This is a genomic window from Chitinimonas sp. BJB300, assembly GCF_002735695.1.
Lineage (GTDB): Bacteria > Pseudomonadota > Gammaproteobacteria > Burkholderiales > Chitinimonadaceae > Chitinimonas.
Window position 1 is genome coordinate 1 of sequence record NZ_PDZH01000007.1, and the last position, 56884, is coordinate 56884.

Consider the following 56884-nt stretch of genomic DNA (forward strand, 5'->3'; position numbering starts at 1 on the left):
CGTCCGGTTTCGGTATCTGAACCCGGCGCACCGGCAGTGGCCGATAGCTCCCGTTCAGCAACTGATCCCGTACCTGCGGCCATGCCATTTGCAGCATGCCCTTGGTGGCTTCTATGTCCAGACCATCTACACCAGCGCTACCGCCGTTCGCTTTGACGCGCTTCCACGCTTGTATCAGGTTCTCCCGCGCCAGGGCCCGTTCCAGCAGCCCCGGCCCTGAGCCGTCTTGCCCTTGCTGCGCCAGTCGTGCTTCATCACGCACTGCTTTAGGCTTGGCTTCACCTCGCCCGCCAGCAGTTCGCCCAGATCGCCCCGGCTTCTGATGCCTTGCACCACCAAGCAGCATGGAAACAGACTCTCCTTCTCGTTCAGCCCTTCGCTCCAGACTGGCAGCTACTATGGCTTCTGCTGACTTCTCGCTCCGGCTAAAAAAAAACCGTCGCCCTTTCAGGCATAAGGCGAGATCTCCCCAGGTAAGAACGCACTCCTTCACCGCACAACCGCCGGATTTACGCCGCCTTGCCTTGATCACGAGAGCTTCGCGGAGTCATGCCCGCTCGCCCTGCTCGGCAGCGCCTTCTATCCGGTTCTTGTCCATCGGCTCGCGGTTTACGATCCACGCTTCCTTCCCACGCTCGGTCGCCCTCACGCAGTTGCGCTTCACTTCGTTCGCTGTGATCAACTTACGGCGGGACTTCCACCCGCAGGAGTGCGCCCATGCTGGGCGCACATGAATAACGCCCCGGAGCGGGGCCTTAGATAGCGCAGCATCGCTTACGCGAGGCTGATCACTAAACTTATATTGCTAGTTTTTCTTTCCTTGCCGCTTGGAGGCTATTAAATCCAGCAAAACTACTTACTCACCGACTTTAGTCCCATCCAGACGCAAACAATTACCCGCTTACAAAAGTTCTGGCGATGCGGTAAGCCAAGCGGGTCGCCTCATCGATGAGTCGATGGATATGAGGGGGAAACTGAGGTAGCGAGAAGTACAATGCGGCAAGACCCATTCCTAGGGTCAGCGGGAAACCTACTGCGAATACATTGAACTGCGGTGCTGCTCGGGACATGATGCCAATCGACAAATTGGTAATCAGCAACGCGCCTAGAACTGGCATGGAAAGCAGAACACCCAAGAAGAATATCTGTGCACCGGCATCCACCAGCAGCTTAAGCGCTGCGGCCTTCAAGGGCTCTGGCGATACGGGCAGGAGTACAAAACTACGAACAACGGTTTCGAGAACTAGCAAGTGTCCATTCATCGCAAGAAAGAGTAAAAGCGTCAACAGGCTGGCGAACTGCGCAACGACGACAGTGTTCGTTCCATGCTGCGGATCATAAAAACTTGCGAAGCCCAATCCCATTTGTAAGCCTGCCAAGTGGCCTGCCATTTCCACAGAAGCGAACACCAGGCGCATGGTGAAACCTATTGCCATGCCAATCACAACCTGCTGCACAAGGATAAGTATGCCGAGGGGAGAGATGGGGGAAATAGTCGGCATCTGCGGTAAAACCGGCGCAACCAGCAAAGTTAGCATCACTGCCAGAATGATCCGTACCCGATTCGGGATAGCACGACTGGCATAGAACGGGTCGGTAGCGAAAATGCCCAGGATACGAAAGAGCGGCCACAGCAACAGGCCCAGCCATGCTTGTATCTGAGCGTCGCTAACAGTGAACATGGCAGACCATCTGCTTTAACCAATCATGCTGGGTATCGATTGGTATAACCGCACGGTGTAATCCATCAGGATAGAGAGCATCCAGGGCCCTGCCAGGACTGCAACCAAAAAAGTAATCAACAGCTTCGGAATGAATGACAACGTGGCTTCATTGATCTGCGTCGCGGCCTGGAAAACACTAATGAGCAACCCAACAATCAAACCAGCCAAGAGCATTGGTCCTCCAACCAGAATCAAGACCTCAAAAGCTCTTTGAATAATCGTAATGACCATTTCTGGTGACATGCTCGCTCTCCTATACGTAGAAGCTTTGCACCAAGGAACCTATTAGTAATGTCCAACCATCAACCAGTACAAAAAGGATGATCTTGAAGGGCAGGGAAATGGTCACCGGGCTGACCATCATCATGCCCATGGCCATCAGTACGCTAGCCACCACCATGTCGATAATCAAGAATGGAATCATGACCAGAAAGGCAATTTGGAATGCCGTCTTTAGCTCACTCGTAACAAAGGCTGGCACCAAAACCTTCAGGCTGACATCTTCGGGACCTGCTGGACGTGCGCTCTGGGATATTTCAATAAAGAACGCCAAATCCTTCTGCCGGGTTTGCTTGAGCATGAATTGCTTCAAAGGCTGCGCGCCACGTTCAATCGCTTGATTAAAATTGATCTTATCTAGGCTATAAGGCAGGTACGCATCAGCCCAAATTTTGTCCAGCACCGGCGACATGACAAACATCGTCAAAAATAGTGATAGCCCGACAATGACCTGATTGGGTGGGGCCTGCATCGTGCCCAAAGCTTGTCGCATCAGGGACAGCACGATAACGATCCGGGTAAACGCCGTCATCATCAAGAGTATTGCGGGCAAAAAAGTCAGGCTCGTCAGGAACAACAACGTCTGAAGCGTTAGAGAATAACTCTGTCCACCACCACTCGGCTGACTGGTAAGCAATGGCAAACCGGGATCCGCCGCCCATACAGGTAGCGCCAATAACACCGCCGCCATCAGTACGGAACGACGGCTCATGGACGCTCCGGCGGCGTAACAGGGTCACCTTCAGCTTTTCCTTTGGCTCCCTTGCGTGCCTTCAACACCACGGCCAAACGCTCTGCAAAAGAATTGGGTATAGCCCCCCCTACTTCCATATCGGTTGGTTTAGGTAACGAATGCAGCATAGATACCTGCGCCGAAGTCACCCCAAGCACCAGCCAGGTATCCGCCAATTCAACAATAACTACTCGCTCCTTGGCACCAACCATAACGCCGCTAACAACACGCAGCTGGCTTACCCCCCCAAGCTGGCCGGGTGTAAAGCGCCGGGCCAGCCAAGCTGTCCCAAAAATAGCGGCAAGCACCACAGCCAATGCCAGAAAGACCTGGGCAAAACTGATGAAAGCAGGCCCGGCAGCTGAAGTTGATTGAGCGGATTGCGGTACGGATTCAGTGGCGAAACTATAAACAGAAGTCGACAGGGATAAGACGAGGGTAAGAAAGGGTAACGTTCGCATCGAGGCGGATCGGCTCCGGATTATTGTTTGAACAGCCTATTTATGCAGGCGGCGGATACGTTCTGCAGGGGTGATGATGTCGGTAAGACGGATACCAAATTTATCGTTCACAACCACCACTTCACCCTGGGCGATCAAGGTACCGTTTACCAATACATCCATCGGCTCCCCGGCCAAGCCATCCAGCTCGACCACTGAACCTTGCGCCAACTGCAGCAAACTACGAATCGCGATCTTGGTACGCCCGAGTTCCACGGTCATCGTCACCGGGATATCGAGAATCATGTCGATACCGGATGGGCCTGAAGGTTTGTCCGACTGGTTTTCGAAGCGGCGGAAAATATCCGCTGGCGCAACGTTCTGCATGCTTGTTGGCGCTGCTGCGGCAGTTTGCTCTGTCTCCGTCGCTGCTGCTGCTGCGGCGGCAGCCTCATCGGCGGTCTGTTGCTCCGCTAAAGCGGCAGCCCAGTCATCCAGACCTTGTTCTTCTTCATTGCTCATCGTTCAATCCCTTCACCGGCTCTTCATCGAGTTTCTGGCTATCCGGCGTCGATATGATCTTATCCACCTTGAGGGCATACTGACCATTCAGTGTGCCGTAGTAACCTTGGATCAAAGGTACCCCATCCACCTCGGCGACAATGGTTTCAGGGATGTTGATCCCGATAACGTCCCCTGCTTTTAAGTCCAGGATATCCCGAAGCGTAATCTGAGCAGTACCCAGGTTGGCGATCAGATCGACATCCGAATTCTGGATTTCGCTTGAAAGTAATTTCACCCAACGATTATCAGACTCCATTCGGTCGGCCTGCATTGAGCTATAGAGCAAGTCGCGCAAGGGCTCGATCATCGAATAAGGGAAGCAGACATGGAAGTCACCCCCACCGGTACCCAGCTCGATCTTGAAAGTGAAGGCCACCACTACCTCGGTCGGTGTGGCGATATTGGCAAATTGGGTATTCATTTCTGAACGAACGTAGCTGAACTCCGTCTTGAACACCGGCTCCCAGGATTTGCGGTATTCCTCCATGACCACTTCGAGCAGGCGCTGGATAATGCGCTGCTCGGTCGGTGTGAAATCACGCCCTTCCACGCGCACGTGATAACGGCCGTCGGAGCCAAACATATTGTCCACGACCAGGAAAACTAGGTCCGGATCAAAGATAAACAGACCCGTACCCCGCAGCGGCTTCATGTGGATGAGGTTCAGGTTGGTAGGCACCACCAGATTGCGAATGAACTCGCTGTACTTCTGCACCCGCACCGGGCCAACTGAAATTTCGGCAGAACGCCGCATGAAATTGAATATACCAATGCGCAGATTACGGGCGAAACGCTCGTTGATGACCTCCAGGGTCGGCATACGACCACGAACGATACGTTCCTGGCGACCAATGTCGTAGGAGCGGATGCTGGAGGATTCCATTCCCTCATCAGCATCGTCATCCTCACCAGTGACCCCGCGCAGGAGAGCATCGACCTCTTCCTGGGACAGTATATCGTCGGACATGATTTGCGCCTCGCCCTGCCTGTGTAGCGCTAATAACTACTGAACGATAAAGGATTTGAACTCGACGCTCATTACGCCGTCCTCATCTTCCTTGGCATCCAGCACTTTATTGATGGTCTGTTTCAACTCAGCCATCAATGCAACCTTGCCTTCCAACGTCGAAACCTCTTCGGGCTTTTTGGAACTGAGCAACAAATTAACCTGGCTGCTGATACGCGGCAGATAACTCTTGACCACTTCCTTTTGCGCCTCTTCAGCAACCTGAACGTGAATCTCGGTCTGCAATACCGTACCGCCTTGCAGATTCACGGTATAGGTGTCCAGCTTGTCGAAGATCGGCGCGCCGCCATGTTCTTTCTTATCTTTCTTTTCCTTCTTCTTTTTCTCTTTCTCTTCTTTCTTGTCGCCATCCGAATGTGATTCAGATGCGCCTTGTTCACCAAAATTCTGATTGGCCGAGATCGTCATGAATAGCCAGGCAGCAAAGCCGCCACCAACCAGGATCACCACCACCAGCAACCCAATGACAATATATAGAACCAGGTTTTTCTTCGCCTTGGGTGCACTAGCGCTTGCCTCCGCTGCCGGCGCGGGTTTCTTGGCCTCTGCCATAAGAAGATGTCCTTTAAAAAGAAAGCGATGTAGGTATAAGTAGGATAGGCAAATGCACCACGTTTACCTAGCCGCGTTATAAATCAAACCCACTGCACACCCAAACAACGGTGCGGGTTTCACATCCCTCTTAGAACCTGTTTACAATCTTGCTGCACAGCCGTGACACGGGCTCATGTGCTGCTCGAAAGAACCCGCATGGGGACGCCGAACTGCTACGGTGCTTTGCACCAAGCAGTTCGCAGCCTCATGTACCCACGTACATTCCGGCTTCTGCGCTGCGCCTTACCCTGCTGACGCCTGCTCGTGAACAGGTTCATAGCTTTCACTTCCTTCAGACAAACAGGTTCACATTCCCTGGCAAGCCCGTCACTACCCTTGATCGCCACACAGGTGGACTTACCGCCTCCTTCACCTGAGGCTGTGCATTCCCACGCGAGAACTGGGTAGCCTGCTGGTCAGATGGCGTATTGCCCTGATCGCTGCGTGTCTGTACGTTTACCTGGCCCAACTGTATACCGTTTTCTGCCAGCATCTCTTGCAAGCGGGGCATAGAGTTTTGTAACGCGTCCCGCACTGGGGTCTGCGCAACAACAAACGTCAAACTGGCTTGATCCTGGTTCAAGGTGAGCTTGACCTCCATCGGGCCAAGGTGTGGCGGATTCAGCTGCATTTCCACTTCCTGCTGCTGGTTGCTGACCATCATTACCACTTTGTGTCCGACCGCTCTGTCCCAACCTGTGCTGCCTATGGGCTGATTCACCGCATACATGGCTTTACTATGGTCGCCAGGCTGACTACGGCTGGTATCCACACGCACCATGCTCTGGCTGACCTGCCGAGCCCCGGCTTCGCCCACTTGGGTATTCCGTTCGAGCAACTGTGAGAATTGATTATTGATCGTCGGCAAGTCTTCTTTACCTGCCTCAGTCGGCAGTGCCTGCCGGTCAACGGCAAGTTTCGCCGTCAGATCCGTCGCGCTCGCCGCTTTGTCTTGCTTGTCGTCAAGCAACGCCTTTGCCAAACCTGCACACTTTACCGAAGCGTCATCGCCAGCCTCAGCCTTGGCTTGTTCTGTATCCAAGCCACGGTCAACGTATTCCTGTAGTTGCGCCAATAAGACAGCCGTCCCGGCTACGGCCACCTGCATCTGGGCTTGCTCGGCGGCGATCGCATCGTCATCGCCGGTGGCAGACTCATTCTCATCCAGGCTCGCCGTCTGATCGGCATCCTTGGTATCAGCCGCATCGGTGGCCGCCGCTTGTTCAGGGTCCTTCACGCCCTCTGTCTGCGTAGAGGGCTGACTTCCCTCGCAGGACCGCTTGGTCTGCTCCGGTTTGGTTTGCTCAGGCTTACGGCTCTGAATTTGCTGGTTCAGGGAATGGCTGAATAAGGCGTGATCCCCATCCGCAGCATAGGCACCGGGCTTTACGGGGGGGGCGGAGAAAGTAGCAACCAGATTATTACTGCTCGAGGCGACAGCCATGACAATCATCCTTGAGAAATCGATGTGGTCTGTGGTGCCGGTAAAATTCGCCGGGCTCAGACGACATTCAGCAAGGAAGGTGCCAGCGAAGATGCATACGGGAACTGACCCGACAACCGAACCAAGAATCTGTCAAACGTCTGCTGTGCATGGGCAATATGGCGTTGAAAACATCCTCAGAATGCGCATTTACCCTATATAAACGTCGCTTCCTCGGCTGTTTCCGCCTTATCTTGCCTTAGCTCGCGAAACTTTAGATAGGTTCTAATAGAGGCAAAGAATGGCTATTGCTGGCTACCACGGCGATGGATATTGCTAGCCGATTCATCTGACAGGTTCTGCTCACGCTTCCCCTCGCGCCGGCCTTCGCGCGCGTTATGCCTTTCGTGCAGCGTTTCAAAGGCTTTCACTTCCTTTTCGCGCTCGAGCCAGGCTTGCTTGGCGGCCTCAACCTGAGCGTCGCTCCGTTGCAGCTCCATCACTTGTTGCTCAACTGCCGTATCAAGCTTGGCCAGAAATAGCTGGAAGTCATTCCATTGATGGACACGCATACCGCGGGTAGCGGTGTCGGTAAGCCGCAGTCGGTATTCTTCTCGATACTGTTCCACCTGGTTAAGGCGTTCCTGCATCTGCTGTTGCCGACTCAGCGCCACGCTAATAAGACGTGCCGCTTCCTCTCGCTTTTCGATCGCAAGCGCCAAAAGGAAAGCAAACTGAAAGGGTTTGGCCATGTGTCAGCGCCAGCTAGGTAGATGAGGTTTGTATTCCGGAATCAAGCGGAAAAGAGTCCGGCCAAATGCATTCTAGCCCCCTCATACGACTCTCGCTCAAAGATACCCTGCTGCAAAAAAGCTTCCATCGCGGGCATGCGGGCAATAGCCTCATCCAGCAATGGGTCTGACCCTCGGACATAAGCGCCGACGTTGATCAGATCGCGGCTGCGCTGATAGCGTGAATAGAGTTGCTTGAATCGCCTGACCTGATCATATTCATACGGTTCGATGATGTCAGTCATCACCCGACTGATCGACTGTTCGATATCAATGGCGGGGTAGTGTCCTGCATCGGATAGCTGGCGGCTAAGCACGATATGCCCATCAAGAATGGCGCGGGCATTGTCAGCAATCGGATCCTGCTGATCATCACCCTCTGACAGCACCGTGTAGAAAGCCGTAATGGAGCCACCACCTTCTCGACCATTTCCCGCACGCTCGACCAATGCCGGCAGCTTGGCAAAGACTGACGGTGGGTAACCTTTGGTGGCAGGCGGTTCGCCAATCGCCAACGCGATTTCCCGCTGCGCCATGGCATAACGGCTCAGCGAATCCATGATCAGCAATACATCCCGGCCCTGATCGCGGTAATACTCTGCGATCGCCGTGGCATAAGCTGCACCGTGAAGTCGCAGCAACGGCGGCGTATCGGCTGGCGCTGCCACGACCACGGAGCGGCTGAGGCCTTCTTCACCGAGGATATTCTCGATGAAATCTTTCACTTCGCGGCCACGTTCCCCAATCAACCCCACCACCACCACATCTGCCGTGGTGTAACGGGCCATCATCCCCAGCAAAACGCTCTTACCGACGCCGGAACCGGCAAACAACCCTAAACGCTGTCCCCGCCCAACGGTCAACAATGCATTGATGGCGCGGACTCCGACATCAAGTACGTTACTGACGGGAACACGGTCCAGTGGATTAAATGGCCGCGAGAATAACGGTACGTAACTTTCGGCCTGCAAAGTACCCAACCGATCCAAGGGGCGGCCCAGACCATCCAACACCCGTCCCAATAAAAGGGGCCCTACGGCCACTTGTCGGCCATGGTCCTCGATGCGGCGCTGTTGAGACAGCGAGCCCCGCAGGTAAGGTACGCGATTAACCACATCTTCATACGCCACCACCGATGCACCAGGCTCCAGGCCGTATACCTCAGCTACGGGCATCAAAAACAACCGGTCTCCATTGAAGCCCACCACTTCCGCTTCAACACTGTGACCATTCGGTAAGACAATCTGGCAAGACGCACCCACCGGCAGCTTGATCCCGACTGCCTCCATCACTAAACCCGCTACACGGGTCAGGCGGCCATGCGGTAACCACGGCTGCACGCTTTCTACTGTATTCAAACAGGATTCAGCGTATTCCTGCCAGCGCATCAAGGTGTCGGACGGTCCCTCAAGGGCGGCCATATCAACTTTCGGGCTCGTTGTCCGCCAAACTGACATCGCTACGCCCAAGCGCTTCAACAATACGCTGCCAGCGGGTGGTAATTGTCAAATCCAGATCAACATTGGCGCTGCTCATCAGACAACCTCCCCGCTCAATTTCCGGATTGGGCTCCAAACGCCATTGGCCGGACAACGCTTCCGTTGCCTGCATTGCCTTTACCAGCGCGAGATCATCCGGGTGCAGTTCCAGCTTCAAATTGCCTTGCAGGTCAGGCAGACTATTCAGCGCCTCACGGATTACAAGCAGTATCCGGTCAGGCTCTACCTGTACGGCTGTCCGCAACACTTGTCTTGCCACCGCGAGGGCGATATCGAGGATAGGCTTGGCCATTTTCTCCTCATAACTCGCCACGGCTATCTCCACCCCACTCAATAGCGCCTGAAACTGGACTACATCGCTTTCCGCTGCACTACGCCCATGGGTTTGCCCCGTCTCCATGCCTTCCTGATAACCATTTTCCCGACCTATGGCATCACCGGCAGCACGTCCCTGTTCAAGGCCTTCGGCATGACCAGCCTGATAACCTTCCGCACGTGCCGCTGCGCGTAACGCCGCCAGCTCGTCCTCTTCAGACAGGGTTTCGACTGGACTATCCGACGGATTATCAACTTCCGCCAATGTGGCTTCGGCTTCCACCGCCGCCTCTGGATGCAGCTCATCTAAGTTTGGCTCTTCGAATAAATGACGATCCGGCCGCTGTACTGAAAAGCCACTGAATTGGTCGAACGACCAAGGTGAAAAACCTTGTTCGGGGATATCTTCACTCCGAATGATCTTTTTATTGCCCCAGGCTTTCATGGCAGGCTCATCATTTATTCGACAAAGCCTTCACCACCGCCCTTGGCGATAGCGATCTGGCCCTCATCGGCCAGCCGGCGCACCACTTTGAGAATTTCACGCTGCTCGGCTTCCACATCCGATACCTTGACTGCCCCCTTGGCTTCGAAATCATCACGTAACATCTCGGCAGCACGTTGCGACATATTCTTGAATATCTTGTTACGCAGCAGCTCGCTGGTGCCTTTCATCGCGATAATGAGGGAGTCGGACGAAACCTCGCGCAGCAACATCTGGATACCACGGTCATCAATGTCGATGACGTTTTCGAAGGTGAACATCTTGTCCTGGATGCGCTGCGCAAGTTCTGGGTCGTATTCGCGTATCGCATTGAGCGCCGAAGCTTCGACCACGCCACCCATGAAGTTGAGAATCTCCGCCGCCATCCCCTCGCCACCCATCGCTGATTTCTTGACCCGATCGGCACCTGAAAGCAACTGCGTCAGCACATCATTCAGCTCACGCAAAGCGGTTGGCTGCACACCTTCCAGCGTAGCAATCCGCAGCAATACGTCATTACGCAGACGTTCGACAAACTGGTTGAGAATTTCCGAGACTTGGTCAGGCTCCAAATGAACCAATATGGTCGCAATAATCTGTGGGTGTTCGTTTTTAATGAGTTCAGCCACAGCGACCGAATCCATCCATTTCAGCGCCTCGATACCCGTGTTGTCGCCACCCTGCAGAATCCGGTCCAGCAGGTTGGCAGCTTTGTCCGACCCCAATGCCTTGGTCAAAACCGAACGGATATACTCATCCGCCGCACCAAAGTTAGCACGATTCTGCGTTGACGCCATGAACTCTGCGACAACTTCTTCCACCTGTTCGCGTGTGACGTTATCCATGCTGGCCATCGCCAAGCCAATCTTCTGCACCTCTTTCGGGCCTAGGTATTTGAATACCTCCACCGCCGCTTCTTCGCCAAGGCTCAATAAGAGAATGGCGCTACGGCGAATGGCTTCATCATTATTGGCCATGCAGGCTCCTAGCGACCACGGGCGGCCGGCCCGGCTTGTTTAACCCAACTGCGCAACACATTAGCTGCCCCTGCGGGATTCTCCCGAACCACCTTACGCGCCGCTTCTAACAATGCGGCAAGCTGGTCGGGCTGAGATGAAGGTAAATGGGGGTGCACGGCTAGATATCCGGGCGTTTACTGGGCTTTCTGGTCTGCGGGGTCGGCTGTCAGCCATTCACGGATCACCGTGGCAACCATACGCGGATCTTCCTTCGCCATTTCCTTGGCACGTTGGATCATTTCACTGAATGCAGCAAGATGAGCGCCGGCTTCGGCTTCCGCCACCACTTCCGCCTCAACTTCGGACTGCGCCAACTCTTCGGCCGTCAGCGCAACCCCACCATCCTGCCCCGCCAATGCAGCGCGCTGTTCACGATTCGGCCGGATCACATCACGCAGAATCGGGCGCACAACGCCAAACAAGAGATAGACCAACACCAACGCAATCAACATCACCTTGATCAGGTCAGTCGTATGCGCAATCAGGTATTCGGTCAGCTTCTCAAAGAAGGATTTGCCTGCAATATCCAATAGTCGATCCGCAAACGCGGCATTAACTACTTTTACCGAGTCGCCGCGATCCTTGTTATAACCCACCGCCTCTTGTACCAGATTGGTGATCTGATTGATTTCAGGCTGCGTCAACGGTACCGACTTGATTCCGCCATCTTTCTGTGGCACCCGCTTGAAATTCACCACAACAGCCGCGTTGATGCGTTTCAGGATGCCAACCTGTTGTTTGACATGCTCAATCTTCTTATCCACCTCGTAATTGCGCGTCAATTCTTTGCGCGAACTACCGCCACCGGCATCGGCCCCTGCAGCAGCCCCCGGTGGATTTGGCAAGGTAATGGGCGCACTGGCAGCTCCGGGTGGCTGATTTGACAATGCACCGGGTACGCCGGAAGCCTGCGAGGAAGCGCCGGCGCTGTTTTCGGCGCTTTGCTCACTACGGATAGCGGAAGCATTGGGGGGAGAATTGGGTTTGAATTGCTCGGAGGCTTGCTCAACTTCCGAAAAATCCATCTGGACCGTCACCTCTGCCTTGACGTTGTCCGCGCCAACAATCGGCTCAAGAATCTTCTGGATACGCTTGGAAAGCAGTTCTTCCTGTTGCTGCACCAAAATCATCTGGCGCTGATTCAGCGAACCATTACCACCATCGAGGAAGTCCGGCATATTCGATAGGAGATTGCCATTCTGGTCGACGATCGTCACATTCTTGATAGGCAAGTCGGGCACGCTGCTGGAGACCAAATGGACAATACCAGCGGCCTGCGAGCCATCCAGCATCCGCCCCGGATGCAATGTCAGCAACACCGAGGCGGTCGGCTTTTGCTGTTCCCGCAAGTAAACGGTCTGCTTGGGTATGGCCAGATGCACGCGCGCAGACGCGACGGCAGACAGCGATTCGATCGAGCGCGCAAGCTCCCCTTCGACAGCACGCTGATAATTAACCTGTTCCCCAAATTGGCTGATGCCGAACTTCTGGTTGTCCAACAGTTCGAAACCAACCATGCCCCCCTTGGGTAGCCCTTGGGAAGCCAATTGCAAACGAACGTTATGCACCACATCGCCAGGGACCGATATCACGCCGCCGGCGTCGAGCTTATAAGGGATGTTCTGCTGCTGAAGCGACTGGATGATCTGGCCGCCATCCTTGTCAGACACATTGGTAAATAGAATCTTATAACCGGGCTCGCGCGCCCACATCACACCAATGACAGCAGCCGCCAGAACGGCGGCCGCGATAACGATAGTCAGAAGTTTGCGCGGGTTGGGGAGTTGATTGAAGCTCTGGATGAGATTGGGGCGCTCACCCTGTGATGCTTCTCGATTTTCAACGGCAAGGACCGCGTCATCCATATATCAGGCGATATCACACCTGCATGTTCATAACTTCCTGGTATGCAGAAACCAGCTTGTTACGAACTTGCACCATAGTCTGAAAAGACAGGCTCGCCTTCTGCAACGAGACCATCACATCTTGGAGGTCGGCATTCGGGTCGCCCGTTTCGAACGCCTGCTGCTTCACTTGTGAATCAAGCTGCATCTGGTTGACCTGATCCAGTGATGATTTCAGCACTGACGCGAAGTCAGCCCCTTCCGGCAAGGCGTCTGCTGCAGACGAGTTATGGCCTGCCGCCTTGGCGGACATGGCTTTCAACTCTCCCAGAAGATTATCTATCCCTTGCGCACTCATGATGCACCTCGAAACTACGTAAAATTTTATGTGGCTCGCTTAGACAATAGCAAGCAATTGGCACGCCATCATCTTTATTCCTCTTGCCAGCCCTCTTCGCGGTACTGTTGAAGCTTATAACGCAACGTCCGCTCGCTCATACCCAACTGCTCGGAAGCCAGCTTTCGCACCCCACCCACCGCTTTAAGCGTATCAAGTATATGTTGGCGCTCCAGTGACTTGATATCTGTAATCGCCGGGGCTGCCGACGTAGGAGCGGCTGGGGAAAATGCGGGACGAGCGGCAAAATTTGCCGGCATCCTAAAAGATGCCCCTGATGCGGCAATTTCTGCCGTCAATAGCGGCAATTTCTGCCGGGATGTTGCCGGTAGAAACAAATGCTCCGGTTCAATCTCATCTCCCGGTGCCAGAATCAGCGCCCGCTGCATGACATTCTCAAGTTCTCGGATATTCCCTTCCCAGCAATGAGCGGTTAACGCCGCAGCAGCGGCAGGATTAATCGTCGGCACCCTACGTTTACTCGAAGCAGCATGCCGAGACAGCATGGTACGTGCCAAGGGTACGATATCGTCTGGCCGGGCACGCAACCCTGGCAACATCAATGGAAACACATTCAGCCGGTAGTACAAATCCTCCCTGAACCGCCCTGCGTCCACTTCATTGGGCATATCCCGGTTGGAAGTGGACAACACACGGATATCAATCGGGATAGGATGTTTTCCCCCAACCCGCTCGACTTCGCGCTCCTGCAGCACACGCAATAGCTTAGCTTGCAATTCCAACGGCATTTCCGAGATCTCATCCAACAACAACGTGCCACCGTCTGCTTGTTCAAACTTACCGATGTGCAGGTTCGCCGCCCCTGTGAACGCCCCTTTTTCATGGCCAAACAAGGTTGACTCCAGCAACTGCTCGGGAATCGCCGCGCAGTTAATCGCCACAAACGGGCCATGGGCACGAAATGAATGACGGTGTATATAGCGAGCCAGCACCTCTTTACCCGTGCCGCTCTCACCGGTAATCATCACCGCCGCTTCAGACTGTGCTACACGTTGCGCCATATCTAACAAACGCAACATGCCGGGGTCTTCTGCAATAACCGCCTCATCCTCCACCGCGGGCAGCATGTACTTGGCTACAGTCGCCAGCAAATCATCCGGCTCAAAAGGTTTAGGCAGATAGTGCGCAGCTCCTGCATGTAAAGCAGCTACGGCTTTTTCAATCACGCCATAAGCCGTCATCAGCACCACAGGAATATGGGGGTAGTCGCTCTTTACCCTGTGCAACAACGTTTCGCCATCCATGGGCTGCATCTGTACATCCGATAGCACCAAGCCGATCTTGTGGTCAGCGAGCACAAGCAAGCCGGCCTCCCCATCCTCTGCCGTCAATACTTGGTAGCCAGCCAAGCCCAGGGTATCGACCAGCGCTTCGCGTAGGTCATTATCATCTTCGACGATCAGAATCGGCAATGCAGGCATGGGCTATCTGTTCTTATTTGATTATCTATCATCGTAGAAACAGCTCGCTGTTGATGCTACGCGCCTTTACCCACCTATGGCTAAGCCTCACGCAGAAAAGCCAATATTCGTGTGGATATCGCCTCTATCGGCAAGACTTCGTCCACGCCGCCAAGGGCAATCGCCTCTTTTGGCATGCCAAATACAACACATGTGGCCTCATCCTGGGCAAATGTACGCGCTCCCGCCTGCTTCATTTCCAGCATCCCCGTCGCACCATCACGCCCCATACCCGTCAGAATCGCACCCACGGCATATCGGCCCGCGCTATTGGCTGCCGAGCGGAACAAAACATCCACCGAAGGACGGTGTCGGTTGACCGGGGGTGCTTGAGACAAGACACAAATATAACGTCCGTTGGACACCCCTAACAGCAAATGTGAATGCCCCGGGGCGACATAGACGTGCCCCTGCAAAACCGGCTCGTTGTGTTCGGCTTGTTTCACTTTCATACGACAAAGGCTATCGAGCCGAGCGGCAAAAGGGGCGGTGAACATCTCCGGCATATGTTGCGCAATCAACACAGGCGGTGCGTATTCCGGCAAGGGAACCAGAAAATGCTTCAGAGCCTCCGTACCACCGGTTGAGGCTCCCACAATAATCAATGTCTCAGCAGGGCCGCGTAACGGATTCACCGCAAGCGGCAACACCGCATCAGCTGTCAAACTCGGTGGGATCTCAAAGGGCTCTGATGGCTTCTTAAAGTGTCGGACAGGGCGTGGCTCATGGTGGCTCATCAAACCGCCCCGACAGGTAATAAGCCTCAACCTTATGGCTTTCCTCATCAAACCGCAGCGACACACAGAGTGCGCGTACCGTGGCAATACCCAACCCGTTGCGCCTGTCCTGCCACGCTCCCCTGCTGGCATCAAATCCTTCACCGCTGTTGGTAATGCAAATCTGCAACACACTGCGATCACCCACGTCATAACCTGCCAACGCGATATCAATACGGCCACATAGCAATTGGCTCAAGCGCTGTGCCCGCTCCGCCAGATACCTTGCCACACTGTCAGCATCATCTTGCGGCTCGGACGGCAAACCCAACAGGTCCCTATCCAGCGCATCAAGAAAAAGCTCGTGGATGACCATAAATATGTCGGCATGCGCAGGACGCAGAGTAGGAATCTGGGCAACAAAGTCCAACAGATACTGCACGGTATGAAGATGGCGCAATTCATCTGCGCTGAGCGACAAAACATAGCGCCACTTGGCTTCCGCCAAATCAGGCAACTGATGCAGACCTTTGAATTCCGGTTGAAGCGGTGTCGCCGCGGGGTCCAGATCAATCATGGCCAGGGAGACATCGTCATGGCGCCGCATACCTGCCAGAAAAGCTTCCTGGGCCGTCACTGTCCGCGCCAGCGCCTGCGCCGGCAATGGGGTAGCACATGCCTCGATCAACCGCGCTACACCAAAAACCTCACCGGCGGCATTGCGCGCTTCCAGCAAGCCATCGGAGCTCAGAACCAGGTTACAACGCTGATGGTAGACATAGTGTTCGGTTTTCAGGCTTAGCTGAGCAAGCGGCAAGACACCGAGTGGCAAATGCTTGGATGGCCAAGACTTCAGCAACTCGCCCTGCCCACCGAAGAGATGAAGGTCTGGGATACCACCATTCCAGATCTCGATACGGCGCTTGGTAAAATCCACCGCCACAAAGGCCAACGCAACAAAGCGTCCAGCCGATAAGACTTGGCAAACTTTTCGGTGCATTTCCAGCAGAATATCGGCCAACGCGAAACCCCGCTCAGTCATGGCATAGAAAGGCTGAGTCAGGGGCAATACGTTCAACGCAGCCGTCAAGCCATGGCCTATACCATCAGCCAATATCAAATGCAAAACCCGCCCTGGGGTGCGGGCAGCGGCAACCAGATCGCCAGAAAGGCTTTCTGCCGGATCAATCCAACTATGCAATTGGGGATCGGACAAACGCTCACGGCTTACCAGCTGCTCCATCAAGTGCCTGGCAACCCGCTTTTCATCTTCGGCATGGTCAAAATATTCAGCCAGCTTGCTGGCTTGCTCATGTACCTTGCGATTAAGCTCCAGCGTCCTGCCTATCGCCTTAATCTTTGCTTCCAGAATCCGAAAGTTGACCGGTTTGATCAGATAATCATCTGCACCAAGCTCCATCGCATCAGCCAACCGGTCCACTTCCTCAACCGCCGTGATCAAGACGACGGGCACCCAGCGCGAACCGGCGACTGCTTTGATCCGTCGTCCTGCTTCCGGCCCATCAAGGCGGGGCATCAACACGTCCATCAGGACCATGTCGGGCTGAGCTTTGGTAAAGTTCTCAACGGCTTCCAAACCATCGCAGGCCAGTATCAGCTCATGCCCTAATGACTCGACCAGGCGCCCCACCATCAGGCGCACTACTTCAGCATCGTCGGCGAGCAGGACTTTCATGAGGGGCCTGGGGCCACATCAGCGGATGGTAAATATCTTGCCGAAACAGGCGATTTCCAAGACTTGCCTTACGGTCTCGCGGCAATTTACCAAAGCCAAGCTCTTTCCCGATGCCGAGGCTTTCTCTTTGAGCAACAGCAACATGCCCAACGCCGAGCTATCCAGGTAGTCGACCTGCTGAAAATCAACCAGTAACTCGCGTACCGAATCAGCCGCCAGCACTTCATCGGATGCCTGGCGAAAGTCGCGGTGGGCGCTGAAATCAAATTGCCCGGAGAGCACGAGACGGCCCGTTTGGCCGGAGATTTCGACGATAGCAGTCATAGATTTATCAAGCTTCCGTAACGGAGATTATTGGTAAGAACCAGTTCGCTGCCTTACTGTGCGTCGCTTACTTGGGGTATAGGTCCAACTCAAAATCCTCTGCACCCATGTACATTCCGATTACTGCGCCTCCCCTTTGAACCCGTTCAATATCTTACTGGGCAGCCGTGATCAGGTTCTTAATAACCACTCACTGCAAACGACCGAACAGATTCCTAAGAAGTTGCCTTACCAAGATAGGGAGCTATTCCTTGGCTGGCAACAGAATCGTGAATTTGGCACCCTCCCCGGGCATCGAGTGGACATCAATGTCGCCACCATAGGCGGTGATCAGATTACGAACAATAGCAAGTCCCAGACCCGTGCCTTCCTTACGCGTGGTAAAAAACGGCTCGAAAAGACGCTCCCGTACGTTCTCCGGCATGCCACAGCCACTGTCGCTAATCACCATCTGCCAGCTGTCGCCCTCACGCTCCAATGACAACGCGATTTGATCGCCTGCACCCGTAGCCTGCAGCGCATTTTCCAACAAATTGACCAATGCACTGGTGAGTTCCTTACGATTGGCCTCAATCCACACCTCCGTATCGGGCAACGTCAACAGCCAGGTACGGACGTTGCCGGTATCCTGAGGCTGTACGATCTGCAAGGCCTCCTCCATCACCCCCCGTAATTCCACCGGCTCTAACAGCGCTTGTTGTCCGCGAACAAACTGCAGCATATTCTGGATCAGAATCTCCAGGTGCCGCAGACGCGCCAATGATTTCTGGCCGAATTTCACGCGCTCCACTTCACCTAACTGCGGCTTGGCCAAACTGGCGGTATAGAGCAAGGCGGTAGCAAGTGGCGTGCGCAACTGGTGCGCAAGGCCCGCCGCCATTTCCCCCATTGCAGCCAGACGCTTGTGCTGCTCCAACTGACGACGCAAGCGCCAGCTCTCGCTCAAATCATGGATCAACAAAATACGCTCGCCGCTTGTAAGTTGGCTGGTCACGATACTCAAGCGTTTTTCCTGGCCGCTATCCGTCGTAAACAGCCAATCACTGTCCACGGCTGTCGATACCAGGCCGGATTGAATAGCATCACGCCAATCCTCACCAATCAATTGCCGGCCGAGGATTTTCTCCGCAGCAGGGTTCATCGTAATGACCTGTTCGTCGGTATCCAACTCAACAACGCCCCCCGGCAGCGCCGCAAGCAATGCTTCAAGCCGGCCTGACAACGCCACTTTCTCCTCGAATTGCTGACGCAATGCACCGTTGGCCACCGCCAACTCATCCGTCAGCGAACTGACCTTCTGTTCGAGTTCATGATAAGACTCGACCAATTGGCGCGAGGCCTCTGTGAACAGGGAAAACGCCTGTTCAAGCTCGGCCCGGTCGATCTTATCTTCTGGTTTAACTGATTCACTAGGCGGCGCAGCCAATCTGGACTTCCTTGTTGATGCGTATCTTTTGGATTATAAAAGTTCGGAGCCAAAGTGCTGCAACGTACGTCTGGCTTGCATTCCAACAGAGCGGCACCCATAACAAAAGCACGGCATGTTGTAACTAGTGAAAGCATGACTGTCTGCCAGTATCAGCACCGGGCAGAGCATTCGAAATAATTGACATCCGGATACCCCTTCCAAAGCGAAGCCTATCCAGATGATAGGCACCATAACACCCTTGCGGAGTCGAAACTGTGTCCGACTTGCTCAAAAAAATCGATGCTCGCACCAAGCTTGCCGGTACCAACAAGCTCGAAATACTCCTGTTTACTCTGGGTCTGGATGAACGCTCCAACCGGCGCGAAAACTTTGGCATCAATGTGTTCAAGGTGCGCGAAGTCATGCGTACCCCAGAGATCACCCAGGCACCGGAAATGCCGGACGCCGTTGAGGGCATGGTCAGCCTGCGTGGAAATCTGATTCCCGTGATAGATCTCGCGAAATATGTTGGCGTACAGACCAGCAGCAAGCCAGAAATCATGATTGTGTCGGAGTACAACGTTCATACACAGGGCTTCCTAGTCGAGGCCGTTGATACGATTCTGCGGCTGGATTGGTCGCAGATGCGCGTTCCGCCGGAGATTCTCAACAACAACATGCGCGGGCTCGTGACAGCCGTAACCGAATTGGAATCCGGCAAGCTGGTCATGATGCTGGACGTTGAAAAAGTATTGGCGGAAACCAACAAGGTCGACGATTCCGCCGAATTCCGTGGCATCCATCCCCAAAGTGACGTGGTGGGCAAAACCGTCTTTTACGCCGATGACTCGGCTGTTGCCCGCAAGCAAATCCAGCGCACCTTGGAAGCGCTCGAACTCAATTACGTCGAATGCATCAACGGCAAGCGCGCCTGGGATGAGCTACAGCGTATTGCTGTGACAGCTGAAGCTGCCGGCAAACCGATCAGAGACTATGTGCATATGATCCTGACCGACGTAGAAATGCCGGAAATGGACGGCTACATGCTGACCAAGACAGTCAAAAGCGACCCTCGCTTCGCCGGTATTCCCATTCTGATGCATTCCTCGCTATCGGGCATGTCGAACCAGAAACTCGGCCAATCGGTGGGGGTAGATGGCTACGTGGCCAAGTTTGAAGCACACAAGCTCACAGAAGCCGTTGTGAACATGCTGCGCAATTCGTTGCCACCGACAAAGTAAGCCAGTCAAAGCGCACAAGGGAATTTTCAATGTCTTCAGCAAACTCCACTCTGCTCGATAGCGTCGATGCTCGCACCAAACTTGCGGGCTCGAACAAGATGGAAATTCTCTTGTTTTCGCTCGGCACGCGAGAAACCTTCGGTATCAACGTGTTCAAGGTGCGTGAAGTATCGCAGACACCCAAGATCACCAAGACACCCAATATGCCTGTCGGCGTCGAAGGTGTGATTTCACTGCGGGGCAATATCATCCCGGTCATTTCCCTGGCGAAGTTCATCAACCCCAACGATGTCAATCCGCAAGCGGAAGACACGATGATCGTCACCGAGTTTTCCAAGCACACTCAGGGATTTCTGGTGCACTCGGTAGACCGCATCATCCGGGTTGACTGGAACAAGGTGCGTGCGCCCGAAAGCATGCTGGCCGGAAATCAGGCGCTCATCACCGCCATCACCGAACTCGACGACGGCAAACTGATTTCCATTCTGGACGTAGAACAAATCCTCGCCACTGTCATCGGCGAAACCTTCGTACCCGATATCCCCTCCGTTTCTATCGATCAAGAAAAATTCATGTTCTTCGTCGATGACTCGATGGTTGCGCGCAAGGAAATCATCAGCGTATTGGACAAGATCAGCGTCAAGTACCACCAAGCCAACAATGGTGCGGAAGCCTGGGACAAACTACAAAACATTGCCAGTCGTCACCAACATGACGGCGAACCACTCAGTCAGTCCTTGAAACTGATTCTGGTCGATGCGGAAATGCCGGAAATGGACGGCTATGTTCTGACCAAGCATATCAAGTCCGACCCGCGCTTCAGGGGTATCCCTGTCGTCATGCACTCTTCGTTGTCATCGAATGCCAACCGAGCCATGGGCAGCAGCGTCGGCGTAGATGCCTACGTTGCCAAGTTCGATCCTTTCGTGTTGGCGGAAACGATTACCCCCTACCTGCAAAGCTGATTCAGACGAACCGCGGTTAACCGCGAACCCGGTTGCCTAACGGGATTCATGGAGCAAGACATGTCGGACAAAAATATACGGTTCCTGGTGGTCGATGACTTCTCCACGATGCGTCGCATCGTGCGTAACCTGCTCAAAGAGCTGGGTTATAGCAACGTCGAGGAGGCGGAAGATGGACAAGTTGCACTACACAAGCTCAAGTCCACCAGTTTTGATTTCGTTGTATCGGATTGGAACATGCCGAATATGACTGGAATCGAGTTGCTGAAAGCAGTACGTGGTGATGCAACGCTCAAGCACTTGCCCTTCCTGATGATTACTGCAGAAGCCAAGAAGGAAAACATCATCGAGGCCGCCCAGGCAGGTGCCAGCGGCTACATCGTGAAGCCCTTCACGGCCGCGACGCTGGACGAGAAGCTAGCCAAAATCTTCCAGACGATTAATAAGTAAGACAGGAGTGCAACGTGAGCGATAAAGCTATCAATAGCGGCGACTCCGACGAACTACAAGATTTGTTCGACAGCATCGTCAGTGCCTCCAGCAGCGCCCCCCCCAGTGCGCCAGAACCGGCACCCAGTGCAGCAAGCGAGAGCCCAGCAGCTGCCGCGCCGCCTGCCGCCCCACTGGATATGCAGACAGACCCTGCGCGTTCTATGTTTGCCAGCATTGGACAACTGACACGCAAGGTGCACGATGCGCTGCATGACATGGGGTACGACAAGTCATTGGAAAAAGCCGCTGCAGCCATTCCCGATGCCCGTGACCGGCTCTCCTACATCGCGACTCTGACCGAGCAAGCAGCGAACCGTACGCTGAATGCTGTGGACCTGGCGCAGCCCATGCAGAACCAGATCGAGTCCGAGTCAAAGTCGCTGGCCGAACAGTGGGACAAATTGTTTGCCAATCAGCTTTCTGTCGAGGAATTCAAGCAGCTTGCCAGCAAGACACGTGAACACCTCAGACAAAGTAGTGACCAGGCGCGCGCCACGAACGAGCAGCTACTTGAAATCATGATGGCGCAGGATTTCCAGGATCTGACCGGCCAGGTGATCAAAAAGGTTGTCGAGATGGCCAAAGAGATGGAGAGCGGTCTGCTAGAGTTCCTAGTGCAGTTCTCACCCACGGGTGCTATCAAACCCTTGGTTGCACCAGAGGAAGAAGGCGGCTTGGAGAATGGCCCGGTTTACAATGCAGAAGGCCGTTCCGACGTTGTAACCAACCAAGAGCAGGTAGACGACCTGCTTGCCAGTCTTGGTTTCTGAATCCGGTCAGTAAGGCCAGAAGGACGACGCTATGAGCGACTTTGCCGGCATGGAAGAGCTGCTCCAGGATTTCTTGACCGAATCCTCGGAGTTGCTTTCTGACGTGGATAACAAGCTGGTCGAGCTGGAGAAGCGACCAGAGGACAAGCATTTACTGAATGACATCTTTCGGGGCTTTCACACCATCAAGGGTGGTGCGGGGTTTCTGAATGTCGATGCGCTGATCAATCTTTGCCACCGTACAGAAAACCTGTTCGACAAGCTGCGGGTTGGCGAACTGAAGCTGACGCCCGAGCTGATGGATGTGATCTTGGCCGCTACGGGTGTCGTCCGTGAAATGTTTGGTTCCATGTCCCAAGGACGGCAACCGGCACAGGCCGACTCAAGTTTACTGGCACAATTGGATGCTGCGCTCGAAGGCAAAGCGGTGGCCGCAGTCGCTGCTCCAGCTCCAGCTCCAGCTCCAGCTCCAACCCCAGCACCAGCCGCAGCAGCGCCAGCCCCGGTCAGTGCTGGCAAGCCGGGTGAACCTGATTGGGCATCAATGCACCAAGCCGTAACAGGACAGGCGCCGGCAGCATCGGCTGCGCCGAGCCCGGCACCAGCACCTGTTGCCGCAGCGCCCGCCGTCGTCGCACCAAAACCAACAGCAGTCGTTCCCGGCCAAACGGCATCCAAAGAACCCAGCCTTCGCCCTGCCGCTGCGCAGCAGACGGCTAAGGCCCCAGGGCCCAGCCAGCAGTTGGCCACGCAAGAAACCACCATCCGGATTGATACCAACCGGCTTGATCAGGTACTCAACCTCTCCGGTGAAATCGGCCTGACCAAGAACCGCCTGACAACACTTCGTACCGACATACTGAACGGCAAAACCGACAGCACCACGCTAAAAGCGCTGGATGAAGCCATTGGCCAGCTCGATCTCTTGGTGGGCGACCTGCAAAATGCGGTGATGAAGACCCGCATGCAGCCCATCGGGCGCTTGTTCCAGAAGTACCCACGGTTGGCACGCGACTTGGCGCGTCAGTTAGGTAAAGACGTCGAGTTGGTGATCACCGGCGAAGAAACCGAACTCGACAAAACCATGCTGGAAGACCTGAACGACCCATTGGTGCACTTAGTGCGCAATGCGGTTGACCACGGCGTGGAGACCATCGAAGAACGTATCGCCGTCGGCAAGCCCAGCAAGAGTATTGTGCAACTGACCGCCACCCAGGTCGGCGATCATATCCTGATTGAAATTGTCGATGATGGTAAAGGGATGCGGCCCGATGTACTGCGCCGTAAAGCCGTGGAAAAAGGCCTGATTGACCTTGAAGCAGCCAACAGCATGGATGACAAACAGGCGCTCCAGCTTGTCTTCCTTCCCGGCTTCTCGACCAAGGATCAGATTTCCAGTGTCTCCGGCCGCGGCGTCGGCATGGATGTGGTGAAGACCAATATCGTTGGGCTTAACGGCCGCATCGACATTCAGTCAACGGTTGGCGAAGGATCTCGCTTTTCCATCTCCCTGCCGCTGACACTGGCCATCCTGCCTGTACTGGTGGTGCGTGTCTGCAACCAACCGTTCGCCGTACCACTCGCCATGGTGAGGGAAATTATCCCCATCCGATCCGAACAGATTCAGGAAGTGTCGGGCCGGGCCACCATTGTGGTGCGGGACGAGATTTTGTCGGTTCGCTCTCTCGCGCGCCTTATCGGTTGGGAAGCCACCCAAACGCCTCAGTTTGGCGTGCTGATGCAGGCTGCCGAGCACTCCTTCATTCTGGCGATCGATAGCTTCATCGGCCGCGATGATGTCGTGATTAAGCCTTTACAGAATATCCGGCCACGCGGTATTGCCGGTGCAACCCTTTCCGGCGACGGCTCGGTAGTGCTCGTACTGGATATGGAAAGCATGATTGAAGATACGCAGCATTCGGATAATTCCGCCATCAAGACAACGCAATTTCTTGAGATGTTGACCAATAAGGGCTAAGTCATAAATTACCAATCCAACTGGCGGCCAACATAAACTGAAGTCCGCCGTTCTACTCTTTTTCGCTTGGGTGCTTCGCGAGGCTACATGCAGAACACTGCCTTTATCGGCCGTCAACCTATCTTGAATCGCCAACAGCAGATCATTGGCTACGAGTTGCTATTCCGACTCGACCAATCGTCTGTCACTGCCGAGTTTTCCAGCGATATGCAGGCTGGTACGAATGTGCTGGTCAATACCCTGTCGAACATGGGTGCCGACTGGCTGGTGGGCAGTAAATTGGCGTTCGTGAACGTTGCCACCTCCATGCTGGAAAGCAACTTTCTTGAGCTACTGCATCCCCAGAGGGTGGTGCTTGAGATTGTTGAATCAGTGAATGCCACACCAGAGCTAATGGCCCGTGCCAAGGAGTTGCGCGCCCAGGGTTTTGGTATTGCACTCGATGACTTTACCTATACTCCACAGACTGCGCCGTTCCTGGAGTTTGCCAATTACGTAAAGCTGGATGTGCAGGAACTGGGGCTCGAGAACACGAAGTCGCTATCCACAGAACTACGTAAATTCCCTGTATTGCAGGTTGCCGAAAAAGTGGAGACCAAGGACGAGTTCAAATTCTGCCTTGATGTCGGCTTCGATTGCTTCCAAGGCTACTACTTCGCCCACCCTGAAACGCTATCGGCCAAGGTCATCAACCCGGCCTACGCCAATATCCTCAGTTTGCTGAATATGCTGAGGAATAACGCCGAAATCACCGAGATCGAGAACGCGCTCAAACGCGATGTCGCGCTGTCGTTCAAACTCTTGCGCTATATCAACTCAGCAGGCTTTGGCCTTTCCTGTGAAATCCATTCTTTCCGCCATGCTGTCACCATCCTGGGCTACCAAAAGCTTTACCGCTGGCTGACGCTGTTGCTGGTTACTGCCAGTTCCGATGCCGGCACACCACCGGCCCTCATGAAAACAGCCGTTACACGCGGGCGTTTGGTCGAATTGCTGGGTAGCCATCTGCTTGATGGTACCGACCGCGATAACCTGTTTATTGTGGGTGTCTTCTCCTTGTTGGATGTGATGCTGGACATGCCGATGGAGAAAATCCTCGAAACCCTGCTGTTGCCCGATTCGGTGTCGGAGGCCCTGCTTACCCGCTTTGGCATGTATGGGCCCTTCCTGGAGCTTGCCGAAGCCTGTGAAGACCCCGACATGACAGACGTGCCAAGCTTGTGCGAGCAGTTGCAGATTACGCCGGAGATGCTCAACAAAGCCCACGTTTCGGCCTTAGCCTGGGTGGAAGAACTGGGCGTCTGACCCGACATCTGGCGCTTGCATCGGCCTCAGCAAAAACGCCACGATCATGTAATCGTGGCGTTTTTGCATTTTGAGACCTTTGCAAGGCATTGGAATAATCACAGCTGCGCAGTGAGATCTTGAATAAGCACTTGGCGCAATCCAAACAGCCTAGGTAAGCGCCCAGTCAATGGGAGCCCGGCCATGCTCACTCAAGTAACGGCTGGTCGCCGAGAAATGCCCATTGCCCAGAAAACCGCGATAGGCCGACAATGGTGATGGATGGGCAGATGTGAGGACAAGATGCTTTTGCTGGTCAATCAGGGCCGCTTTGGCTTCGGCATAACTGCCCCAAAGCAGAAAAACCAACCCTTCCCGCTCGGCCGACAGTTTTGCAATCAGCGCATCCGTAAAGCGCTCCCAACCACGCTTACGGTGGGAACCCGCCGCATCCGCCTGCACCGTCAGTACGCTGTTAAGCAACAAGACACCTTGTCGCGCCCATTGAATCAGATTGCCATGTTGAGGCGGAGAATGGCCCAGGTCACGCGCGATCTCCTTGAAGATATTCCGCAATGATGGCGGCGGTGCCACACCATGCGGCACAGAAAAACTGAGGCCATGTGCTTGCCCCTCGCCGTGGTACGGGTCCTGCCCAAGAATCACCACTTTGACGTCGTCGGGCGCCAAGGCTGCCAAGGCCGCGTAGCGGTCAGCAGGTGGTGGATAGATCTGTTTACCTGCAGCCGCTTCCTGAGCAAGAAAACGCTGGAGGGCATGCCAATAAGGTTGGGTTGTTTCAGAGGCCAGCCAATCGGCCCACTCGGGGGGAAGCTCATTCATCATGCACATGCTTACGTTCAAAGATTTCGCGCCGATGGCGCCGGAAAATGGTCTTGTCCAACCAATCTTGCAATTCAATATCACCCAACTCAAACTTGGCCTGCACCAAACAACTGCCACCTTCCTTTGCCTGCACATCCGTCAAGCTAGCGGGCAGCAACAAAGGCTGGGGAATACGTGGGGATAGATACAACGCCAGGGTACCGCGCTCGCCAACACGCAACAATTGAGGATGGGTCCAGCAAGCACCTTCGCCACTGAGTTCGATTGCGCAGACCTGCGGCAATACACCGTCACGAAGCAGAAGCTGCCCCAACAACAATAAGCAAAGGTCAACCCGCGCTTCCAACCCTTGCCAGCGCAGGGTCTCGGCAGAGTCATCCTCGTTGTAATTGGACGGCACCGCTTCCAGCAGGGCCAATACGCGCAACAGTAACACCCCATCGCTACCTATGGGGGGAACATCCAAATGCCACGCCACGGGTAAATCAGCCTGGATCTTGATTGGAGTAGACATAACGTTCGGCTCCTGAATAGCAAAAATGACGCGGCAACCGTCTTTAACCCTGTATACCGGCAATGCCCCAAGGGGGTCCGCCGTCGGTCAAAGCGCAGTGATGGGGAGATACCACGTTAACGGCCTTTAGTTCAAGGAATGCAACCTTTCTTGCTCAATAACTATTTCCGCTAGCTTGTTTAGAACCGGTCTAAAGTCTCGCGAGCTAGAGCAATACAAGGCGAGAACAGCCGAGGAAGCGGAGTTTACATAGGGTAAATGAGCATCCCAAGGGTGTTTTCAACGCCGTTTTGCCGACGCGCAGCAGACTTTAGACAGGCTCTTAGAGCCATTCATTTGCGCCAGCACAATGCCCTTGCCGGCTGGCCAAGCGTAGAATGCCCTCCTTACCCCATTCCAGTACCTATCCCTTTTACCTTGCCAGAACCCTCTATGTCTCTCGCTTCGTTTACACCCGCGGAAGTCGCTTCATTTCAGCAACATGGTTTCTTTATCGCCCGAGGCTTAGCAGATACCGCGCTCTGCCAGCGCATCCTGGCAGCAGGCCAAGCACAACTGGCTCAAGCACGGGAGCCCATTGAATATGAGGCTGACACACGTTACCCCGGCGCACCCGCCTCGCGTGATGCCGCTGGCGGCCGCACTGCCCGACGCTTGCTACAGGTTTTCGAGCGTGACGCCGCCTTTCGCGACTGGGCGCTGAGCGCGCCGCTGGCTGGGCGGTTAAAGCAATTGCTGGCGGGCGAACAGGTTGCCCTCTCCCAGGCGCACCACAATAGCCTGATGACCAAACAGCCCGCGTTTTCCAGTGTCACGCATTGGCATCGGGATATCCGGTACTGGAACTTTGCCAACAACAACCTCGTCTCTGTGTGGCTGGCACTGGGTAAGGAGCATCGGGAGAATGGCTGTCTTGGCTTTTTGCCCGGAACCCACAAGATGGACATGGATGTGGACCGGTTCGAAAACCGTGCTTTTCTTCGTCCCGACCTGCCAGAAAACCAAGCGCTGATTGAAACAGCTGTCTTCCCAGAACTCGAAGCAGGTGATGTGGTGTTTTTCCACGCCATGACATTTCATGCGGCTGGCTGGAATCGCGTCGATCAAACCAAGTATTCGCTGGTATTTACCTACCATCTGCAAGACAACCTTGCCCAGCCCGGCTCTCGTAGCGCCTCTTTACCCTCCATCCCCGTGGCTTGAAGTCATATTTACATGACAGTCTTGCTGACTGTCATGTCGACACTACCATGACAGTCAACCCGATAAGCAAACAGGCGTGCCTACCTGCCCGTTTGGCTTAGGTCTACTGTGCAGGGTAACCCGCAACGAGACCACGCCATGCCCAATGCCCTGCTTTATGCCATCGCTACCCTCATCTGGGGCTCGACTTGGCTGGCGATCACCTTCCAATATGGGGTAATACCCGCTACAGCTTCAGTCGCCTACCGCTTTTTGTTGGCTGGCCTGCTGATGCTGACTTGGTGCTGGCTGAGGAAACACCGGCTATGGCTCAATGTGGCGGAATGGCTAGGGGTAGTAACACAGGGGATATTGATGTTCGGCATCAGCTATATGCTGGTGTATGAGGCTGAACAGCATATTGCCTCTGGCTTGATGGCTGTATTGAATTCCAGCATGGTGATCTTCAATCTGATCGGCATGCGGCTGGCCTTTGGCAAAGCCATTGATGCCAAATCATTACTGGGTGCCGGCTTGGGTGTCATCGGGATTGGGCTGGTGTTCTGGCCAGAATTGAGCCACGTCAACGGCACGAATGCGTGGTTTGGCATCGGCTGTGGCCTCGGGGCGGCAGTCGTTGCTTCCATCGGAAATATGTCAGCACAGTACAATCGAAATATCGGTACGCCGTTACTGCCCACCATCGGCTACGGCATGCTGTTTGGTGGGAGCTTGGCATTGCTCTTCACCGTACTGTCTGGCCAAAGCCTCGAATTTGATACCCGTCCCAGCTACATCGCATCACTGCTTTATTTGGCGGTATTCGGCTCTGTACTGGCCTTTGCCGCCTATTTAACCCTGATGGGGCGGATAGGGGCAGCTAAATCCGGCTACATTGCCGTCGCCGTACCTATTGTCGCGCTGCTGTTGTCCAGTTGGTTTGAAGGCTTTGTCTGGCATATCTATACCGTGCTGGGCATTATTTGCGCGGTAACCGGCAATATCATCATGCTAGTTGATGGCAGCATTTTGCGGCGCCGGCTGGGCCTGGGCTCACAAACCAGCTGATTGGCGTACCCGTTCATACAGGCAGATGGCCGCCGCGGCCCCCACATTGAGCGACTCAAGCCCTGCCTGCATCGGTATACATAAGCGCAAGGTCGCCAGATCCAGCACCGCCGGGCTGACGCCCATGCCTTCGCTGCCCATCACCAATGCCATACTCCCTGTCAACCGCGCCTGGTAGAGTGAAACGCTGCCATCAAGCGCCGTAACAGCCCGCTGCCCCTCGAACGCCGCCAACAACACCGGTAAGTCAGCTCGTTCCACTATTGGCACGAGAAAGTGCGCCCCCATCCCGGCTCTGAGCACTTTGGGGGAGTACACATCAGCACAAGCCGGGCTCAACCAGATCTGCTGCACACATGCCGCCGCAGCCGTTCGTAATATCGAGCCGACATTGCCAGGGTCTTGCACCCCATCCAGCGCCAATACCCAGCCCGCCTGCACAGCCTCTGGCGCCACAGGGAAAGGCCAGATAGCCAGGATGCCGCTGCTTGACTCAAGCTCGCTCAGTTCAGCAAACATACCATCGGCCACGACACTTTTTGGTGCATCGCTTCGTACCAGCAACTGCGCAATCTCGGGCTTTTCCAGCGCCTGTTCCGCCACCAGGATACGCTGCAACGGCTGGCCGGCATCCAATGCAGCTGTAATCAGATGCGGGCCATCAAGCAAGCTCAAGCCGGTCTTCAATCGCTCGCGTCGATTGGCTGCCAGTTTGGTGCAAGTCTTGATGAGGGGATTCTGACGGGACTGTATGACTTCCATCGTACGGGTACTACCTTTTAAAACAACCAGGGCCGGCGATGCCGACCCTGCGAGTTAATATCCAATAAGACGACTGCAAGTGCTAGCTGCCCAACTCCAACCGCTTGGCCTGTCTGGTAAGCGACTGCCCTGCCATCAGGCATACCTGCTTGAAGGCATTGTACTGGGACTCCGTGACAGGTTCACCGCGATTGTCGGCATAGAAGATGCCAACCGGCTTGTTTTCGACAAACAACGACATCGCCAGAAACTCACCCTGCCCGATCGCCTGCCGCAAACCCCGGGGTAATAACGATTCAAACTGACCCCGATTGGTCGCATTGATCCAGATCGACTGCGGCTTGAGCATGAGCTTGGTGAAAATATGCGGTGCACTGAGGTCGATATGGAAGGTACGCAGCGGGTCATTCTCTGCCGCGCCCACGATATAACGCGTTTTCAATGCATTCTGGCCCGCCAGCAGCAGGCCGAAAACAATCCGTTTAAGGCCAATCCCATCGGAATGCGCTCGAATCGTCAGGCCCATGATCTGATTGAAAGAAGCACCACTTTGGCCTGCATGCTGCAATTCACGCAGGATATCCTGCACAGTGGGACGGCTGGCTTCGGCGGGTTTAGTCTCAGCCTTTTCGGTTTTGACCTGCGGCTTGGGCCAATCGCCCGCGATCATCGGCAACCAACGCGCCGGCGGGAAAATCTGCGGGTAGGGCCAGTCATTGCGGGCAAAGTGCAGCAAGGTACGGCAGATTATCTCCCATACCGTGTATTGCTCGATACCCAGGGCATGCCCTGCCCTGTGCACCTCATCTGCAATGCCGGCCTGCCACCAGCCAAGCTGAAGATGCTCGGCCAGACGCAAGGCGGTTTGGTGCAACATGCTGCGCTGGTTACTGGCAACCGTATCGTCCAGCAAGGCATTGAATACTTCGGGCAAACGCCAGCGTGCAAACAAGGGAAGCATGACTGAAGCCAGCTCCACAGGGGGTACCGGCTCATTCATCCCCACATCGATATGACGCAGCATCACCGGCAGATCAGCCAGAAGCGCTGTGACGTAAATTTCGTCCAGTCGGGCGTCATAGCGAAGTACGCCAAACTCGCGCGCCAGCTTGGCTGCCAAACGAGCGGTAGCGATATGGCGTAACAATGAGAAGTAACGAGCCTGATGCGCTGGCAGCAAAACCGACTCGACCGTAGGCAGCGCGGTGAATTTCTTGACGAAGGATTCCAACCCCATCAGCAGGATGACGTTCTCAAGAGAAACCACATCGGCCGTCATGCTGGAACGACGCCGCTGATTGATATGTCTTAACGCATGCGCTGTCAGCAACGGATCACGCAGGACAAGGTCGACAACATCATCGGTACGTGCCGCTTCGGACTTGCCGACATAACCGGTCAGCGCTGCCTTGGTCGATTGCAGAATCGGCAGCGGCCGGGCAGCCCAGAAGTCGAGCCACGCCTCGTTATTGGTCTTGTTGCGCCCCGTAGAGCCCGGGGGGGTCGCTGCAGTCAAGGCATTCGCCATAGATAAAGACTCGCACCCTTCCAGTCGTTGAGTTCGATTACCTTATCCGCCGGCACACCCGGCACTTCGAAGGTATTGCTGACCAGGAGACTGCCAGAGGACATCTCCCGTTTCGCCTTGGCCCACAATGCCGGCATCGCTGCCGGCGACAAAAAGGCATACACGACATCGTAATCAGCCAAGGGGGCTTGCATCAGTTCTCCCCGCCACACTTTGGCTTTGCTGCCCTTCAATACCAACCGTAAGCGAGCAATCAACCAGGTAAGCCAGGCGTGTTCCACACCTTCCACCTGGATATCCGCCCGCCGCCCCAACCACGCCAGCACCGTACCCGTGCCCGCCCCGAGATCCAGCACCTTGCCCTGCTCCGGCACCAGGTTATCCAGGGCGCGCAGCGCGGCGCGATTGCTGAGATAAAGTGGCACACGGCTACGATCAATACGGCCAAACAACAGCCATGCAAAAACAAAGGCCAACAGGTATAACCATGGTGGCCAGTCCAATCGAAGCGCCAATACCACGGCAGGCACAAAGCTGGCGTTTATCAACCACCACCAGCGAGGCTGCCGCGCAACCACACTAAGCAATAGTGCCCCAAGCGCTTGCAAGGGCCACCACCAGATCAAGGGACTGCCCAAATACCACAGCAGCAGCCAAGCAAAAAAGCCTGCGTTCACCTGGATCAGAAGGCCGATCAGCGCCGGATTCACGGCTTGGCGGCACCAGGCCCGACGGCCTCGTTAATGGCGGCAGCCGCCGTTTCCGCATCGCCGACGTTTTCGGTTTCTCCTGCAGCTTTACCCGCCAGCTTCATGATGTTCTCTTCCGCCTCCTTGTTCAGCACAATGATACTGATGCGCCGATTCACCGGATTGGCTGGATTGGCGGTATCAAATGGGACGGAATCCGCCAAACCCACCACGCGGAGTATTTTTGCCCCGCCAAGGCCACCGGTAATCAGTTGCCTGCGCGATGAGTTGGCCCGGTCCGCCGATAGCTCCCAGTTACTGAAGTTGGCATCACCACCAGAAAAACCCGCTGAGTCGGTATGGCCCGAGAGCGACAGACGATTAGGTACCTCATTGAGAATGGCGGCGATTTCCTTGAGAATATCCGCCGCATACCCTTCCATCTGCTCGCTGCCGCTCTTGAACATAGGTCGGTTCTGTTGGTCGACGATCTGGATACGCAAGCCTTCGGGTGTGATATCGAGCAGGATCTGATCCTTGTACTGCGCCAGCTTGCCTGTGGCGGAACTCTTCAGTGCCTCCTCAAGCTTTTTCTTCAACTGATCGAGAATTTTCTTGTCGCCCGGGTCCGGGCTACGACGATGCGCACCAGCTTTTTTCGACAAATCCAAGCCGCCACCCTGCATGACGCTATTCGACTCACCCGCACCCGATCCACCACTTAGGGCTACCTTGAGTGGATTCTGAAAATAATCGGCGATACCGCGCAAATCCCCCTTGGTGGCAGAGCCCAGCAACCACATCAGCAGAAAGAACGCCATCATCGCCGTCACAAAGTCGGCATAGGCGATCTTCCATGCGCCACCATGGTGGCCATGCCCCCCCTTCTTTATCTTCTTGACGATTATCGGGCGTTGCGAGTCATCACTCATGGTGCGATTCCTTGCCTATCAACCTATGGGCTTGTTGATATCAGCCTTTTTTATTCTTCACGTATTCCTCAAGTTCAAGGAAGGAAGGACGCATATGGCCTTCCATCGCCTTGCGGCCAAACTCCACCGCCACCTGCGGGGCATAACCATTCAAGCTGGCCAGCAAGGTTACTTTGATGGTCTGGTATATCCGTGTGCCCTCGTTGACCTTGGTTTCCAACACGGTTGCGAGTGGGCCGACAAAGCCATACGCCAGCCAAATCCCCATGAAGGTACCCACCAGCGCCGCACCAATCAACTTGCCCAGCTCAGCTGGTGGCAGGTGCAGGGAACCCATGGTATGCACCACCCCCATCACCGCCGCCACGATACCGAACGCCGGCAGACCATCACCTAGCTTGGCCATGAATTGTGCCGGTACCTCTGCCTCATGGTGATGCGCCTCGATTTCCACATCCATCAGGTTTTCAATTTCAAAGGCATTCAGATTGCCACCCACCATCAGGCGCAGGTAATCACAAATAAATTCGATGACGTGGTGGTCTTTGGCGACGGTGGCATATTTGGAAAACAGCGGGCTCGCGTCAGGATTCTCGATATCGCCCTCAACCGACATCAACCCCTCTTTGCGTACCTTGGAAAGGATTTCGAACAACAGCGCAAATAGGTCCATGTAGAAAGTCTTGCCATAGGCACTGCCTTTAAAGACGCTGGGCAATGCCTTCACAATACTTTTTAGCGATGAGCCATAGGCTGCGATCATGGCACCGATGCCACCACCAAATATGATGACGATTTCCGAAGGCTGCCATAACACCGCCAGATGACCGCCATGCATGGCGTAGGCACCCAGGATACAGACGCACATGAAAACATAACCGATGATGACAAACATCTAGCCCTGCTCCCGTCAGCATATGCTGGCTGCTTGGCGCGCCATGATGTAGCGCAACGGTTGGATATTAGTTGCCAGCAGAGCGTAATGACAAATAAGAAGTGTTAGAACCTGCTCAATATCTTCCTGCGCGCCCATTATCAGGGCTCATGGGCTGCGCAGTAAGGTCAGTAAACAGGTTCCTAAAGTCTCGCGAGCTAGGGCAAGACAAGGCGAAAACAGCCGAGGAAACGGCGTTTACAAGTGGTATGCGCATTCCGAGGGGGTTTTCAACACCGTATTGCTGACGCACAGCAGACTCTAGACAGGTTCTTAGCGGTGAGTAGCGAGACTTACCACAAACTGGCTTGAGCAGCACCCATGGCGGCCCGTACAGGTGCGAAGCTACGTCGATGCTGCCCGCATGGTCCATGAGCCTGTAGCGCGGCCAGGTGCGCCTGGGTCGGGTATCCCTTGTGTATCGCAAATCCATACATAGGGAATTCAAGATGCAGGCGGGCCAATTCAGCATCCCGCGCCACCTTCGCTAAAATGGAAGCCGCCGAAATACAAGGCTCCAGTGCATCGCCCTTCACTATGGCGCGGCCAGGGCAAGGCAAACCCTTCGGCACTCGGTTACCATCGATCAGCGCTTCTGTTGCCGGTGTAGCTAAGCCAGCAACCGCGCGTTGCATCGCCAGCATCGTGGCGTGCAGAATATTGAGTTGGTCGATCTCCTCCACACTGGCTGTCGCAATCGACCAGGCCAACGCTTTGGCTTGAATCTCAACAAACAAGTGTTCGCGCCGGGCCGCCGTTAGTATCTTGGAATCCGCCAAGCCGGTAATGCCGTGGTCCTCCCCCAAAATCACTGCGGCGGCAAACACCGCGCCCGCCAACGGGCCGCGGCCTGCTTCATCCACACCACAAACCAAAGCGCTCACGCCGGTCTCCGCAAATAGGCAACGACCGCATCAGCTGCGCGCTCGGCTGCGTCCTGCCGCAATGACTCATGCTGGTGGGTGAAGAGTTCCGTCAAGGCAGCACCCAGCTTTTTCGATTCAACATAGTTGCCCAATACCTGGGCCAAGTTCTCGGGTGTCGCCTCATGCTGCAACAATTCGGGCACCACGAAGCGCCCTGCAATCACATTGGGCAAGCCCACATAAGGCAAGCGCATCTTTTTGCGCACCATGCGATAGGTAGTGTCCGACAACTTATAGGTAATCACCATCGGCCGTTTGGCCAACATTGCTTCCAACGTCGCAGTCCCTGAAGCCACCAGGATCACGTCAGCCGCCTGCATGGCTTCCTGAGCGTGTCCAAACATCAACCGTAGCGGCAGATCAAGCGCTTTGTGGGTATAACGGGCAGCATCGAACAGGTCACGTGTCTCGCGCGTCACCAAAGGCACAAGGAAAACAGCCTCCGGGTACCGCGCACTCAGTAAGCGTGCTGTCTCGATAAACAATTCGGCATGGTAGCCTACTTCGCCAATACGGCTACCGGGCAGGAAGGTAAACACCAGCTGGTTTTCATTCACGCCGATCGCTTCACGTATCTCAGCCTGATTGGGTACCAGCGGCATGCTATCAGCAAGCGGGTGGCCCACATAGGTGGCTTTGGCATCCACCGCATCGTAAAGCTGCTTTTCAAACGGAAACAAACACAGCACTTCGTTGGTTGCCGCCTTGATCTTGTACACGCGCTCCCCACGCCATGCCCAAATCGAGGGGCTGACGTAATGTACCGTGGGAATACCGGCATCCTTTAGCTTCTTTTCCAGCCCCAGGTTGAAATCCGGCGCATCAATACCGATGAAAAGATCAGGCCTTTCCTGCAAGCACCGTTCTCGCAAGGTCGCACGAATACCCAACAACTCGCGTAGACGCTTGATGACTTCGACATAGCCCATCACCGCTAGGCGGCTCATCGGAAACAGTGACTTGGCTCCGGCAGATTGCATCTTTGGCCCGGCAATACCGGCAAAACGCACCTCAGGCATCCGTCGGCGCACAGCTTGAATCAAACTCGCGCCGAGCAAGTCGCCAGAAGCCTCTCCAGCTACGATAGCGACACGCGGGCCACTGTGGCCATCAAAAAGGCTATCGCTGGGAAGAGACGGCATAGGCAAAGTATTCAGCTGGTGATGAAAGTACGGTTCGCCGCGTTTAGCGGATCAAACCGCGGCTCGCAGTAGGAAAGAAATCAACAAACGCCTGTAGCTCAGGGTGCTCTGCCGCTCGTGCTGTGATGGCTGCAATGGCTTCCTCCAACGGCATATTCTGGCGATACAGAAGCTTGTAAGCCCGCTTGATCTCCAGAATCTGTTCGTTGCTGAAGCCGCGGCGGCGCAACCCTTCACTATTGATACCGGCAGGTGTGGCGCGGTTACCCGCAGCCGTCACATACGGTGGGATATCCTGCGCCACAGCGGCGGTAAAAGCCGTCATGGCATGTATGCCGATCTTGCAAAACTGGTGGATAGTCGTAAAACCACCCAGGAATACATGGTCACCAATATGTACGTGCCCAGCCACCGTGGCGTTATTGGCCAGGATAGTGTGGCTGCCGATGCGGCAATCATGGGCGATATGCACATAGGCCATGATCCAGTTATCGTCGCCCAGGCTAGTGATGCCTTCATCCTGCACCGTTCCGGTAGCCACCGTAACAAATTGGTAGATCCTGTTGCCATCACCTATCACCAACCGCGTAGGCTCACGCTGGTACTTCTTGTCCTGAGGTTCGCATCCGATATACGCCGAGCCGTGAAAGACATTGTCACGACCGATGCGGGTATGCCCCTCAATCACACAATGCGGGCCAACCCGTGAGCCCGCACCGATTTCGACATGCTCGCCAATAACGCTGAAAGGGCCGACTTCAACATCATCGGCCAACTGGGCACCTGGATGCACAACGGCGCTGGCATGAATACGCGACATGCTGACTCCTTAAGCCGATGCGCCCGCTGCCGGTGCAGCGTTTGTCGGCACCTGGGCACACATCATGTCGGCTTCCGCCACCACATTGCCCCCTACGCGCGCCACACCCTTGTATTTCCAGATATTACGTACACGGCGTTCAATCTTCACTTCGATCAGCATCTGATCACCGGGCGTGACCTGTGCCTTGAAGCGCACATTGTCGATACCCGCGAACAAATAAAGATGGCCATCTTTGGGCTTGTCACCCGTGGTACGAAAGCTCAAAACACCGGCTGCCTGAGCCATTGCTTCCACAATCAGCACCCCAGGCATAACGGGGTATTTAGGAAAGTGACCGACAAAAAAGGGCTCGTTGTAAGACACATTCTTCAACGCGACAATATGTTCGCCAGGCACCAGCTCCGTAATCCGGTCGATCAGCAAAAAAGGGAAACGGTGTGGCAAATGATCCAAGATGCCCTGGATATCCATCGTTTCCAAGGTTTGCACTTGGGTATCGTTCATTTCATTCTCCCTGTTCAGCATCATCGCGGCCGACTCTACGTTCAATCTGTTTCAATCGCCCTGCCATGGCATCAAGCCGGCGCAGGTGCGAAGCATTCGCCAGCCAGTCTTCATGCGACTGCACTGGATACTGACCCACGTACGTACCTGCCTTAAGGATGGATTTGCCTACCAGGGTGCCCGCCATGATATTGACCCTATCGGCAATCTCCAGATGCCCCAAAATCATGGCGCTACCGCCAAAGGTGCAATAAGCGCCAATGCGCGTTGAACCCGCGACTCCCACACAACCCGCCATGGCGGTGTGTTTGCCTATGTGCACGTTGTGCGCAATCTGGATTTGATTATCCAACCTGACGCCATCTTCAATGATCGTATCGCCCAACGCACCTCGGTCGATGCTTGTCGCAGCGCCGATCTCTACGTCGTCCCCAATCAGCACACGGCCAATCTGCGGAATCTTGAACCAGCCTTCGCCCGTCCAGGCATTGCCAAAGCCATCCGACCCAATTACAGCGCCTGGGTGGACAATGACGCGTTGACCCAACTGGGACCGGTCCGCAACCACCACATTCGCGTGTAACCACGTGCCGTCACCAAGTACAACGTCACTGCCTACCCGGCAGCCGGCTTCCAATATGCAATTCGCACCAATGTGACTTCCCTCGCCCACGCTGACGAAAGGGCCGATATGTGCAGTGGCATCCACCATCACACCTGCCGCCAGCACTGCACTGGGGTGCACCCCAGACGCTGGTCGGGCAGGCGGATTCAACAAGGTGGAAATACGGGCGAAGTACAGATAGGGGTCTGCAACCACAATACGCGGCTTATCGGTAGAGGCACGGGATTTAGTACTCAACACCACCGCGCCCGCTGTGGTATTTCCAAGCTGCTTGGCATACTTGGGGTTAGCCAAGAATCCAATCTCATCGGACTTGGCCGTCTCCAGCGCAGCCACTTGGCGAATCGCTACATCAGTACCCAGCAGCTCACCGCCAAAGCGGGCAACAAAATCAGACAGTCGATAATCCGGCATGACTTACTTTTCAGCCAAAGCCTTCAGTACCTTATCGGTGATATCCAGCTTGGGACTGATATAAACAGCCTCCTGCATCACGGCATCAAATTTTTCCGCGTTGGCAATCTGTTGGATGGTGTTGTAAACACGCTCCTGGATGCCAGACAACTCTTCATTGCGTCGACCATTCAAATCTTCACGGAACTCACGTTGGATACGCGCTAAATCCTGCTGAAGCTTTACCAACTCGCGTTCTTTGTTACGACGATCCGTCTCGGCCATGGTCAGGCCGCCTTTGTCCAACTCGGCCTGTCGATTGCGCACCTGCTCAGTCAACTTTTTCAAGTCCGTCTCGCGGGTAGCGAATTCCTTCTCCAGTTTCTTGGTGGCTTTTACCGCAGGGCCTGACTCACGCAGGATTCGATCAAGATTGACGAAACCAATCTTGATGTCTTGCGCCATGGCAGGCGTCAACATACCGGCGGCGAGAATGAGGCTAAACAGGCGTTTCACAATGACTACCTCGTTTAAAGCGATGCCATGCCAAAAGGCGGGGTGCATCAGAAAATCTGGCCAAGGGAGAACTGAAAGCGCTCCAGTTTATCGCCCGATTTGGCATTCAGGGGTTTGGCGTAGCTGAATTTCATCGGTCCAACCGGCGCCAACCAGCTAAAGGCCAAGCCCGCCGAGTAACGTAGATCATCCAATTTCAGCTTCTGGCCCTCGCCCCAGACATTACCACCATCGACAAAAGTCGATAACCGAACAGACTTGTTATTCTGCATGCCGGGCATGGGGAAAAGTAGCTCCCAATTGGTGACCAGTCGGCGGTTACCACCCAGGTTTCTGCTCATCGAATCAACTGGCCCCAGGCTGGAACTATCATAGCCACGCACTGAGCCTACGCCACCCGCCTGGAAACTGGTATAGAAGGGTAGCTTGTCGCCAGCATATCCTCCACCTATTCCGCCTTCAATATTCCAAAGGAAGGTGAAGGTTTTGTTGAGCGGAACAAACCATTGATGTTGTGCCGTAAGTTTTGCGTATTGGATCGTACCGCCTGGCAGCGCCACCTCGCCGTTGACCGAGGTCAAGCGGCCACGGGTTGGGAACAGCGAGCTATCGCGTGTATCACGCGCCCATCCGGCCAACCCCAGGTAGGTAAGGTTGGTGTCACCATATTTGTTGACGAATTCGATGTACTGCGTAGGGCTATTTGGGAATACCGTCAGGCGTGAACGCTCGGCAGTTAGACCTAACTTGATGCTGTCGTACTCCGACACAGGCACATCCCAACGCAGACCCGCTCCCACCGTGTCATTCGTGTATGCGCCATTGGTGGTTGAATTCAGCTTGGAAGCGTCATATCGACGCTTGTAGATGTCGAACCCACGCGACACACCATCGGGTGTTGCATAAGGGTTGGTAAACGACAGTGCATAAACACGGCTGCTCTTGCTGGTATTCAACTCCAGCTTGAGATACTTACCGCTACCAAAGATATTGGCTTGTGCAATGGAACCCGAAAGCACCATACCTTCAGACTGCGAATAACCGGCACCCACCTGGATGTTACCGGTCTGTTTCTCTACAACCGTCACATTCACGTCAACCTGATCCGTGGTATCCGCCACCAAAGGGGTATCGATATTCACTTCTGAAAAATACCCCAGCAGGTCAAGCCGCTCCTTGGAACGCTTGACCTTCCACCCCGCGAATGGCGCGGCTTCCAACTGACGCAATTCACGGCGGATCACGTCATCACGTGTCCGTGAATTACCAATGATATTGACCCGTCTTACGTAGGTCTTGCGGCCCGGATCCACATAAAAAGTGAAAGCGGCTTCCGATTTCTCCTGATTCACTTCAGGCACGGCGTTGACATTCGCAAACGCATAACCTTCGTCAGCCAGTCGATCCGAAATCCGCTCGGTTGCCGCATTGATCTTGGCGCGTGAAAACACCTCACCCGGCTGAATATCCACCAACTTGGCCAAATCAGCTTCCGAAACGATCAAATCACCAGAAAAGCGCACAGCGCTGATTTTGTACTGCTTGCCTTCATCCAGATTCACTGTCAGGAACATCGCCTTCTTGTCGTCGGACAAGGCAACCTGCTGTGAATTAATACTGAACTCAAGATAGCCATTATCGAGATAGAACGAGCGCAATGCCTCGATATCCGCCTGTAGCTTGGGCTTGGAATATTGGTCGGATTTGGTGAACCAGGAGAACCAACCGCCGGTGTTGAGCTGAAAACGATCTTTCAGCTCCTTTTCTGCATAGGTCTGATTACCCACCAGATTGATCTGCTTGATGGTAGCCACCAAGCCTTCAGAGATATCAAACGCGATGGAGACCCGATTACGCTCCAGTCGGCTCACCGTCGTCTTGATCTGCACCGCATACTTACCGCGGCTGTAGTACTGGCGTTTCAGTTCTTGCTCGGCTGAGCCCAGCACCGATTGATCGAAGGTACGGCTCTCGGCCAATCCGTTTTCTCTCAAGGCTTTGAGCAGCTGATCTGATTCGAATTCCTTAGCGCCATTGATCTGGATGCTGGCAATCACCGGCCGCTCATCCAATGCAACAATCAACACCCCCTGATCAGCCTCTACTCGTACATCACGGTAGAAACCTGTGGCAAACAGCGCCTTGACGGCCGACTGCGCCTTTTCGTTATCCATCCTATCGCCCACCTTGACGGGCAAATAGTTGAATACCGTACCAGCTTCGGTGCGCTGAATACCTTCGACACGGATTTCCTTGATAACAAAGGGTTCGAAAGCGTAGGCGGGAATAGCTAGGCCATAAAGGGCCAACAGGGCAAGGGAGATCGTGGTCGGTTTCATAAACAAATCTGACGGCAGCAAGCAAGCTTGCGGCAGTCTGTGATTGAGGATGGGATCGGTAGCTTAATCAGCCGCCGACCAAGCGCGTGAGGTCATTGAATACTGCAACAACCATCAACGCCGCGAGGAGTCCGACGCCCACACGCTGCCCGAGTTCCATGGCGCGTTCCGACAAGGGCCGTCCCCGCAAAATTTCGGCGAAATAATACATCAAATGCCCACCATCCAGCACTGGCACAGGTAATAGATTCATCACTCCCAAACTGATACTGATCAGGCAAAGGAATTCCAGGTAGGCACGTAACCCATATTGGGCGCTCTTACCGGCATAACCCGCAATCGCTACCGGGCCGGACAATTGCTTGACCGACACATTACCAAGCACCATACGCCACATCATTTTCAGCGACAGTGAAGAAGTCGCCCAGGTTTGATGCAGGGCCTGCCCCAAAGCCGATACAACACCATATTGCATCGACTTACTGAGCGCATGCATGGCATCCATATCCAAAACAGGCGCAGCGCCAATACGGCCAATCGTCTGATCGCCTTCCTGCACGGACTTAGGCAATACCTGAAACTCCAATGGCTGCCCCGCCCGCAGCACACTGACGCGTGTCGGTAAATTAGGCCTGGCCCTTACCGCGGCAGTAAAGCTGGGCCAATCCGGTGTTGGCTTATCCTCCACCTTCCAGATTTTATCCCCTTGCTTCAATCCTGCTGCAGCCGCGGCACCATCCGGCAACAGCGGGCCGATCTCGTTGCGATACACCGCAATCGACATCCCGATCCGGCCAGCCAGCTCCCCATCAATCCATTCGTTATCAATCTCGGCAAAATCCAATGTCCGGCTGACAGCCGCACCATTGGGCCGTAAAACCTCCACCTGCACAGACGCTTTGGCTGCAGCCCGCTCGATCAAGCCCAGCCGCGCCTCGGCCCAGCTATTAATGCTTTCCTGGTCGATAGCAACAATCGTGTCTCCAACCGAAAAGCCTGCTTTCGCTGCCAAGGAATGAGGCTCTATCGAGCCCAGTTTTGGCATCAGGACATCGACACCATTCAGGAAGATTGCCCAGTAGACAAAAATGGCCAGCAGGAAATTGGCCACTGGCCCTGCAACCACAATGGCCATACGCTTACCCACGGTCTGCCGATTGAACGCACGGTCAAGCTCGGCGACAGGCACCGGGGCTTCACGCTCGTCCAGCATTCGTACATACCCACCCAGCGGAATCGCTGCCAGCTGCCATTGCGTTTCGCCACGCTGCCAGCGCAGCAGGGGCTTGCCAAAGCCGATGGAGAAGGTCAATACCTTCACGCCACAACGCTTGGCAACCCAGTAGTGACCATACTCATGCACCGTGACCAACACACCAATAGCAAGGGCAAAAGCAAGCAGCGTTATCAATATGGACATGCGGAAACCTCTTCAGCCTTCAACCGCGGTAGCGGCATAATTAGCAATTCTCAGCGCGTTGGCCTTATCACCTGCAGTACCAAAAACCTTAGTGCCCGGAACGCGCCAACCAGCTGGCAGCAAAACGGCGCGCAGCTGCATCAGCAGCAGTCAGACTTTCAAGGGAGTTCGCATCAAAATCAACTGCCACCTGGCGCATCGTTGCCGCATTCACCTTGGCAATATCTACAAAACCCGCCTTACCATCAAGAAATGCACCCACTACTTCTTCATTGGCAGCATTCAACACAGCGGGGGCAGCCCCACCCAGTCTCAATGCTTCAAAGGCCAAATCCAAGCAGGGGAAGCAGTCAGTATCAGGTTGCTCAAAATCAAGGCGGGCTATCTGGAACAGGTCAAGCGTACTCACACCCGCGTCTATACGCTCAGGCCATGCCAAACCATAGGCAATAGGTGTACGCATATCCGGGTTGCCAAGCTGAGCGAGTACCGAACCATCAATGTATTCAACCATCGAATGGACCACGCTTTGCGGATGAACCACCACCGAAATGCGGTCAGGTGGCAAATCAAACAACCAGCGTGCTTCGATCACTTCCAAGCCTTTATTCATAAGGCTGGCCGAATCCACCGAAATTTTCCGGCCCATGGACCAGTTCGGGTGCTTCACGGCCTGCTCGGGCGTCACCGCAGCAAGTTGCGCTGGACTAAATCCGCGGAACGGACCACCCGATGCAGTCAATAGAATACGTTGCACGCCCTGGGCGGCACCATTAGAAAATGGCTGGGGTAAACACTGGTAGATAGCATTATGCTCGCTATCAATGGGTAGCAATGTGGCGCCACCTTCGCGGACCGCATCCATAAACAAGCGGCCAGCCATGACCAAGGTTTCTTTATTCGCCAACAACACCCGTTTACCTGCCCGAGCAGCCGCCAGGGTGGGTCGCATGCCTGCCGAACCCACAATTGCGGCCATGACCGTATCAATATCCGGATGACTTGCAATGTACTCCAAGGCTTCCAGACCGGCCAACGTCTCGACTTCCGCCAAGCCAGCCGACTGCAAACGTTCACGCAACACAGGCAAGCGAGCCGGATCAGCCAATACAGCATAACGCGGCCGATGCTGCAGGCACTGCTCAACCAGCTTATCCAACTGGCTGTGCGCTGAAAGCGCATGAACCCGGTATCTCTCAGGGTGCCGAGCTACCACATCAAGGGTGCTCAAGCCCACGCTACCAGTAGAGCCTAGGACAGTAAGATGTTGCAGCGGAATGGACATGGTCAATGACAATCAAACTCAAGCCAATGCGATGCATAGGCAAATAATAAAGCAGCCGCCACTGGCGCCAACGCCAACAGGCTGTCGACCCGATCCAGCACACCACCATGGCCCGGTAAAAGATTGCTGGAGTCCTTTAAACCCGTCTGGCGCTTGAGCAAGGATTCAAACAGATCACCCATCACACTAACGCCCGTCAAAGCCCAACCCAATGGCAGCAATACCATCAACGAAAGACTGGAAACCAAGGGGGCGCCAACCTGCTGCAGCACGACCAAATAAATGCTGACTGCAATCAAAGCACCGTAGACGCCTTCCCAGCTTTTCCCAGGGCTGATGCTAGGGGCCAACTTACGCCGTCCAAAAGCCCGGCCGGCAAAATAGGCCGCAATATCGGCAACCCAGGCAATCGCAAGCACCAAGAGCAAAGCAACAGAACCGTTATTGAGTTCCCGAAAGCGACTGACAGCAGCCAAGGCCGATAGCAAAATCAACCAACCGAGCAAGGCGGATGACCACTTATGCCGCAAGGTCCATTTTTGTCGAAGCCAGAACGGCACAATCAGCAACCAAAACAGCAAAGCAAAGCCATCAAGTATCAAGGCCCAGCTACACGCCAATGGCAACAGCAACCAAGCGGCGCCAAGCGCGATGAATGCACTGATGAAAACCGCTTGCTCGGCACGGTCAAAACGTGCGAATCGCGTCCACTCCCAAGCACCAAAACTCAGTGCAAACAAGGCGAACCCACTCCAGACCAATGGCGGGCCGACAAACAAAGCAGCCAGTACCAATGGCAGCAACACCAATACGGTGAGCACCCGGGTCTTCAGCATGAGGCATCCTTGACCTGTTCACTGGTCCGGCCAAATCGCCGTTCACGCTGCTTATAGGATCCAATAGCGATGTCGAGCTGGGCCCGATCAAAATCAGGCCAAAATACATCCGTGAAGTACAGCTCGGTGTAGGCAAGCTGCCAGAGGAGGAAGTTGGAAATTCGTGCCTCCCCACCGGTACGGACGAACAGATCCGGCTCTGGCGCATAGGCCATGGCCAAATAGGGTGTCAGTGCATCTTCATCGTAGTTGCCTTGGATAAATTCCGGTTTGGCACGGAGCAATGCCTGTGTCGCCTGCAATACATCCCATCTTCCACCGTAATCAGCCGCGATGGTCAGGGTCAAGCCGGTATTCGCCGCAGTACGCGACTCCGCTGTCTCGATCATGCGGACGATGTCAGGGGCGAAACGATCACGTCGGCCAATAAGCTTGAGACGAATGCCCTTCTTGTCGAGGCGATTAACCTCACGCTCCAGCACCGTCAGGAACAAGCCCATGAGAAAAGAGACTTCTTCCTGTGGCCTGCGCCAGTTCTCACTGGAGAACGCAAACAGCGTCAGATACTCCACGCCCATTTCATCGCAGGCCTTGACCATCTCGCGCAGGGTTTCAACACCCTGCTTGTGTCCGGCCACCCTAGGTAGGAAGCGCTTTTTGGCCCACCGACCATTACCGTCCATGATCATCGCGATATGGCGCGGAACGGCATGAGCCTTAGGCACATCCTGGGTAGAACTTTTGAAGAGAGCCACGACTGATATCCGCTTACACCGTCAGCAGTTCTTTTTCTTTATCGGCCAGCTGCTTGTCAATCTCAGCGATCGACTTATCAGTCAGCTTCTGGACATCATCGGAAGCACGGCGCTCTTCATCTTCCGAAATCAATTTGTCCTTCACTGCTTTTTTCAGCTGTTCGTTGGCATCACGACGTAGATTGCGCACAGCCACACGGCTGTCTTCAGCTTCGCTGCGCACCACCTTGATCAGATCCCGCCGGCGTTCTTCAGTAAGCGCTGGCATGGGTACACGCACCACATCACCCATACTGGCTGGATTCAACCCCAGGTCACAATCACGAATCGCCTTTTCGATAGCAGCAGCCAACTTTTTCTCAAAGGGCGAGACCGACAGCGTACGCGCATCCATCAAGCCGACACTGGCAACTTGATTGATGGGTGTGGGATTGCCATAGTAATCAACCATCACATGGTCAAGCAGACCTGCATGCGCACGGCCAGTACGAACTTTGGCCAGGTTGGCCTTCAAGTTTTCCACCGACTTCAGCATCTTCTGTTCGGTGTTCTTTTTCACGTCGGCGATCATCGCTCTCGCTCCTGTGTTTGATTAATTCGAAATGAAAACGCGGACACCAATAGGTCCGCGCGAAAATTTCAGGCCTAAACCGGGGCCAAAACACCCGGCCAGCCATCCTTGCCTATCGGCAACAGCGGAAACCTGCGTCAAATATCCCCAAATAATTCAAGGGCGAACTATCAGCAAGCTCAGCAGTGTACCAGCGTACCCTCATCTTCGCCGAGCACCACGCGCTTCAAAGCACCTGATTTGAAAATACTGAACACGCGGATATTCATGTTCTGATCCCGACACAAAGCCAGCGCCGTCGCATCCATTACCTTCAGATTCTTACTGATTGCCTCATCGAAAGTCAGCTTGGAATAGCGTATTGCGTCAGGATTCTTTTTCGGATCATCGGTATAAACACCATCAACCTTGGTGGCTTTCAACACAATGTCTGCATTCATTTCCATACCACGTAATGCCGCCGCAGTATCCGTAGTAAAAAATGGGTTGCCTGTACCAGCACCGAAAATAACGACCTTGCCTTCCTCCAAATATTGAATGGCCTTCGGACGAATATAGGGCTCTGCAACCTGCTGGATAGTCAACGCCGATTGCACCCGGCTAACCAATCCTTGTTGCCGCATGGCATCTTGAATAGCCATCGCATTCATTACCGTCGCCAGCATCCCCATATAGTCTGCGGTGGCGCGGTCCATACCCGCTGCTGCCGGCGCCACACCGCGGAAAATATTGCCCCCGCCAATCACCACGGCAATCTGAATACCCAACTCAGCAACTTCCTTGACCTCAGACACTATACGTTCAACAGTAACGCGATTAATCCCGTAGCTATCATCCCCCATCAGCGCTTCACCCGAGAGCTTGAGGAGGATGCGTTTGTAGATGGGAACTTGGCTCATGGATTTACCTTATTAAATAGTGGGTAGAGAAAACGCTTCTTTGTAGCAGCGCAGACCGAAAAAGAGTGCTTTTTCCAAGTCCTGATCAGGTACGGAACCGACCGATACTTGCAAAACAACCGCCCGAGTTCCCCCGGACGGTTGCCGTTTACAACCGGTAAAACTTAGACCTTTGCAGCAGCAGCCACTTCAGCAGCGAAGTCGACAACTTTCTTCTCAATCCCTTCACCAACCACGTACATCGTGAAGGACTTGATGCTGGCGCCATTGGCCTTCAGCAGTTGCTCAATAGACTGCTTGTCGTCTTTGACAAATGGCTGGCTCAACAGTGTGACTTCCTTCAGGAATTTCTGCACTGTACCTTCTGCAATCTTTTCCAACATCGCTTCCGGCTTACCAGCCTCCTTGGCGCGCTCGATAGCAACACGGCGCTCGGTCTCGATCAGTTCTGCATCCACACCCGAGGCGTCCAGTGACTTGGGCTTGCATGCAGCAATGTGCATAGCAATGTCCTTACCCAGCACTTCACTGCCACCCACCAAATCCACGACAACACCAATCTTCGAGCCATGCAGATAGGTAGCCAGTTGGCCTTCGGTTTCAATACGCGTGAAACGACGTACGTTGATGTTCTCACCCAGCTTGGCGATGATTGCCTTACGCAGCTCTTCTACCGTTTCACCGGAAGCCGTCTTCACGTTGCCCAGCGCTTCCACATCAGCCGGATTTCCCGTGACAATGGCTTCGGCAGCAGCAGCAGCAAAAGCCAAGAAACCCGCGTCCTTACCCACAAAATCGGTTTCGCAATTGATTTCAGCCAAAGCGCCAACGCCACCTTTGACGAAAGCTGCCACAGTGCCTTCAGCAGCAGTACGGCCAGCCACCTTGGAAGCCTTGTTACCGGACTTGATACGCAATGCTTCTTCTGCCGCCTTCAGGTCACCATTGGCTTCAACCAAGGCTTTCTTGCAATCCATCATGCCCAGACCGGTCATTTCGCGCAGTTCGCCAACCATCTTCGCTGTGATTTCAGCCATCTTTCATACTCCTTGATCATTAAATTCGGTATTTAGGCTAGCAAAAAGGGGCTTACGCCCCCTTTTGTCATTTGCCGGAACATTGTGCGTTTTGCACGCCGTCGGAAAATCGTAACGCGGCGTTATTGCGCAGCCTGAGCAGCACTGGCGGCAGCGGCAGCAACGATTTCCTGGATGGCTTGGGCGCGACCTTCCAACACAGCATCAGCAACGCCACGAGCGTACAGACGAATTGCACGGGCCGAATCATCGTTACCCGGAATCACGTAATCAATGCCTTCTGGCGAGTTGTTGGTATCGACCACACCGATAACAGGAATGCCGAGCTTCTTGGCTTCGACGATGGTACCCTTTTGATAACCCACATCGACCACGAAAATAGCGTCTGGCAGGCCGTTCATGTCCTTGATACCGCCCAGTGAACGTTCGAGCTTCCCAACTTCGCGGCTCAGCATCAACAACTCTTTCTTGGACAAGCCGTTGTTGGCATCACCCAGCGTGGCTTGCAAGTCATTGAGACGCTTGATGGATTGCTTGACCGTCTTGTAGTTGGTCAGCATGCCGCCCAACCAGCGGTGGTCAACAAACGGCGCGCCGGCGCGCAGCGCTTCTTCCTGAACGATCTCACGTGCCGCACGCTTGGTACCCACGAACAGAACGCTACCCTTGTTGGCGGTCAGCCGGCGAACATAGGTCAACGCCTGCTCAAACATCGGCAGGGATTTTTCCAAGTTGATGATGTGGATCTTGTTGCGATGACCAAAGATGAAAGGCGCCATCTTTGGGTTCCAGTAACGGGTTTGGTGGCCGAAATGAACACCGGCTTCCAGCATTTCGCGCATGCTAACGGACATCTAAATAACTCCAAGCGAGGGTTAGGGTCTAACCGCTCACGACCGACACATCAGCACATTGGCTGCTGCACCCTGGCTCGCGTGAGCGGGAGATTTAAAAAATTCCCGGTATTGGGTGGGAAGCCCGCTATTGTAAGCAGATTGAGTGGTTTTGTTCAAGCAGGCATCCATCTAAGTGAGTGCTGCCTCTACTCACTGGACGCCTACGAGGCATAGCCTCTATGAGTTGGCAGCCCAGGTATCGGGGAGCCAGCAGGCATGGTTAACCCACATCGACATCGGTGTAGCCGCCTATCATCATCATTAAAATAATCGATTTAATTCTCAAACAAGTGCTGTCATATACTATCGCGCAAGTGCTTCCAAGACTCTCCGCTTGGCGCTCAGCAGGTTTCGCGCCTAAAAAATAAATCACGCATCGCATCACCACGCCCTTCCAAGTTAAAGGAATTTGTCATGTCCAAGGTTACCCACAGCAGTCTACTGATCCTCGGCTCCGGTCCAGCTGGTTATACCGCAGCCGTCTATGCTGCTCGCGCCAACCGTAAACCACTGTTGGTCACTGGACTTGCCCAAGGTGGGCAGTTGATGACAACCACGGATGTGGATAATTGGCCAGCCGACGCGGATGGCGTACAAGGCCCAGAGTTGATGGAGCGATTTGAAAAGCACGCCCGCCGCTTTGGTACTGAGATCATTTTTGATCATATCCATACGACCAAGCTGAACGAAAAACCCATTCGACTGATCGGTGATGCCGGTGAGTACACCTGCGACGCACTCATCATCGCCACGGGTGCTTCCGCGCAGTATCTTGGTTTGCCTAGTGAAGAAGCCTTCATGGGCAAAGGCGTGTCGGGCTGTGCTACCTGTGATGGCTTCTTCTACCGCAACCAAAAAGTTGCCGTTGTCGGTGGTGGCAATACCGCCGTGGAGGAAGCACTTTACCTTGCCAATATCGCCAGCCATGTCACCCTGGTGCATCGTCGCGATACGTTCCGCGCCGAGAAGATCCTGATCGACCATCTGACGGAAAAGGTCGAAGCCGGAAAAATCAGTTTGCAGCTGGATAGCACGCTGGATGAAGTCCTTGGCGACGACAGCGGCGTAAACGGCATCCGCGTCAAGTCAACCAAGGATGGTGCAACCAAGAACCTGGAAGTCACCGGCTGTTTTATCGCAATCGGCCACAAACCCAATACCGATATCTTCGCCGGCCAGCTGACCATGGAAAATGGTTACATCATCACAAAGGGCGGTAATACAGGCGGTGCAACCAGCACCAGTGTGCCCGGCGTTTTTGCAGCAGGCGATGTGCAGGACCATATCTACCGCCAAGCTATCACCAGCGCTGCAACCGGGTGCCAAGCCGCACTGGATGCCGACAAGTACCTCGACACACTGAAGTAAGCATCGGACTGCATAGTGGCAGCCAGCTATTAAATTATGCTTAAGCAAAACGGTGTACCAAGCGGTACGCCGTTTTGCTTTTTACCCTTCCGCTCGCCAATCCGCATACAAAACCAGCACACACCGCCATACTTACACTCATGTCCCGCCGTAAAACCCTGCTTGCCGATCAGCTCCAGCCGCTTGCGCATCGGTTGCGCCGACAACCCCGCCGCCACGCTCAAGCCACGCCGCCAACCCAAGAAGATGATGCGAGCCTCCTACGCAGAGCCCTGGCCGGTGTCGAACCTTTACGCCACCCCCTACCCTACCTGCATCCACACCACCCTATTCCACCGTGGCCGTTACAACACCCTCTAGATGAGCATGACGTCATCCACGATGCCATGAGCGACTTTTGGCCGTGGGATGAGATCGATAGCAATGAAGCCTTGCTCTACATGCGCCCCGGGCAACGGCTGGATACCCTGAAGAAACTTCGAAAGGCCCATTGGCCAGTACAAGGCCAGTTGGACCTGCATAGCATGAACAGTGACCAGGCCCGCACCGCAGTCAGCAGCTTCCTACATGGGAGCGTCATCAAAGGCAAACGTTGTATACGCATCGTTCACGGCAAAGGATTAAGCTCGAAAAACCGTGAGCCAGTGCTAAAAAACAAACTGCGTAACTGGCTGATTCAACGAGATGAAGTACTGGCCTTCTGCCAAGCACCCGTATGCGATGGCGGTACAGGTGCCGTACTGGTGCTCTTGCGCAGCGCACGAAGTAACTGATACCCCCACACACACTCAGTCCGTAGCCAGATTTCAACCGTCAGTTACACGCCACGCCGTACCTTCAGGATGCCCATATAAAGCCGTACACAGCTTGTGAGCCACCTGAAGAGCAAGGACAATAGCGCGCCTATACAAAAACAATGCTTCACAGGGAGAAAGCTATGTTGCTCGCCATACGGGTTGAGGTAGATAGTCTCGCCGCAGCCCGGGACGCCTTGCCGCCCTTTCTGGATGCGCTCACACGCCTCAACGCCAGCGCCAGCTTTTTCATCAATATTGGCCCCGACTACGCAGGTAAGACCCGCAGCAAGCTATTCAGGATCGGGGAAAACAAGCAACAGGTGCGCAATAACCTTAGCCTTGCTGGCCCCCATGGCTTGGCGCGGCTGTACGGTTATTTGCTGCCTGCGCCTCAATTGGTCAGCAAGGCAGCCAGCCAATTATTGGCCATCAAGACAGCAGGATTTGAAACGGGTTTACTGGCCTGGGACCGGGTAAAGTGGGTTCAAGGCATCGCCAATGCGGATGAAGCATGGGTCCATACAGAACTACAAGCGGGGTGCGATGCCATAGAAAGTCTATTTGGCGAGCGGCCACAGGGCTTGGCCCTACCAAGATGGGGCAGCAGTCGGGTTGCCATGCGCCTCGCTCAACGACTCGGCTTTGTTTACCTCAGCGCCAGCCGGGGCACGCACCCTTATCTCGCCGTAACTGATGGCGAACCCGTCAACCTGCCGCAGCTTCCCACAAGCCTGCCCACGCTTTCCGAACTCATTGGACTGGCTGGGCGCGATGAACAAGGCGCGGCGGACTATCTGCTTCACCTGACTGCCAATATCCCCCCAATCGGGCATGTATTCAACATCAGCCTAAGTGCCGATGGCGGTAAGCGCTTGCCATTGCTGCAACAGCTCTTTACCGCATGGAGGGAGCAAGGGTATGAGTTGGCTTCACTGCAACAACTGCACCAACACACCCATAACCACATCTTGCCCTGGCACAGCACCCAACAGCAGTCATGGCCTGCCTACCAGGGCTTGTTGACGACCCAAGGCCCCGCTTTTCCGGGCTGAAACCGGCACTATAAGCAACCCTGTTCGACGTAGGAACGGATCACGCGCCTAATGCAGTATCCGAGGCACAGACAAAACAAACTGCTCAACCTCAGCATCAAACGAATAACCATTGGCAGCCAAAAAGTGATAGCTGCCATGCATGGTGCCCACCGGCGACCCCAGCGCGACCCCACTGGTGTATTCAAACGCCTCATTGGGCTTCAATGTCGGTTGTTCACCGACCACACCCTGCCCACGCACCTCCTGCACCTTGCCATCGGCCTCGGTAATCAACCAATGCCGGGTCAGCAGCTGCGCGGTTTCCGTCCCGGTATTCACAATCGTGATGTGATAAGCGAAGACGAAACGCGCGGCCGTCTCATCGGATTGCTCGGGCAGGTATTGCGTGCGGACAGTGACGGTAATGTCGTATTTGCGGGATTCACCCATGACAGCCAAGTAAAAAAGTTAGGGGCCGCGATTACACGCGAATTCCCCCCCGGCTTCAAGCAAAGCTGCCACACGGAAGGAATTTCATAGCCAAGGGCAAGCCCGGCGCGCAATCCGTTAAAATCACGCCATTCCTTTCCGACATCATTCAATCATGGCCCAGCCGACCTTCCGCATCGCTCCCTCCATCTTGTCCGCCAATTTCGCCAAACTGGGCGAAGAGGTGCAGGCCGTCATTGCCGCCGGTGCCGATATCATCCACTTCGATGTGATGGACAACCACTATGTGCCCAACCTCACCATCGGCCCGGTGGTCTGTGAAGCCATTCGCCCCTGCACCGACGCATTGATTGACGTCCACCTGATGGTCAAGCCGGTCGACGCCATCATTCCGATGTTCGCCAAAGCCGGGGCCAACATCATTACCTTCCATCCCGAGGCAAGCGAGCACATCGACCGCAGCCTGGGCCTGATCAAGGAACACGGTTGCAAAGCGGGCCTTGTGTTTAATCCGGCTGCCCCGCTGTCGTACCTGGACTATGTCATGGATAAAGTGGACATGATCCTGTTGATGTCGGTCAACCCCGGCTTTGGCGGCCAGAAATTCATCCCAGCGACCCTGGACAAGTTGCGCGAAGCCCGTCGCCGAATCGATGAATACACGGCTAAAACCGGCAAGGAAATCTGGTTGGAAATCGACGGTGGTGTAAAGGTGGACAATATCGCCGAAATCGCCCGTGCGGGCGCAGACACGTTCGTGGCCGGCTCCGCCATCTACAACACACCCGACTACAAAGCCACCATCGACGCCATGCGGGACGAACTGGCAAAGGTTTAGGCCTCGTTCGTTGCCTTTCCTGCCTTCAATCAAGGCATAAGACCAGGCAAGGGATGGTCCGAAAAGCATCCGGTTAGACTTCTGAGGGTATCCACATGACAAACCATTGCTACATCGTCACCGGCGCGGGTCGCGGTCTCGGACTTGGCCTCGCACGTGCCATCGCAGCGCAAGGCGCGCATCTGGTTGCAGTGGGCAGGCACGAAACACCAGAACTCGACACTCTCGGCAGTAATCTCCCCGGCTACCGTTTTGTGGCACTTGATCTCGCCGACAGCGATCAGGTAACCGAAGCCGCCGAAGAAGTGTTCGGCTCGCTCGCCAGACTGGATTGGGATGGGGTGTATCTGATCAATAACGCCGGCACGGTAGAGCCCGTCGCCCCCGCCGGTGGTTACGACGACGCCACGCTGTTGCAATGCCTCACCGTCAACCTCAGCGCGGCCATGCAATTGGGCAATGCTTTTATTCGCCACTTCCAGACTCGTGTTTCTGACCGGCGAATCATCAACATCAGCTCGGGCGCAGGACGAAAGCCCTACCCCAGTTGGAGCGCCTACTGCGCCAGCAAGGCCGGCCTGGACATGTATAGCCAATGCGTGGGGGTAGAGCAGGCCCAACGCCGTGATGGCATCCGTATCGCAGCGCTCGCCCCCGGCATCATCGACACTGGCATGCAGGCGGATATTCGCAAAGCCAGTGAAAACGACTTTCCCATGGTTAAACAGTTTCGCCGGTATAAAACCGAAGGCGAGCTGGCCGACCCGGATGTTTGCGGTCGAGAAATCATCAAGCTGATGCAAAGCGAACATATCGGCTTTGGCAACCTTCTCGATATCCGCGACTTCCGCTGACGTATTTACCCCGCCAGGGTTCTTAGAACCTGTCTAAAGTCTCGCGAGCTAGGGCAAGATAAGGCGAAAACAGCTGAGGAAGCGAAGTTTACAAGTGGTAAATGAGCATTCCGAGGGTGTTTTCAACGCCATATTGCCGACGCACAGCAGACTTTAGACAGGTTCTCTCTACCGATTACGAAACACCATGCCCATCAAAGCTATCTCCCTCGACCTCGACGGCACACTGCTCGATACCATTGCCGACCTTGCTGCTGCGGCCAACGCCATGCGCAGCGATTTCGGCTTGCCGCCGCTGCCACAATCCAGGCTGGAAAGCTTTGTAGGGGGCGGCATGGCCCAACTCGTGCATCGGGCGCTTACCGATGACCGCGACGGCAAAGCTCAGCCTGAATTGCATGAAACCGGCATCGCGTCTTTCTGCCGACATTACGATCGGCTCTTGGCTGTCAGCACCCGTCCATATCCGGGCGTATTAGAAGGCCTGCAAGCCTTCAAACAGATGGGGCTGAAGCTTGCTGTCATCACCAACAAACCGTACCGTTTTTCGTTGCCTATCTTGGAAAAAACCGGCTTGGCCCCTTACTTCAGCATGGTACTGGGGGGCGACAGCCTCACGGAAAAGAAACCCCACCCTTTGCCGCTGTTGCATGCCTGCCAACAGTTTGGCTGCCAACCAGCCGAGCTACTGATGGTTGGCGACTCTCACTTCGACCGCGATGCAGCTGTAAATGCAGGCTCGCCTTGTTTGTTGCTAACGTACGGTTATGACGATATCAGCTCACTCACCTGCCAAGGCCATATCAGCAGCCTTGTCGAGGCAGTTGAATTCGTGAAGAATGTGATCTCCCTTTCGTAGTTCAATTACACATTAACATTCAAAACCATGATGACTCTTATCCAGCACAGTGGGCCAACTTGGCGATGGCGCTAATCGCGTCCTCCCGGTTTTTCATTCAACCCCTTTGCCAGGAAAGCTCGCCATGACCGAACTCGAATTCGACGCACTCGCGCGTCAAGGTTACAACCGCATCCCCGTCGTCCAGGAAGGCCTGGCCGATCTCTATACCCCGCTCTCGGTTTACCTGCGCCTTGCAGATGCCCCTTATTCCTACCTGCTGGAATCCGTGGTTGGCGGTGAGCGATTTGGGCGCTATAGCTTTATCGGCTTACCCGCCCGTACGGTGATCACCGTCCGAGGTCAACATACCGAAGTCACCACCAATGGCGAAGTCGTCGAAACGCATGAAGGTGACCCACTTGCCTTTATCGAATCATTCGAAAGTCGCTTCAAAGTGCCACCGCGGCCCAGCCTGCCACGGTTTGCCGGTGGCCTTGTCGGCTATTTCGGCTACGATACGATCCGGCTGATAGAAAAAAAGCTGGCCAAGTGCGATAAGCCAGATCCCATTGGCGCGCCAGACATCCAACTGTTGCTGAGCGAAGAAATCGCTATTTTCGATAATCTCAGCGGCAAGCTTTACCTGATTGTCTACGCCGACCCCAGCCAGCCTCACGCCTTTACCCGCGCCCATAGCCGTTTGCACGACCTGCGTATGCAGCTGCGCGAACCCGTGCGCCCGCCACGCACCGAACCGACCCCCACCACTACCGCCAAATCGGAATTTGGCGAAGCCAATTTCAAAGCAGCAGTGGAAAAAGCCCAGCAGTACATCGTCGATGGCGACATCATGCAGGTGGTCTTGAGCCAACGCATGAGCATGCGCTTTGAACAGTCGCCGATTACGTTGTACCGCGCGTTGCGATCCCTCAACCCTTCGCCGTATATGTTTTATTACCAACTGGGCGATATCCATATCGTCGGCGCCTCACCCGAAATTCTGGTACGGCACGAAGGCGGCACCGTCACCGTACGGCCGATTGCCGGCACCCGGCCACGTGGCAAGACCCGCGAGGAAGATTTGGCACTGGAAGCAGAGTTACTGGCTGACCCCAAGGAAGTAGCCGAGCACGTCATGCTGATGGATTTGGGCCGCAATGACATCGGGCGGGTTGCCCAGACCGGCTCAATTAAAATCACCGACAACCGCATTATCGAGCGTTACTCACACGTGATGCATATTGTGTCCAGCGTAGAAGCTGCGCTCAAGCCCGGCATGAGCAATATAGATATTCTGCGCGCCACCTTCCCGGCCGGCACCGTGTCCGGCGCACCCAAGGTACGCGCCATGCAGATCATCGACGAATTTGAACCTACCAAACGCGGCATCTATTCCGGTGCAGTGGGCTATCTCGGCTTCAATGGCGATATGGACGTGGCCATTGCCCTGCGTACCGCGGTGATCAAAGACAAAACGCTCTATGTACAAGCAGGTGCCGGCATCGTGGCTGATTCGGTCCCAAGCGCAGAATGGCAAGAGACACAAAACAAAGCCCGGGCCGTGCTGCGTGCCGCCGAGCTGGCCCAAAAAGGCTTAGACGCGTGAAACAAATAGGGGCTTGCGCGCAAACCTCTATTCAAAGCCCAATCCAGCGACAGGTGCTTAGAACCTGTCTAAAGTCTCGCGAGCTAAGGCAAGATAAGGCGAAAACAGCCGAGGAAGCGGAGTTTACAAGTGGTAAATGAGCATTCCGAGGGTGTTTTCAACGCCATATTGCCGACGCGCAGCAGA

At 54.8% G+C, this 56884-nt stretch carries 58 protein-coding genes; 15 read left to right on the forward strand and 43 right to left on the reverse strand.

Going from position 1 to position 56884, the window contains the following annotated elements:
- The 20 genes from CSQ89_RS02030 to CSQ89_RS02130 form a co-directional block, all read right to left on the reverse strand.
- Nucleotides 1-346 (reverse strand): hypothetical protein (locus tag CSQ89_RS02030; protein WP_441302613.1); only part of this gene is annotated, 346 nt, incomplete at its 3' end.
- A gap of 547 nt (nucleotides 347-893) precedes the next feature.
- A complete protein-coding gene (gene fliR, locus CSQ89_RS02040) occupies nucleotides 894-1682 on the reverse strand; it encodes a flagellar biosynthetic protein FliR (RefSeq protein ID WP_099404529.1) in 789 nt (262 codons plus the stop codon).
- 15 nt (nucleotides 1683-1697) lie between these two features.
- A complete protein-coding gene (gene fliQ / locus CSQ89_RS02045) occupies nucleotides 1698-1967 on the reverse strand; it encodes a flagellar biosynthesis protein FliQ (protein WP_099404530.1) in 270 nt (89 codons plus the stop codon).
- 10 nt (nucleotides 1968-1977) lie between these two features.
- Nucleotides 1978-2715, reverse strand: a complete 738-nt coding sequence (gene fliP, locus CSQ89_RS02050) for a flagellar type III secretion system pore protein FliP (RefSeq protein WP_099404531.1) — start codon at nucleotides 2713-2715, stop codon at nucleotides 1978-1980.
- The gene (gene fliO, locus CSQ89_RS02055) at nucleotides 2712-3197 is read right to left on the reverse strand and encodes a flagellar biosynthetic protein FliO (protein ID WP_099404532.1); all 486 of its coding nucleotides are present in this window, start codon (nucleotides 3195-3197) and stop codon (nucleotides 2712-2714) included. The genes fliP and fliO overlap by 4 nt, the downstream gene beginning before the upstream one ends.
- Nucleotides 3198-3233: 36 nt before the next feature.
- A complete protein-coding gene (gene fliN, locus CSQ89_RS02060) occupies nucleotides 3234-3698 on the reverse strand; it encodes a flagellar motor switch protein FliN (RefSeq protein ID WP_099404533.1) in 465 nt (154 codons plus the stop codon).
- Nucleotides 3688-4707, reverse strand: a complete 1020-nt coding sequence (gene fliM / locus CSQ89_RS02065) for a flagellar motor switch protein FliM (RefSeq protein ID WP_099404534.1) — start codon at nucleotides 4705-4707, stop codon at nucleotides 3688-3690. The genes fliN and fliM overlap by 11 nt, the downstream gene beginning before the upstream one ends.
- A gap of 36 nt (nucleotides 4708-4743) precedes the next feature.
- Nucleotides 4744-5319 (reverse strand): flagellar basal body-associated FliL family protein, encoded by a 576-nt coding sequence (locus CSQ89_RS02070; RefSeq protein WP_099404535.1) that lies wholly within the window; start codon nucleotides 5317-5319, stop codon nucleotides 4744-4746.
- Nucleotides 5320-5653: 334 nt separating this feature from the next.
- On the reverse strand, nucleotides 5654-6805 hold the full coding sequence (locus CSQ89_RS02075) for a flagellar hook-length control protein FliK (RefSeq protein WP_158228868.1): 1152 nt from the start codon (nucleotides 6803-6805) through the stop codon (nucleotides 5654-5656).
- 284 nt (nucleotides 6806-7089) lie between these two features.
- Nucleotides 7090-7536, reverse strand: a complete 447-nt coding sequence (fliJ, locus tag CSQ89_RS02080) for a flagellar export protein FliJ (protein ID WP_099404537.1) — start codon at nucleotides 7534-7536, stop codon at nucleotides 7090-7092.
- A gap of 41 nt (nucleotides 7537-7577) precedes the next feature.
- The gene (gene fliI, locus CSQ89_RS02085; RefSeq protein ID WP_099404538.1) at nucleotides 7578-8996 is read right to left on the reverse strand and encodes a flagellar protein export ATPase FliI; all 1419 of its coding nucleotides are present in this window, start codon (nucleotides 8994-8996) and stop codon (nucleotides 7578-7580) included.
- 1 nt (nucleotide 8997) lies between these two features.
- On the reverse strand, nucleotides 8998-9834 hold the full coding sequence (locus CSQ89_RS02090) for a flagellar assembly protein FliH (RefSeq protein WP_099404539.1): 837 nt from the start codon (nucleotides 9832-9834) through the stop codon (nucleotides 8998-9000).
- A gap of 14 nt (nucleotides 9835-9848) precedes the next feature.
- The gene (fliG, locus tag CSQ89_RS02095) at nucleotides 9849-10850 is read right to left on the reverse strand and encodes a flagellar motor switch protein FliG (protein ID WP_099404540.1); all 1002 of its coding nucleotides are present in this window, start codon (nucleotides 10848-10850) and stop codon (nucleotides 9849-9851) included.
- Nucleotides 10851-11026: 176 nt separating this feature from the next.
- Nucleotides 11027-12757, reverse strand: a complete 1731-nt coding sequence (gene fliF / locus CSQ89_RS02100) for a flagellar basal-body MS-ring/collar protein FliF (RefSeq protein WP_099404541.1) — start codon at nucleotides 12755-12757, stop codon at nucleotides 11027-11029.
- A 13-nt stretch (nucleotides 12758-12770) separates the two neighbouring features.
- Nucleotides 12771-13094 (reverse strand): flagellar hook-basal body complex protein FliE, encoded by a 324-nt coding sequence (gene fliE / locus CSQ89_RS02105; protein WP_099404542.1) that lies wholly within the window; start codon nucleotides 13092-13094, stop codon nucleotides 12771-12773.
- A gap of 74 nt (nucleotides 13095-13168) precedes the next feature.
- Complete coding sequence (locus CSQ89_RS02110) at nucleotides 13169-14575, reverse strand: sigma-54-dependent transcriptional regulator (RefSeq protein ID WP_099404543.1); 1407 nt, start codon at nucleotides 14573-14575, stop codon at nucleotides 13169-13171.
- Nucleotides 14576-14655: 80 nt separating this feature from the next.
- The gene (locus CSQ89_RS02115; RefSeq protein WP_186293413.1) at nucleotides 14656-15351 is read right to left on the reverse strand and encodes a chemotaxis protein CheB; all 696 of its coding nucleotides are present in this window, start codon (nucleotides 15349-15351) and stop codon (nucleotides 14656-14658) included.
- Nucleotides 15338-17026 (reverse strand): PP2C family protein-serine/threonine phosphatase, encoded by a 1689-nt coding sequence (locus tag CSQ89_RS02120; RefSeq protein WP_099404545.1) that lies wholly within the window; start codon nucleotides 17024-17026, stop codon nucleotides 15338-15340. Before CSQ89_RS02120 ends, CSQ89_RS02115 begins: the two co-directional genes overlap by 14 nt.
- A gap of 18 nt (nucleotides 17027-17044) precedes the next feature.
- Nucleotides 17045-17350: an STAS domain-containing protein gene (locus CSQ89_RS02125; RefSeq protein ID WP_099404546.1), complete on the reverse strand. Its 306-nt coding sequence runs from the start codon at nucleotides 17348-17350 to the stop codon at nucleotides 17045-17047.
- 244 nt (nucleotides 17351-17594) lie between these two features.
- Nucleotides 17595-18776, reverse strand: a complete 1182-nt coding sequence (locus CSQ89_RS02130) for a sensor histidine kinase (protein WP_099404547.1) — start codon at nucleotides 18774-18776, stop codon at nucleotides 17595-17597.
- A 257-nt stretch (nucleotides 18777-19033) separates the two neighbouring features.
- Between CSQ89_RS02130 and CSQ89_RS02135 the strand changes: the two genes are divergently transcribed.
- From CSQ89_RS02135 to CSQ89_RS02160, 6 genes are all read left to right on the forward strand, one after another.
- On the forward strand, nucleotides 19034-19999 hold the full coding sequence (locus CSQ89_RS02135) for a chemotaxis protein (protein ID WP_099404548.1): 966 nt from the start codon (nucleotides 19034-19036) through the stop codon (nucleotides 19997-19999).
- A gap of 29 nt (nucleotides 20000-20028) precedes the next feature.
- Nucleotides 20029-20964 (forward strand): chemotaxis protein, encoded by a 936-nt coding sequence (locus tag CSQ89_RS02140; RefSeq protein WP_099404549.1) that lies wholly within the window; start codon nucleotides 20029-20031, stop codon nucleotides 20962-20964.
- Between the two features lie 60 nt (nucleotides 20965-21024).
- On the forward strand, nucleotides 21025-21414 hold the full coding sequence (gene cheY, locus CSQ89_RS02145) for a chemotaxis response regulator CheY (RefSeq protein WP_099404550.1): 390 nt from the start codon (nucleotides 21025-21027) through the stop codon (nucleotides 21412-21414).
- A gap of 14 nt (nucleotides 21415-21428) precedes the next feature.
- Nucleotides 21429-22226, forward strand: coding sequence for a protein phosphatase CheZ (gene cheZ, locus CSQ89_RS02150; protein WP_099404551.1), 798 nt, complete (start codon nucleotides 21429-21431; stop codon nucleotides 22224-22226).
- A gap of 31 nt (nucleotides 22227-22257) precedes the next feature.
- Nucleotides 22258-24204: a chemotaxis protein CheA gene (locus CSQ89_RS02155; RefSeq protein ID WP_099404552.1), complete on the forward strand. Its 1947-nt coding sequence runs from the start codon at nucleotides 22258-22260 to the stop codon at nucleotides 24202-24204.
- A gap of 87 nt (nucleotides 24205-24291) precedes the next feature.
- Complete coding sequence (locus CSQ89_RS02160; RefSeq protein WP_099404553.1) at nucleotides 24292-25509, forward strand: EAL and HDOD domain-containing protein; 1218 nt, start codon at nucleotides 24292-24294, stop codon at nucleotides 25507-25509.
- Nucleotides 25510-25659: 150 nt separating this feature from the next.
- On the opposite strand, the gene ung is transcribed toward CSQ89_RS02160, so the two are convergent.
- Nucleotides 25660-26334 (reverse strand): uracil-DNA glycosylase, encoded by a 675-nt coding sequence (gene ung / locus CSQ89_RS02165; RefSeq protein WP_233202936.1) that lies wholly within the window; start codon nucleotides 26332-26334, stop codon nucleotides 25660-25662.
- Nucleotides 26324-26848 (reverse strand): PilZ domain-containing protein, encoded by a 525-nt coding sequence (locus CSQ89_RS02170; RefSeq protein ID WP_099404555.1) that lies wholly within the window; start codon nucleotides 26846-26848, stop codon nucleotides 26324-26326. The genes ung and CSQ89_RS02170 overlap by 11 nt, the downstream gene beginning before the upstream one ends.
- Before the next feature lie 432 nt (nucleotides 26849-27280).
- Here CSQ89_RS02170 and CSQ89_RS02175 point away from each other — a divergent pair, with 432 nt between their 5' ends.
- On the forward strand, nucleotides 27281-28051 hold the full coding sequence (locus CSQ89_RS02175) for a phytanoyl-CoA dioxygenase family protein (protein ID WP_099404556.1): 771 nt from the start codon (nucleotides 27281-27283) through the stop codon (nucleotides 28049-28051).
- A 138-nt stretch (nucleotides 28052-28189) separates the two neighbouring features.
- Nucleotides 28190-29098, forward strand: a complete 909-nt coding sequence (locus CSQ89_RS02180) for a DMT family transporter (protein WP_099404557.1) — start codon at nucleotides 28190-28192, stop codon at nucleotides 29096-29098.
- On the opposite strand, the gene CSQ89_RS02185 is transcribed toward CSQ89_RS02180, so the two are convergent.
- The 20 genes from CSQ89_RS02185 to rpsB all read right to left on the reverse strand — a co-directional run bounded on the left by CSQ89_RS02185 (nucleotide 29084) and on the right by rpsB (nucleotide 48868).
- Complete coding sequence (locus CSQ89_RS02185) at nucleotides 29084-29860, reverse strand: TrmH family RNA methyltransferase (RefSeq protein WP_099404558.1); 777 nt, start codon at nucleotides 29858-29860, stop codon at nucleotides 29084-29086. The two genes, CSQ89_RS02180 and CSQ89_RS02185, sit on opposite strands and share 15 nt — an antisense overlap.
- 82 nt (nucleotides 29861-29942) lie before the next feature.
- Nucleotides 29943-31376: an HDOD domain-containing protein gene (locus tag CSQ89_RS02190; RefSeq protein ID WP_158228869.1), complete on the reverse strand. Its 1434-nt coding sequence runs from the start codon at nucleotides 31374-31376 to the stop codon at nucleotides 29943-29945.
- The gene (locus CSQ89_RS21935) at nucleotides 31373-32098 is read right to left on the reverse strand and encodes a class I SAM-dependent methyltransferase (RefSeq protein WP_139022998.1); all 726 of its coding nucleotides are present in this window, start codon (nucleotides 32096-32098) and stop codon (nucleotides 31373-31375) included. Before CSQ89_RS21935 ends, CSQ89_RS02190 begins: the two co-directional genes overlap by 4 nt.
- The gene (gene motB, locus CSQ89_RS02200) at nucleotides 32095-33009 is read right to left on the reverse strand and encodes a flagellar motor protein MotB (RefSeq protein ID WP_099404561.1); all 915 of its coding nucleotides are present in this window, start codon (nucleotides 33007-33009) and stop codon (nucleotides 32095-32097) included. The genes CSQ89_RS21935 and motB overlap by 4 nt, the downstream gene beginning before the upstream one ends.
- 40 nt (nucleotides 33010-33049) lie before the next feature.
- The gene (gene motA, locus CSQ89_RS02205) at nucleotides 33050-33904 is read right to left on the reverse strand and encodes a flagellar motor stator protein MotA (protein WP_099404562.1); all 855 of its coding nucleotides are present in this window, start codon (nucleotides 33902-33904) and stop codon (nucleotides 33050-33052) included.
- 332 nt (nucleotides 33905-34236) lie between these two features.
- Nucleotides 34237-34827 (reverse strand): ribonuclease HII, encoded by a 591-nt coding sequence (gene rnhB / locus CSQ89_RS02210; protein WP_099404563.1) that lies wholly within the window; start codon nucleotides 34825-34827, stop codon nucleotides 34237-34239.
- The gene (lpxB, locus tag CSQ89_RS02215; RefSeq protein WP_099404564.1) at nucleotides 34824-36011 is read right to left on the reverse strand and encodes a lipid-A-disaccharide synthase; all 1188 of its coding nucleotides are present in this window, start codon (nucleotides 36009-36011) and stop codon (nucleotides 34824-34826) included. The genes rnhB and lpxB overlap by 4 nt, the downstream gene beginning before the upstream one ends.
- A 43-nt stretch (nucleotides 36012-36054) precedes the next feature.
- Complete coding sequence (gene lpxA, locus CSQ89_RS02220) at nucleotides 36055-36831, reverse strand: acyl-ACP--UDP-N-acetylglucosamine O-acyltransferase (protein ID WP_099404565.1); 777 nt, start codon at nucleotides 36829-36831, stop codon at nucleotides 36055-36057.
- A gap of 9 nt (nucleotides 36832-36840) precedes the next feature.
- Nucleotides 36841-37338, reverse strand: a complete 498-nt coding sequence (fabZ, locus tag CSQ89_RS02225; protein ID WP_199065152.1) for a 3-hydroxyacyl-ACP dehydratase FabZ — start codon at nucleotides 37336-37338, stop codon at nucleotides 36841-36843.
- A gap of 1 nt (nucleotide 37339) precedes the next feature.
- Nucleotides 37340-38377, reverse strand: a complete 1038-nt coding sequence (lpxD, locus tag CSQ89_RS02230; protein ID WP_099404566.1) for a UDP-3-O-(3-hydroxymyristoyl)glucosamine N-acyltransferase — start codon at nucleotides 38375-38377, stop codon at nucleotides 37340-37342.
- 3 nt (nucleotides 38378-38380) lie between these two features.
- Nucleotides 38381-38920, reverse strand: a complete 540-nt coding sequence (locus tag CSQ89_RS02235) for an OmpH family outer membrane protein (protein ID WP_099404567.1) — start codon at nucleotides 38918-38920, stop codon at nucleotides 38381-38383.
- Nucleotides 38920-41211, reverse strand: a complete 2292-nt coding sequence (gene bamA, locus CSQ89_RS02240; protein ID WP_099404568.1) for an outer membrane protein assembly factor BamA — start codon at nucleotides 41209-41211, stop codon at nucleotides 38920-38922. The genes CSQ89_RS02235 and bamA overlap by 1 nt, the downstream gene beginning before the upstream one ends.
- A gap of 67 nt (nucleotides 41212-41278) precedes the next feature.
- Nucleotides 41279-42631, reverse strand: coding sequence for an RIP metalloprotease RseP (rseP, locus tag CSQ89_RS02245; RefSeq protein WP_099404569.1), 1353 nt, complete (start codon nucleotides 42629-42631; stop codon nucleotides 41279-41281).
- 88 nt (nucleotides 42632-42719) lie between these two features.
- Nucleotides 42720-43910, reverse strand: coding sequence for a 1-deoxy-D-xylulose-5-phosphate reductoisomerase (gene ispC, locus CSQ89_RS02250; RefSeq protein ID WP_441302614.1), 1191 nt, complete (start codon nucleotides 43908-43910; stop codon nucleotides 42720-42722).
- 8 nt (nucleotides 43911-43918) lie between these two features.
- Nucleotides 43919-44752 (reverse strand): phosphatidate cytidylyltransferase, encoded by an 834-nt coding sequence (locus CSQ89_RS02255; protein WP_099404571.1) that lies wholly within the window; start codon nucleotides 44750-44752, stop codon nucleotides 43919-43921.
- Nucleotides 44746-45441, reverse strand: coding sequence for a polyprenyl diphosphate synthase (gene uppS, locus CSQ89_RS02260; RefSeq protein WP_199065164.1), 696 nt, complete (start codon nucleotides 45439-45441; stop codon nucleotides 44746-44748). Before uppS ends, CSQ89_RS02255 begins: the two co-directional genes overlap by 7 nt.
- A gap of 79 nt (nucleotides 45442-45520) precedes the next feature.
- Complete coding sequence (gene frr / locus CSQ89_RS02265) at nucleotides 45521-46078, reverse strand: ribosome recycling factor (protein WP_099404573.1); 558 nt, start codon at nucleotides 46076-46078, stop codon at nucleotides 45521-45523.
- 179 nt (nucleotides 46079-46257) lie between these two features.
- Nucleotides 46258-46977 (reverse strand): UMP kinase, encoded by a 720-nt coding sequence (gene pyrH, locus CSQ89_RS02270; RefSeq protein ID WP_099404574.1) that lies wholly within the window; start codon nucleotides 46975-46977, stop codon nucleotides 46258-46260.
- A gap of 164 nt (nucleotides 46978-47141) precedes the next feature.
- Complete coding sequence (gene tsf, locus CSQ89_RS02275; protein WP_099404575.1) at nucleotides 47142-48014, reverse strand: translation elongation factor Ts; 873 nt, start codon at nucleotides 48012-48014, stop codon at nucleotides 47142-47144.
- A gap of 122 nt (nucleotides 48015-48136) precedes the next feature.
- Entirely contained in the window at nucleotides 48137-48868 is a 732-nt protein-coding gene (gene rpsB / locus CSQ89_RS02280; protein ID WP_099404576.1) for a 30S ribosomal protein S2, read from the reverse strand.
- Nucleotides 48869-49324: 456 nt separating this feature from the next.
- Between rpsB and trxB the strand changes: the two genes are divergently transcribed.
- The 3 genes from trxB to CSQ89_RS02295 all read left to right on the forward strand — a co-directional run bounded on the left by trxB (nucleotide 49325) and on the right by CSQ89_RS02295 (nucleotide 52127).
- Nucleotides 49325-50278 carry a thioredoxin-disulfide reductase gene (gene trxB, locus CSQ89_RS02285; RefSeq protein ID WP_099404577.1) on the forward strand — a complete coding sequence of 318 codons (954 nt, stop codon included), beginning with the start codon at nucleotides 49325-49327 and terminating at the stop codon, nucleotides 50276-50278.
- Nucleotides 50279-50418: 140 nt separating this feature from the next.
- Nucleotides 50419-51051, forward strand: a complete 633-nt coding sequence (locus CSQ89_RS02290; RefSeq protein ID WP_099404578.1) for a Smr/MutS family protein — start codon at nucleotides 50419-50421, stop codon at nucleotides 51049-51051.
- Between the two features lie 164 nt (nucleotides 51052-51215).
- Complete coding sequence (locus CSQ89_RS02295) at nucleotides 51216-52127, forward strand: polysaccharide deacetylase family protein (protein ID WP_099404579.1); 912 nt, start codon at nucleotides 51216-51218, stop codon at nucleotides 52125-52127.
- A 48-nt stretch (nucleotides 52128-52175) separates the two neighbouring features.
- Here the strand turns inward: CSQ89_RS02295 and apaG are convergent, their stop codons facing one another.
- Entirely contained in the window at nucleotides 52176-52559 is a 384-nt protein-coding gene (apaG, locus tag CSQ89_RS02300; protein WP_099404580.1) for a Co2+/Mg2+ efflux protein ApaG, read from the reverse strand.
- 154 nt (nucleotides 52560-52713) lie between these two features.
- Here apaG and rpe point away from each other — a divergent pair, with 154 nt between their 5' ends.
- From rpe to trpE, 4 genes are all read left to right on the forward strand, one after another.
- Entirely contained in the window at nucleotides 52714-53397 is a 684-nt protein-coding gene (rpe, locus tag CSQ89_RS02305; protein ID WP_099404581.1) for a ribulose-phosphate 3-epimerase, read from the forward strand.
- A gap of 95 nt (nucleotides 53398-53492) precedes the next feature.
- Entirely contained in the window at nucleotides 53493-54251 is a 759-nt protein-coding gene (locus tag CSQ89_RS02310; protein WP_099404582.1) for an SDR family NAD(P)-dependent oxidoreductase, read from the forward strand.
- A gap of 187 nt (nucleotides 54252-54438) precedes the next feature.
- Entirely contained in the window at nucleotides 54439-55110 is a 672-nt protein-coding gene (locus CSQ89_RS02315) for a phosphoglycolate phosphatase (RefSeq protein WP_099404583.1), read from the forward strand.
- A gap of 124 nt (nucleotides 55111-55234) precedes the next feature.
- Complete coding sequence (gene trpE / locus CSQ89_RS02320; RefSeq protein ID WP_099404584.1) at nucleotides 55235-56698, forward strand: anthranilate synthase component I; 1464 nt, start codon at nucleotides 55235-55237, stop codon at nucleotides 56696-56698.
- Nucleotides 56699-56884 lie beyond the last annotated feature (186 nt).

What these genes read in the sequence shown, in the direction of transcription:
- fliR (WP_099404529.1), bottom strand. Translation starts at nt 1,682, where the DNA reads ATGTTCACTGTTAGCGACGCTCAGATACAAGCATGGCTGGGCCTGTTG.
- fliQ (WP_099404530.1), bottom strand. Translation starts at nt 1,967, where the DNA reads ATGTCACCAGAAATGGTCATTACGATTATTCAAAGAGCTTTTGAGGTC.
- fliP (WP_099404531.1), bottom strand. Translation starts at nt 2,715, where the DNA reads ATGAGCCGTCGTTCCGTACTGATGGCGGCGGTGTTATTGGCGCTACCT.
- fliO (WP_099404532.1), bottom strand. Translation starts at nt 3,197, where the DNA reads ATGCGAACGTTACCCTTTCTTACCCTCGTCTTATCCCTGTCGACTTCT.
- fliN (WP_099404533.1), bottom strand. Translation starts at nt 3,698, where the DNA reads ATGAGCAATGAAGAAGAACAAGGTCTGGATGACTGGGCTGCCGCTTTA.
- fliM (WP_099404534.1), bottom strand. Translation starts at nt 4,707, where the DNA reads ATGTCCGACGATATACTGTCCCAGGAAGAGGTCGATGCTCTCCTGCGC.
- CSQ89_RS02070 (WP_099404535.1), bottom strand. Translation starts at nt 5,319, where the DNA reads ATGGCAGAGGCCAAGAAACCCGCGCCGGCAGCGGAGGCAAGCGCTAGT.
- CSQ89_RS02075 (WP_158228868.1), bottom strand. Translation starts at nt 6,805, where the DNA reads ATGGCTGTCGCCTCGAGCAGTAATAATCTGGTTGCTACTTTCTCCGCC.
- fliJ (WP_099404537.1), bottom strand. Translation starts at nt 7,536, where the DNA reads ATGGCCAAACCCTTTCAGTTTGCTTTCCTTTTGGCGCTTGCGATCGAA.
- fliI (WP_099404538.1), bottom strand. Translation starts at nt 8,996, where the DNA reads ATGGCCGCCCTTGAGGGACCGTCCGACACCTTGATGCGCTGGCAGGAA.
- CSQ89_RS02090 (WP_099404539.1), bottom strand. Translation starts at nt 9,834, where the DNA reads ATGAAAGCCTGGGGCAATAAAAAGATCATTCGGAGTGAAGATATCCCC.
- fliG (WP_099404540.1), bottom strand. Translation starts at nt 10,850, where the DNA reads ATGGCCAATAATGATGAAGCCATTCGCCGTAGCGCCATTCTCTTATTG.
- fliF (WP_099404541.1), bottom strand. Translation starts at nt 12,757, where the DNA reads ATGGATGACGCGGTCCTTGCCGTTGAAAATCGAGAAGCATCACAGGGT.
- fliE (WP_099404542.1), bottom strand. Translation starts at nt 13,094, where the DNA reads ATGAGTGCGCAAGGGATAGATAATCTTCTGGGAGAGTTGAAAGCCATG.
- CSQ89_RS02110 (WP_099404543.1), bottom strand. Translation starts at nt 14,575, where the DNA reads ATGCCTGCATTGCCGATTCTGATCGTCGAAGATGATAATGACCTACGC.
- CSQ89_RS02115 (WP_186293413.1), bottom strand. Translation starts at nt 15,351, where the DNA reads ATGAGCCACCATGAGCCACGCCCTGTCCGACACTTTAAGAAGCCATCA.
- CSQ89_RS02120 (WP_099404545.1), bottom strand. Translation starts at nt 17,026, where the DNA reads ATGAAAGTCCTGCTCGCCGACGATGCTGAAGTAGTGCGCCTGATGGTG.
- CSQ89_RS02125 (WP_099404546.1), bottom strand. Translation starts at nt 17,350, where the DNA reads ATGACTGCTATCGTCGAAATCTCCGGCCAAACGGGCCGTCTCGTGCTC.
- CSQ89_RS02140 (WP_099404549.1), top strand. Translation starts at nt 20,029, where the DNA reads ATGTCTTCAGCAAACTCCACTCTGCTCGATAGCGTCGATGCTCGCACC.
- cheY (WP_099404550.1), top strand. Translation starts at nt 21,025, where the DNA reads ATGTCGGACAAAAATATACGGTTCCTGGTGGTCGATGACTTCTCCACG.
- CSQ89_RS02155 (WP_099404552.1), top strand. Translation starts at nt 22,258, where the DNA reads ATGAGCGACTTTGCCGGCATGGAAGAGCTGCTCCAGGATTTCTTGACC.
- CSQ89_RS02160 (WP_099404553.1), top strand. Translation starts at nt 24,292, where the DNA reads ATGCAGAACACTGCCTTTATCGGCCGTCAACCTATCTTGAATCGCCAA.
- ung (WP_233202936.1), bottom strand. Translation starts at nt 26,334, where the DNA reads ATGATGAATGAGCTTCCCCCCGAGTGGGCCGATTGGCTGGCCTCTGAA.
- CSQ89_RS02170 (WP_099404555.1), bottom strand. Translation starts at nt 26,848, where the DNA reads ATGTCTACTCCAATCAAGATCCAGGCTGATTTACCCGTGGCGTGGCAT.
- CSQ89_RS02175 (WP_099404556.1), top strand. Translation starts at nt 27,281, where the DNA reads ATGTCTCTCGCTTCGTTTACACCCGCGGAAGTCGCTTCATTTCAGCAA.
- CSQ89_RS02180 (WP_099404557.1), top strand. Translation starts at nt 28,190, where the DNA reads ATGCCCAATGCCCTGCTTTATGCCATCGCTACCCTCATCTGGGGCTCG.
- CSQ89_RS02185 (WP_099404558.1), bottom strand. Translation starts at nt 29,860, where the DNA reads ATGGAAGTCATACAGTCCCGTCAGAATCCCCTCATCAAGACTTGCACC.
- motB (WP_099404561.1), bottom strand. Translation starts at nt 33,009, where the DNA reads ATGAGTGATGACTCGCAACGCCCGATAATCGTCAAGAAGATAAAGAAG.
- motA (WP_099404562.1), bottom strand. Translation starts at nt 33,904, where the DNA reads ATGTTTGTCATCATCGGTTATGTTTTCATGTGCGTCTGTATCCTGGGT.
- lpxB (WP_099404564.1), bottom strand. Translation starts at nt 36,011, where the DNA reads ATGCCGTCTCTTCCCAGCGATAGCCTTTTTGATGGCCACAGTGGCCCG.
- lpxA (WP_099404565.1), bottom strand. Translation starts at nt 36,831, where the DNA reads ATGTCGCGTATTCATGCCAGCGCCGTTGTGCATCCAGGTGCCCAGTTG.
- fabZ (WP_199065152.1), bottom strand. Translation starts at nt 37,338, where the DNA reads ATGAACGATACCCAAGTGCAAACCTTGGAAACGATGGATATCCAGGGC.
- lpxD (WP_099404566.1), bottom strand. Translation starts at nt 38,377, where the DNA reads ATGCCGGATTATCGACTGTCTGATTTTGTTGCCCGCTTTGGCGGTGAG.
- CSQ89_RS02235 (WP_099404567.1), bottom strand. Translation starts at nt 38,920, where the DNA reads ATGCACCCCGCCTTTTGGCATGGCATCGCTTTAAACGAGGTAGTCATT.
- bamA (WP_099404568.1), bottom strand. Translation starts at nt 41,211, where the DNA reads ATGAAACCGACCACGATCTCCCTTGCCCTGTTGGCCCTTTATGGCCTA.
- rseP (WP_099404569.1), bottom strand. Translation starts at nt 42,631, where the DNA reads ATGTCCATATTGATAACGCTGCTTGCTTTTGCCCTTGCTATTGGTGTG.
- CSQ89_RS02255 (WP_099404571.1), bottom strand. Translation starts at nt 44,752, where the DNA reads ATGCTGAAGACCCGGGTGCTCACCGTATTGGTGTTGCTGCCATTGGTA.
- uppS (WP_199065164.1), bottom strand. Translation starts at nt 45,441, where the DNA reads ATGATCATGGACGGTAATGGTCGGTGGGCCAAAAAGCGCTTCCTACCT.
- frr (WP_099404573.1), bottom strand. Translation starts at nt 46,078, where the DNA reads ATGATCGCCGACGTGAAAAAGAACACCGAACAGAAGATGCTGAAGTCG.
- pyrH (WP_099404574.1), bottom strand. Translation starts at nt 46,977, where the DNA reads ATGAGCCAAGTTCCCATCTACAAACGCATCCTCCTCAAGCTCTCGGGT.
- tsf (WP_099404575.1), bottom strand. Translation starts at nt 48,014, where the DNA reads ATGGCTGAAATCACAGCGAAGATGGTTGGCGAACTGCGCGAAATGACC.
- rpsB (WP_099404576.1), bottom strand. Translation starts at nt 48,868, where the DNA reads ATGTCCGTTAGCATGCGCGAAATGCTGGAAGCCGGTGTTCATTTCGGC.
- trxB (WP_099404577.1), top strand. Translation starts at nt 49,325, where the DNA reads ATGTCCAAGGTTACCCACAGCAGTCTACTGATCCTCGGCTCCGGTCCA.
- CSQ89_RS02290 (WP_099404578.1), top strand. Translation starts at nt 50,419, where the DNA reads ATGTCCCGCCGTAAAACCCTGCTTGCCGATCAGCTCCAGCCGCTTGCG.
- CSQ89_RS02295 (WP_099404579.1), top strand. Translation starts at nt 51,216, where the DNA reads ATGTTGCTCGCCATACGGGTTGAGGTAGATAGTCTCGCCGCAGCCCGG.
- apaG (WP_099404580.1), bottom strand. Translation starts at nt 52,559, where the DNA reads ATGGGTGAATCCCGCAAATACGACATTACCGTCACTGTCCGCACGCAA.
- rpe (WP_099404581.1), top strand. Translation starts at nt 52,714, where the DNA reads ATGGCCCAGCCGACCTTCCGCATCGCTCCCTCCATCTTGTCCGCCAAT.
- CSQ89_RS02310 (WP_099404582.1), top strand. Translation starts at nt 53,493, where the DNA reads ATGACAAACCATTGCTACATCGTCACCGGCGCGGGTCGCGGTCTCGGA.
- CSQ89_RS02315 (WP_099404583.1), top strand. Translation starts at nt 54,439, where the DNA reads ATGCCCATCAAAGCTATCTCCCTCGACCTCGACGGCACACTGCTCGAT.
- trpE (WP_099404584.1), top strand. Translation starts at nt 55,235, where the DNA reads ATGACCGAACTCGAATTCGACGCACTCGCGCGTCAAGGTTACAACCGC.